Consider the following 50,762-nt stretch of genomic DNA (forward strand, 5'->3'; position numbering starts at 1 on the left):
CCGCTGGTCTGGGCCGGCGCGCGCGGCGGCCACGCCCATGAGCGCAACCCACTGCCCATATCAACCGGCGACGATACTTGTCCGCATCGGCCCGAAGCGTTGCGCGCGCTGGCGGCCGTGGGGCGCGATTGGCGATCCGTCTGCGAGGTCAGCAGTTTTGAGCCGATCTGCGCCACCGTGGAGGCTGACATCGCCGTCGCGCCGATGCTGGCCTCGACCGTGCCTTCCAACCTACAGATTCTGGGCGAACGCAGCGGTCTGCCCGACCTGCCTCCCTTCACGATCAACCTGTATCTGCCCCGCGCCGGAGCCGGCGACATCGCACTGGAACTGGCCAGCCATATCAGGGATCAACTCGGCAGCGGCATTCAGCGCGCGGCGTAGGCGAGCGCGTTGCGACGTGTGGGATTGACTGCAAGACAGTGAGATTGCACTTCAACGTCCTGTACAACACGATGTGACCAGCCTCGGCATGTATTGCGGCCGGCCGTCCTTGCGCGCCCGCTCCCGTCCTGACATTAGTCGCCGATGCGATCAGACGCCGCTACGACGACTGCCGGCCACGCAAAAGCGTGGCCGAAAATTCTTTCCGCCTATGCCAGGCCGCACCGGGGCCGCAGCGCCTTCGAACTGGCCGTCACTCTCCTCCCTTTCTGCGGCCTGTGGGCGCTCGCATGGGCTTGCGTTCATTACGGCTGGTGGATCGGCCTGGTTCTCACCGTACCTGCCGCAGGCTTCCTGCTAAGGCTGTTCATGATCCAGCATGATTGTGGTCACCGCTCCTTCTTCGCGCACCGCCATGGCGACGACTGGACCGGCCGGGCGATCGGCGTGCTGACGCTGACGCCCTACGACTACTGGCGCCGTGCCCATGCGGAGCATCATGCCTCCGCCGGCAACCTCGACCGCCGCGGCGTCGGCGACATAACCACGCTGACCATCGCTGAATATCGCGCGCTGTCGTGGTGGGGCAGGCTCGGATACCGGCTCTACCGCAATCCCCTCGTGATGTTCGGCATCGGCCCTATCTGGCTATTCCTGCTCAAGCAGCGGCTGCCCATCGGCATGATGCGCGGCAGTCTCGAGCCATGGGTATCCACGATGGCGACCAATGCCGCGATTGCCCTCATTGCCGGCGGGCTGATCTGGCTGGTCGGCCCGTGGCCGTTCCTCGCCGTGCATATGCCGATCGTCATCCTGGCGGGCGCGGCCGGAATCTGGCTGTTCTACGTTCAGCACCAGTTCGAGGACACCCGTTGGGACCATGATCCGGACTGGAAATTCCAGGATGCGGCCCTGCACGGCTCATCCTATTATCATTTGCCTGGCATGCTGCGCTGGCTCACCGGCAATATCGGCGTCCATCACGTCCATCATCTGTCGAGCCGCGTTCCGTGCTACCGGCTTCCGGAAGTGATGCGCGATCACCCGGAACTCAGCCAAATCGGCCGCATCACCCCGCTCGCCAGCCTGCAATGCGTGAAGCTGGTGTTGTGGTGCGAAACCCGGCGCAAACTGGTTTCCTTCCGCGAGGCGCAAGCCATCGCCTGACCTGCCACCTATGCTCGTGAGAGGTCATTCGTTACGACGAAAGTCGGCTCTCAGGCCCCGACAGCATCCAGGCCGGCGCTGACCAGATTGAGTGGCAACCGCCTGCCGTCGCGCCAAGTGGATTTGATCCCGAAAGCGATGCGCGTGCGGCGCTCGTCAACACTGGCGCCAAGGCCGAGTTCGGCGCAGACCGCCTCGATGGCACGCTCGATCTCGGCACGTTCCACTGGGTCGAGAACCATGTCGCGCTCGATCGAATCGGCGTCGAGGCTCTTGGGCACAGTCGGATAACGGATCATTGTCGAGCCTCCTTCCTGTTTCGGCGTTGCGTTTCCTCCCCAAGCTGCTCTCCGGCCGCCTTACCTATAGGGAACTCCGTGATTCGGGATTCAGGAAGACCTCGAAAATCACTTTTTATGAATTTCTGCATTTTTTCGTGATCGCAAGCTTCGTCAGTTCCGGCTGGCGGCGCCGAAATCGTTGCCAGGGCAGCCTTGCGGCGGCGCATCTGGCACTTCCGTCACCGTCTCGCGATCGAGGATCGGCAGCGGCTTGGACTAAAGAGCGAACACGCGCGGTCCAGGATCGGAGCGCGGGACCGCCGGTCAGCTCGGTCTGAGCGCCCCGTCGACTTCTGCGTGGAGCGGGATCGACGGCTGCGCGCCATGTTTTGTGCAGGCGAGCGAGCCTGCGGCCGCGGCGCGCGCAAGCGCCCGGTCGAGCGGCAAGCCGTCCGACAAGCTGGCGGCGAGATAGCCGCAGAACGTGTCCCCCGCGCCGACCGTATCGACCGGCGTAACCTTCAGAGCCGGGACGCGAAGTTCCCGGCCTGCCTCAACGGCGATGACGCCGTCGCCGCCCAATGTCACGACGATGGCGCGGCCGGTCTGTTTCGCAAAGGCGCGCATGCGTTCTTGCCGCGTGTCGCCTGCGAGCCCCAGCGCCTCCGCATAGAGGTCGAACTCCGTCTCGTTGGCGACTACGTGATCGGCCTTTGCCAGTAAATGCGCGGCTTCCGGGCGGAACGGCGCGGTGTTGAGGATAGACCGCGCGGCGGCTTTCCGCGCAGCGTCGAGCGCACCTTCGACCGTCTCCAGCGGCACCTCGTTCTGTAGCAGCACGACGTCGCCCTTGCGGAAATCGGCCTTGGCGAGATCGCCCGGCAGCAGCGTGCCGTTGGCGCCGGCCACGATGACGATGACGTTTTCGCCGTGGCGGTCGACGAAGATCAGCGCCACGCCGGTGGCGGCGGCGGCTTCGCGCACGCCGGCGAGGTCGACCTTGCCCTCTTTCAGCAGCGCCAGCGCCTCGCCGGCAAAGGCATCCTTGCCAACGGCGCCGACCATGCGAACCTTGCCGCCGGCCCGCGCCGCCGCCAGCGCCTGGTTGGCGCCCTTGCCGCCCGGCGCGGTGCGGAAGGTCGAGCCCGGCACGGTCTCGCCAGGCGCCGGCAGGCGCTCGACATTGGCGATGAGATCGAGGTTGATCGAACCGACGACGATGATCAAGGACACTGCTCCCGCTTTCTTTTCAGAGCTTTAGCGTGTCGGCGCGAGGTTGCAAACATGGCGTTGCGGAAGCGGTGATCGCCGGGCTTTGCCTCAACCTGTTCGGGCCGCGACTGCTCCGCTTTCGCAGCGCGTGAAGTCCGGAAGATCGCACGATTTCAATAGCTTGCTGCGATGGCATCGGCAAAAGACCGCGATGGACTTCATTCCGACCCCGGCTTTTGCGGCTTTGCACTGCCTTTTGACCGCTTCGGGCTTGCCGCGACACGCAAATCGCTTCGCGGCAAGAGGCCGAAAAATCAGGCTGCGGGTTTGCCGCCGAGCTGGCCGGCCTCCCAGCCAAGAATCGCCCGCTTGCGGGTCAGCCCCCAATGGTAGCCGGTAAGCGCGCCCGACTTTCCGAGCGCCCGGTGGCAAGGCACCACGAAGGACAGCGGGTTGGCGCCGATGGCAGCACCGACCGCCCGCGAGGCGCCCGGCCGGCCGATCTCCGAAGCGATGGAGGAATAGCTGCGCGCCTTGCCCATCGGGATCTTCAGCAATGCCTCCCAGACGCTGACCTGGAAGTCGGTGCCGATCATGACGACCCGCAGCGGCTGGTCGTTGCGCCAGCGGGCCGGATCGAAGATGCGCGCGGCATAGGGCGCGGTGGCCGACATGTCCTCGACATAGGTCGCGTTCGGCCAGCGGCCGCTCATGTCGGCGAAGGCCGCCCGCTCCTCGCCCGGATCGTTGAAGGAGAGCCCCGCCAGCCCCCGGTCGGTGACCATGATCAGCGCGATGCCGAAAGGCGAGATGTGATAGCCGTAGCGGATAGTGAGGCCTTCGCCGCGCGTCTTGTAATCGCCGGGCGACATCGCCTCATGGGTGACGAACAGATCGTGCAGCCGGCCGGGACCGGACATGCCGAGTTCGTAGGAGGTCTCCAAGAGCGGCATGCCGTCGTCCAGCAGTTTTCGCGCATGATCCAAGGTGACGGCCTGGAGAAAAGCCTTGGGCGACAGGCCGGCCCAGCGGGTGAACAGCTTTTGCAGGCCGGTCGGCGTCTCGCCCACATCGTCGGCCAGCGCCTCCAGCGACGGCTGGTCGCGATAGTCGAGGCTGATCTTTTCGATGACCCGGCAGACGGTCGAATAGTCGCCACCCTCGGGCGTGATCTCGCGTTGCAGGACGGGCGCAGGTTTGAGCGACATGGCGGTATTCATAGCGGGATGAGCGTTCATGGCAATCTTCTCCTTGGCCCCGAATATCGGGCCGAAAGAGGCGCCAAACCACCCGAAACCTGACTTTGTGGAAGGTTTTTGGAGGCGCCTGCGACGCGCCGCCGCTACGCCGCAAGCAGCCGGCGCATTTCCTCCTCGAAGTCGAAGCACAGTTGCCTTGCCTCGTCCTCGGGCAGCCAGAGCACCATTTGCGGCACGATCTTGCGGTACAGCCGCAGGCTGTCTTCGTCCCACGGCACGGTCTTGGCCGCCCGTGCCTCCGCGATCAGCCGGCCGACATGGGCGCGCACACGGTCGGGATCACCGTAATAGTAGACGGTCGGCGCGTCCTCGTCGAAGAGTTCGGGCTCGTCCGCGCCGAAAAGATCGAGCTGGTTCCTGCTGGCCATGGTTTTACCGGGTACGATTCGTACCCCACTATGGCCCAGCCAAATCGGCTACACGATGGCGCGTTGCCGGCTTATCCCCGCTTTCCCGACAGTTCCTGTCAGTTGCCCTTGCCGACCTCGCCAAGCGCCACCCTCAGGTGATCGGCCTTGATCAATTCCGCTTCGAGGATGCGTTCCAGCAGCGCGGCCTGGCGCGGCTCCAGCGCGACGACGCCCCCCAGCACGTTGAGCAGGTCGATCAGGTCGGTCGTGTATTCGTGCAGCCAGTGGTCGGGCTGGATCCTGTCGAGCGGCGAGGGCGGGCGCTTGTCGCCGATCTGCGGGCGGGTGCGGTCACGGCGGCGATAGCTGAACCAGTGCCACACCACCTGCTTGCCCGAGACCTCATAGGTCCACATTTCCGGCGACACATTGTCGACGAACCCCTTGCCGACGGAGAGCCGGCGCCTGGCCGCGTCATAGTCCATCGTATCGGGCAGCGGCTCCGGCGCGCCGGGAATGCCGCCGTCCTCGGGAATGAAAGGCCGCTGACCCTCCGGCATGCGCGGCGGCCCCTTGGGCCGTCCGGCCGCGGGATCGGCGAAACGCTCGCCATAGGTATGCAGCCAGATCACCTCGCGCCCGAGCCCGACGGCTTCATTGAACAGCGCCGGATCGGCCGTCAGCGGCACGCGCAGGCCGGGCTGCACCAGATCGGGCTGAAAACGCGCGGTAAAGGCCGGATGCGCCAAAACAGCGGCGAGATAGGCCATCACGTCCTCGGCGGAGACGGGCTGGCCGTAGGCCAAGGCCAGTTCGGCGAGAAGTTTTGGCGGGATGTTGGGGGTCTTGGCGGCGGCATCGCGCCAGAGGGGATACACGCGGCCGCCGAAGGAGCCTTTGTAGTGATGCTGGTCTGGGACTAGGCATGCAAATGTTGTCGCTGGGCCGGAAGTGGGAGAGTGTGCCTCTAGCGCAGTCAGGTAGATCTCGCGGCTTGAATAGCAGCTCCATAGTTCGGGTCGTGCCATGCTTAGAAGTCGGTGATCCGGCACGATCCACTGCCGATCGAAGGATCGAAAACCATATCTACAGGGTTCGACAACTGGTCCTTCATCCTTGGCAACGGTAATGCTTCTTACTCCATGAGTACCTAGTCCGACAGACACAACCTTTTCCAAATATCGATCCCGATCTGGATGAAATAGATTCTCTTTCTTCTCGATGATTGACTCGTGACGGAGAGCGTCCCACCGCTGTGGCAGCGATTCCGAATCCGGCGCGATAACCCAGGTACGATGCGTTTTTACACCAGGACTCGACCAGAGAAAGAACTCGGCAAGCAGGGGGAACGTCGCCCATTCCCCGCTCTTCTCAGGCAAGAAGGCGGAGCGCCATTCACTGGCCCCCCCTCTCCAGCCGCTGTATTCCAATGAAAGGTCACCCAAAGCCTTGAGTTTGACGTCTCGCCTTCCCCTGGGCAGCGTGAAGTAGCGGACGCGGGCCGGCTCTTTCCGTTCCTTGTCAGCCGGACGGACCGCGAGCACAATGCAAACCGGCTGTTGCACGCCCTGAAAGATACGCGTCGGCACGTCTGGTTGATGTCCTTCAGGCGAGCAATCGATCACCCATATGTCGCTGCAATCCCGCCGCAGTTCCTCGCGCATTTTCTGGAAGCCGGGACCGTTGAGAAATCCGGCCGCAGTAATGAAGCAGACGATGCCATACCGATCGTCGATCTGTTTGCCAGTGGCATCCTCCCATCCCGAGCCGAACACCTTCAGCGTCGCCCATCGCCAAAAGTAGACATAGAGGTTTTTCAGGTGGTGGGTGTGCGCGCCAATGCCCCAATCTCGCGGAGGCGACCACCATTCCATCGGAGCGGGTCGCCCGGAGCTGCCGCGTTCGATCCAGTCGCCCTTGTCGCGTGCCTGGTTCTTGTAGGGCGGATTGCCGAGGACCACGGTAATTCGTTCTTCGGCCTTGACCCGGTTGGCGGCGCGTTTGGACTGGGCGACAGACTCGTAGATTCGTCCCAGCGTCTCCTCCTCCACGAACGGATCGCCGAGCGTGTTGGTGATGAACAACCGCATCTCCGGCATCGCCGCGACCTCGCCCGATTTCGGCCGGGCGAGCGCCTGCATCTCCGCCACCAGCCGCAATTGCGCGACGGCGAAGGGGCCGAACTGCAGCTCGAAACCGACCAGCCGTTTCGCCGCCGCCTTGATCGCGCCGGGCACCGCGCCCGCGCCCTGGTCCTTCGCCACCGTATCGGCGATGCGGCGCAAGACGCCCAACAGGAAGGTGCCGGTGCCCATGGCCGGGTCGGCAAGCGTCACGTCCGCCGAGGCGAGGCCGGCCGGGCGTTCGAACAGCGGCCCGCGCAGCACCTCGTCCACCAGCCGCGCCATGGCGTCCACCACCTCCGGCGGCGTGTAATAGGAGCCGGTCTGACGGCGCAGCTTCTTGTCGTAGACGTCGAGGAAATCCTCGTAGAAATAGAGCCAGGCGTCGGGCCTGTCCTTGCTGATCGTGTGCCAGTTCACGGTGTCCAGAACGCGCGTCAGCGTCTTGAGCGAGGTTTCCAGCGCCTTCTGGTTGGCCTCGTCGTCGGTGAGCAGGCCGAGCGCCGTGCCGATCAGCGAGTTCGTCTTCCTGAGTTCATGGGCCGCCTGATGGATGCCGCCTGCAAGCGGAATGTCGAGCGCGCGGGCGATCAGCAGGCCGAAGGTGACGGCCTGGGCGTAGCCGTCGGCAAACTGTTCGTCATTGGCCTCCGGAAACAGCAGCTTGCGCCAGTCGTGTTTCAGCGCCGTCAGGCCTTCGCTGTTCCTGGCGAGCTGCTCGATCACCTCGTCGCGCAACAAACGGCAGAGCCGGGCGGTGATTTCGGCAAGGCGCTTCGCATTGCTCGGACGGATCGGCTCCCAGGTGAGGAAATCGAGGATCAGCGGTAGCAGTGCGTCCGGCGCGGCAAGTTTCGCGCCGGCGCTTTCGATGTCGCCGTCCAGCGCAACGACCTTGCCGACGATGGCGCCATCCCGCCACAGGCTGAACGACTGGCCGTCGGTGTAGAGCAGGTTCGGCAGCGATTTCAGCTTGTTCCACTGGTCCTTGTCGTGCTGGGACGTGAAATGGCGCGGGTCGGCGCCCTTGCCCGGCGCCTTGACCTCGATGAAGCCGACCAGCGCGCTGTCGACGGTGGCCGCGAAGTCCGGACGGGTCTTGATGTCCGCCAGGCTCGTTTCGCCAACCAGTTGCACGTCGCCCTGAAGGCTCCCGGCGCGGGCCAAATCCTTCACCAGAAGTTCGAGCGGGGCGCGAAGCTGGTCTTCCGGCTGGCCGCCAATGGCCGGGTTCGCCAGCTTGGGTCTTAGCGACACGCCGTAAGCCGACACCGCCTCGGCAAGAGTTATCGCAGCCAACAGCCACCCCCCGGCATCCGCATGGTCCCAAGCCCATGAATCGTTCCGGCGCGCAGCCTATGCGACAGTTTCAACCATTGCAGGTGTTTTTTTGAATGACTGGTCGCCGACTCAGCTCTTCGCCCGGGCCAGCGCTAACGAAAACGCCGCGGCGAAACTCTCGCGGTCGTCGGGGTTGAGGAAGGAGCCAAGCGACACCGCCTTCTCCCGCGATTCCACCATCATGCGGGTGATGCCGATCTCGTCGTGGCGCGAGACGGAAAAGCGCGTCCAGAACGGGTTGAAGCGATGCGCCTCGGAGCGGCCCGACGGCGCGGTCTTCTTGATGTCGAGCGCGGTGCGCGACACCGACACTTCCTCGCGGGCGCGGGCGGCGCGGTAATTCAGCCGGAACGCCCCATAGACCAGTAGCACGTCGAGGCCGAAGAAGCCGAAGACCGGCCATGCGCCATGCGACAGGAAGAAGGCGCCGGTGGCGAGCCAGCCGAACAGCAGCGCACCCATGAGGATAGCAAAACCCTTGCGGCCCAGCGACCGGTGCGGCGTAAGCAGCGCCCGGAAGAAGGGTTCGTCTGGCTCGCGCATGGCGTTTGTGTCGTCCATGGCGAATAATTATAGAGGGCCGATGAAAAACCCCAAGGCAAAAAGCGTCGCACCCGCAGCCACGCGGGACGGCTCGAACGTCAAGCCGCGGCCAAGGCCGGCAAGGCCCCGTTCGATCTATCGGCCCGACGAGGTGCGCGAGATTTTCCGGCGATTCTCGGTGCAGCGGCCGGAGCCGAAGGGCGAACTGGAGCACGTCAACGCATTCACCCTGCTGGTCGCGGTGGTGCTGTCGGCGCAGGCGACCGACGCCGGCGTCAACAAGGCGACGCGCGCGCTGTTCGCCGCGGCCGATACGCCGCAGAAGATGGCGGCGCTGGGCGAGGAGAAGGTCGGCCAATACATCCGCACCATCGGCCTGTGGCGCGGCAAGGCGAAGAACGTGATCGCGCTGTCACAGGCGTTGATCTCCGAGCATGGCGGCGCGGTGCCGGCGGAGCGCGAGGACCTGGTCAAGCTGCCCGGGGTCGGGCGCAAGACCGCCAATGTCGTGCTCAACATGGCGTTCTGCCAGCCGACCATGGCCGTTGACACCCATATTTTCCGGATCGGCAACCGGCTGCTGCTGGCGCCCGGAAAAACGCCGGAGCAGGTGGAGGCCGGGCTGATAAAGATCATCCCGCCGGAATACATGCGCCACGCGCATCACTGGCTGATCCTGCACGGCCGCTATGTCTGCAAGGCGCGCAAGCCGGACTGCCCGCGCTGCGTGATCGCCGATTTGTGCAAATCGCCCGAGAAGACCACATCGGTGCCGGCGCCGCTGGTGGAGATCGGGGTGAGCGACGGGCTGGAGGCAGCTCAGTAACCAAAACCGCGCGCCATGGCGGCGGCGAAGATCAGGATCAGCGCGAAGAAGCCGGCTTGGGCCTTCAGCCAGTTGCGCAGGGCGGCGATCTCGGCGTCCGGGACGATGCCGGGCGCGGCGAGGCGCCAGCGGATGATGCGCCTCGTCGGCGGGATGGAGAGCAGCCCGACCGCGGCCAAGGCCGCCATCTTCAGCCAGAAGACCGGATTTTGGACATAGAACTCCCAGCCCTTCAGGCCGAAGATCACGCGGCAGATGCCGACGAGGATCAGCAGGCCGGCCGTCATGCCGTAAACGCCGTCGATACGGCCGAGCAGCGGCAGGCCGCGCGCGTCGAGCCCGGTGCGAACCAGCACGAGTTCGGCGGCGAGCAACGCGGCAAGCAGGAAGGCCAGGCCATGGTGGGCGATGGCGAGCAGGAGATCGACAAGGGCGGCGTCCATCGGTCGGTCCCAAATGTTTACAGTGTCAAGATGACTAGGTCAGCAATTTCCCGATGTCAACGGAATAAGGTAGCGGCTCATGCCGACCGTCAGCGAGGGATGGGAGGCTACGCTCCATTCGCGATCGAAGCAGCCTGTTTTCTGGCCTGCAAGAGGATGGCGGCGTCCGGAGCGATCGCGAAGTTTTCACAGAATGCGGCAAGGCGTTGCTGACCCTGGTCATGCTTGCCCAGTGCAATGAGAACCAGGCCCCATGCCAGTTCGGTTTGCACATAGTTGTCCAGAGAGAAGCGTCGAAACGTCATCTTCGATCGCTCATTGAACCAATCGGCTACCTCTTTCAACGAGGTGATTTTCGACCAATCGGACTTGGCGGCATCAAGCGAAGCAAGGGCTACCTGTGCAATCCGGCGATCGCTATCGTTGTTGTGGAATGAGCACCAGCGCGGGATTTCCCCCCTGGAGATCGACAGGGTCTATGCAGAGGTCAAAATTCGCGGTCTTCTCGGTTCTTTTCCAACCAAGCTTTTCTGCCCGGAGAATAGGTACAAAATCGATACAGACACCCCAACGGGCGGAGAAGGTGCCCCCCTTCATTTCCTGAAACTGGAACCGATACCGAATTTGGTTTTCAGGGTGGCTGACCCAAACCAGATCGCCAACGCGCTCAAAACCCGCCGGCCATGTTCCTTCCAGAGCCTCGGCGATTGTATCGCCTATCAACTCGCCGCGCCGGGCCGGTTTGCCCATGTCGGCGGGACGCCTGAAAAGATCAATTATGCGGGAAAACATTCCGCCTCCTCAAACGGGGCCGCAAGCTACCACGCTGGCCGCGGCAGGCGCGAGCGGAAATCCGAAGCGTGACGCTACCCGACCTCGGGATGTGGAGCCATGTCGGCGAGCCGCCGTCTGGCCCGCGCCAGCGTCGATGCGTGGGCCGTTCCCAATGGCGCGGCGGTGGCTATGATCGGCGCATCGCCGCCGGAAGATTGGCATGCCCGCATCCACCATCATCGAAATCCCGTCGATCGAGACCGAACGCACGATCCTGCGGGCGCACCGGCCGGGCGATTTCGACGCCTATGCGGCAATGTGGGCAAGGCAGGAGGTGACGCGCTTCATCGGCGGTTTTGCGCGCAGCCGCGACGAAAGCTGGATCCGCTTCCTGCGGCATGCCGGCACCTGGGCGATGCTGGGCTACGGTTTCTGGGCGGTCGAGGACAAGCGAAGCGGGCGGTTCATCGGCGAGGCCGGTTATCATCAGATCTACCGCGACATGACGCCGTCGATCGACGGTTTTCCCGAGTGCGGCTGGGCGCTGATCCCGGAGATGCACGGCAAGGGCCTTGCGACCGAGATCGTCACCGCCGTGGTGGCATGGGGCGATCAAAAACTCGGCGGGCAGCGGCAGGTCTGCATCATCGACCGCGACAACCATGCCTCGATCTGCGTCGCCGGCAAATGCGGGTTCGGCAACCCGGTCGAGGCGCTGTTCGGCGAGGAGACGGTATTCCTGTTCGAGCGGCGGCCGGCGGCCGTGTGAGGCAACGGCCGACGGCAATCCCAAAAAGGGGATGGAAATCGGCCGATCCGGAAAAAATCTTTCGGTTCGGCGCCGCAAGGAAGCCGCCAACGGACCGACGTCGCTTTGAAATCAACGCGTTGGCCGAAATCGCCCGAGCGGCGGCAAGGAGCCGGCCACGCCACGGCCCGGAAAAGATGCAGCCTCCGTCCCCTCCCCTTCCGGCCGCCTTACCATGGTGCCATCGTTTCAACAGGGCACGGGCATGGACACTTCAGACAATCTCGACCTTCCCTACATCATGCCGTCGCAGGCGCAGAAGCATGTGACGCACAACGAGGCCATCGGCATGCTCGACGCGCTGGTGCAAACCGGCGTCGCCGACCGCGACCTCGCAGCGCCGCCCGGCGCGCCGGTCAACGGCGAGCGCTACATCGTGGCGGCCGGCGCCAGCGGCGACTGGAGCGGCCAGAGCGGGAAAATCGCGCACCGGCTGGACGGCGCCTGGTCGTTCTATGCGCCAAGACCCGGCTTCTTCTGCCACGTCGCCGACGAGGGCATCTTCGTCCACTGGACGGGATCGGCCTGGGCGCCGCTGACCACGACGCTGGGCACGCTGCAGAACCTCGTATTGCTGGGCATCGGCACCGCCGCCGACGGCAGCAATCCGTTCTCGGCGAAGCTCAACAAGGCGCTGTGGACGGCAAGGACGGCGGCGGACGGCGGCGACGGCGACCTGCGCTACACGCTGAACAAGGAGACGGCGACCGATGTGCTGTCACTGTTGTTGCAGAGCGGGTTTTCGGGGCGCGCCGAACTCGGCCTGATCGGCGACGACGATCTTGCTCTGAAAGTCTCGGCTGACGGATCGGTCTGGACAACGGCGCTGAAGGTCGACCGGACGACCGGCCAGTTCACCGTCAGCAATGTGTTCAACCTCAACGCCTCGCTGAACATGTCGGGCGGCGCGCTTGCCATCACCCGCGACGGGGCTGCGAGCCTGATGCGGCTCGTCAGCTATCGCGACACCAACGCCACTCACGCCACCTTCGCCGCCGACGTGGCGCGCGGCAGCCTGGCGGCCCCCACCTTCATGACCAATACCGGGCTGATGGCCGAGTTCATCGTGCGGCCCTGGGACGGCACGCAGATCGGCAGCGTGACGAGCGGGCGGCTGGCTTTCCGCGCCTGCGAAAACCACACCGCGTCCGCGCGCGGCACGCGCTGGACGATCGAACTGGCGCCGAACGGCGGCGCTGCGACGGTCGAGGCCGGCGCGCTCGACCATTCGAGCGGCCTGTCGCTGTTTTCGGCGACGGTGATCGACGCCAACCGGCATTTTAGGCTGCGCTCCTATACGGTTGGCACCCTGCCCTCGGCCTCGCCGGCCGGGCAGATGGTCCATTGCTCGGACCTGGGCGGCGGCGGCGGGCAGGTGAACTCCGACGGATCGGCGTGGCGGCGGGTGTCGCGCGGCGGCCAGCAGACGGTATCCAGCGACGCCGACATCACGCTGACGGTGCTGACGAGCGCCGAGGAACAGCGGCATACGGGAACGCTGACCGCCAACCGGACGGTGACACTGTCGGCGGCGAACGTCTATGCCGGCGCGCGATTCCGCCTGACGCGGACAGGCGGCGGGGCGTTCAACCTGTCGTTCGGCGCGCTCAAGAACCTGGCCACCAATAATTGGGCGGAGGCGGTGCATGACGGCTCCGCCTGGTATCTGGCGGCGTATGGGACGCTGTGAGGGCTTACCCTCCCCCTCGAGGGGAGGGTCGGCGAGCCAACGCAACGAAGTGGAGTTGAGCGAGCCGGGGTGGGGTCGCTTCAATATCTGGCGCAAAAAGGACGTCGGCACGCGGCCGCACGTACCCCACCCGGCCGCTTCGCGGCCACCCTCCCCTCAAGGGGGAGGGAAACGCCGGCGCTCGCTCAGCTATGCGCGAAAATATCCTCTTCGCCCCAGCCCATCAGGTCGAGCTTGGCGCGAGTGGGCAGGAAGCGAAAACAGGCGTCGGCGACCTTGGTGCGGTCCTCCCGCGCCAGCCGGCCGGCCAGCACGTCACGCAGGCGATGGAGATGAAGCACGTCGGAGGCGGCGTATTCGAGCTGTTCCTGGGACAGCGTCTCCGCCGCCCAGTCGGAGGACTGCTGCGCCTTGGACAGGTTGACGCCGAGCAGCTCGGAGCAGATGTCCTTCAGCCCGTGACGATCGGTGTAGGTGCGCGTCAGCCGCGAGGCGATCTTGGTGCAGAACACCGGCTCCGGCATCGCGCCGAAGGCGTTGTAGAGCACCGCAAGGTCGAAACGCGCATAGTGAAAAAGCTTCGTGATGTTGCGGTTGCGCAGGATGGCGACGAGGTTGGGCGCCTTCTTCTGGCCGAGCGCGATCTGGATGACGTCGGCGGTGCCGTCGCCGGGCGAGATCTGCACCACGCAGAGCCGGTCGCGATGCGGGTTCAGCCCCAGCGTCTCGGTGTCGATGGCGACGGCGCCGACATTGTAGCGGTCGAGATTGGGCAGATCGTTCTTGTGGAAGCGGATGGTCATGGCGGAACTTTTCGTCAGCGGGTCAGGGCGTCAAGGATGCGCGCCCACGAGCGCTGGCCCTTGTGGAAAGAGGCCAGCTCGTATTTCTCGTTGGGCGAATGGATGCGGTCGTCCGACAGGCCGAAGCCGACCAGCAACGAGCCCATGCCGAGATAGGTCTGGAAATCGCCGACCACGGGGATCGAGCCGCCGGCGGCGATCATCACCGCCGGCTTGTTCCATTCGTCGGTGAGCGCGGTCTGCGCCTTGATGAGGAACGGCGAGTCGTAGGAGAGCTGGATAGCCGGCGAGCCGCCATGCGGATGGAACTCGACCGAGCAGTCGCCCGGAATCCTCTCGTGCACGAAGGCACGGAAAGCCTCGCGGATCTTTGCCGGGTCCTGCTTGTGGACGAGGCGGAACGAGACCTTGGCGAAGGCTTCCGCCGCGATCACGGTCTTGAAACCCTTGCCGGTGTAGCCACCTGAGATGCCGTTAAACTCGGCGGTCGGGCGCGCCCACACCAGTTCCAGTACCGAACGGCCCTGTTCGCCCGCCGGGACCGACAGGCCGATCGGGCCGAGGAAGGTTTCGGCGGTCTCGCCAAGCCCTTGCCAGGCTTTCAGGATCTGGGTCGGGGTTTCCTCGACCCCGTCATAGAAGCCGGGGATGGTGATGCGGCCGGTGTCGTCATGGATGTCGGCCAGCACTTTCGCCAGGATGCGGACCGGATTTGCCGCCGCGCCGCCGAACTCGCCCGAATGCAGGTCGCGGTTGGCCGCCTTGACCACGACTTCCTCGCCGACCAGCCCACGCAAGCCGACGGTGATGGCCGGCGTTTCCTGGTCCCACATGCCGGTGTCGCAGACCAGCGCGAAGTCGGCCTTCAACTCCGCGGCATTGGCCTCGAGGAAGGGTTTCAGCGACGGCGAGCCGGACTCCTCCTCGCCCTCGAACAGGATGGTGATGCGGCAGGGCAGCGACCCATGCACCACCTTCCAGGCGCGGCAGGTCTCGACGAAGGTCATCAACTGGCCCTTGTCGTCGGCCGAGCCACGCCCGGTGATCACTTTTCGGCCGGGCTCCAGTTCCTTGACCTTCGGGTCGAAGGGATCGTCGTGCCACAGGTTCAGCGGATCGACCGGCTGCACGTCGTAATGGCCGTAAAACAGCAGATGCGGCGACCCGGTCGGGCCATCGTGATGGGCGACGACCATCGGATGGCCGGGCGTGTCGCGCACGCTGGCGTCGAAGCCGATGGTCTTCAGGTCTGCGACCAGCCATTCGGCGGCGCTGCGGCAGTCGGCCTTGAAGGCGGGGTCGGTGGAGATCGATTTCAGCCTGAGCAGCGAGAACAGCCGGTCGAGGCTGTTGTCGAAGTCGGCATCGAGGCGGGATAGCACGGGAGAAAGCGTGGACATGCGGCAAACCTTCTTGGATTTGCGCGCACCCTAGAGCGTTTCTTGCCTAGATTGAATCATTCTGTTTGCCGTTTGGCGAGGCGATCCACAAGGAAGGTTGCGTAGATCGGGCTGGTTGCCCGGGCAAGCGGCCTGACGAAGTGGGCGCCCGCCAAACGCAAACCCGAAGGGCCGGGCTGGTTTGGGACAAATCCATCGGGCTTCGTCTCGTCCGGGCCACCAGCCCGAACTTCGACGAAGCCCTCGACCTTGTCCCAAACCATCGCCGGCAGAATGGTTCAATCTAGGCAAGAAGCGCTCTGTTGGCCGGAGAGGAAACGGAAAGGGCGGCTGCGTGGGCCAGCCGGCAAAGAGCGCCTTGAACGCAAACTGTGGGCAAAAAAATGCCGCCGTGGTGGAGGGGGAACCACGGCGGCCTTTATGAAACATGCGGCGGCCCGGAGAGGGGGAGGGGTCGCCGCACTGTCCGGATTTAGGCGGGGGACGGGCCTTGGTCCGGACCCGGCAAAAAACTGCCGATGCCCTCTATTTGGAAAGGGCAAGTTGGCCTTTCAAGGGCACGAAGATTACAAGCGTGTAACAAAGGCGTGAGCGGGCTAGGCGGCCGCCTATGGCAGGGACCTGCTGCCTCGGGTTTTGGGCAGCAGCGCCTTTGCTATCCGGAATCGCAAAGACAACAGCCGAAAAGCGTCATCCAGCACGCGATCCGACCAGTCGCCTGCCGCGACGCGGCGCAGAGCCGAGAGGCCGCCGTGAGAACGCGCCGCCCATATCGTTCCCGACAGGAGATCCTCAACCTCGGAAACGCGCTCCAACAAAATCTCCGCTTTCACCAGCAGGCCTGCGGGAAGTTCGTGACAATAGTAGTCCACATCGGAAAGTAGGTCCTCGATCAATAAGGCGCGTGCCCTGATGTCTCCCGGATCGACTTGGAGCGCTTCCCTCAGCAAGGCTTTGGCCGATGGCTCATACGGTCGATAGGCGCCTTCCGGTCTTGAGAAGAGACCATGAAGCTGGGCCGACCACCGCGCATATCCGGCACGTCCTTCCAGCCGCCCTGATTCGAGGACCGGCCGGAAGACCGCGCGAAAGAGTGGAAGCCGCATCCACTGGCCGTTGCCCAGCGATAGCGGCGACACCGCATCCCCGTCGAGAAAAGCCAGGCACCAACTCTCTACGAACTGCCTCCTGCCCTCGGGCCGGGCCGCGATGAGTTCGACGCCGAGGGCATCGAGGGTAGACAGCTTTTCAGCCCTGCTGCCCGACTTTTCGGCTCCGACATAGACGGCCCATGCGCGTTCGCAACGGTCGTTCGGAAATTGCAGGTTAGCGGTCATAGGCAGAAATCGATGCCAAGGCTTTCACTCTTGGTGATCAAGCACACAAAATGCGGGTTCGGCTAGGTCGAGCATAGTCGTCGCTGTCAGGAGGCGGCGGCACGCTCGGCTTTGGCATGGACAGGAAACGGTGAGCGAGCTACCCCTATCGCCCATGAAAAAAGGCGATCACCTCTTTCTCGTCGACGGCTCCGGCTACATCTTCCGCGCCTATCACGCGCTGCCGCCGCTGACCCGCAAATCCGACGGATTGCCGGTGGGCGCCGTGTCGGGTTTCTGCAACATGCTGTGGAAGCTGCTGCGCGATGCCCGCAACACCGATGTCGGCGTGACGCCGACGCATTTCGCGGTGATCTTCGACTATTCGTCGAAAACCTTCCGCAACGAACTCTACGCCGAATACAAGGCCAACCGCTCGGCGCCGCCGGAAGATCTCGTGCCGCAGTTCGGCCTGATCCGCGAGGCGACACGCGCCTTCGACCTGCCCTGCATTGAGATGGAAGGTTTTGAAGCCGACGACCTTATCGCCACCTATGCACGGCTGGCCTGCGAGGCGGGCGCGGACACCACCATCGTATCCTCGGACAAGGACCTGATGCAGCTCGTCGGCGAAACGGTGTCGATGTACGACCCGATGAAGGACAAGGAGATAAAAATCCCCGAGGTCGTCGAGAAATGGGGCGTGCCGCCGGAAAAGATGATCGACCTGCAGGCGCTGACCGGCGATTCGATCGACAACGTCCCGGGCGTGCCGGGCATCGGCCCGAAGACGGCGGCGCAGCTTCTCGAGCAATTCGGCGACCTCGACACGCTTCTTGCCCGCGCGGGCGAGATCAAGCAGGACAAGCGGCGCCAGTCGATCATCGACAATGCCGACAAGGCACGCATTTCGCGCGACCTGGTGAGGCTGAAGAACGACGTGCCGGTGACGGAAGGCCTGGACGATCTCTCGCTGCAGCCGCCCAACGGCCCCAAGCTGATCTCGTTTCTCAAGGCGATGGAGTTTTCCTCGCTGACGCGGCGCGTCGCCGAGGCGACCGGGGCGGATGCCGGCGCCATCCAGTCTGCCTCGATCAGCGTCGAGGCGGGCGCAGGGGCGCACGGGCCGGATCTCGACCCGAGCATGTCCGCCGCGGCTCCGGCTCCCGTTCAAGGCGTCGCGGAGGATATGGCGATCTATGCCAAGCCGGGCGAGCAGGGTCCAAGTCCTGCCGCTCTCGCCAAGGCGCGCGCCGAAACCGCCGCAGCGGCTCCCATCGACCGCTCGAAATACGACTGCATCCGCGGCGTGGCCACGCTGCGGGCCTGGGTGGCCGAGGCGCTTGCCGAGGGCGTCGTCGCGTTCCGGGCCGAGACCACCTCGCTCGATCCGATGCGGGCCGAGCCGGCCGGTTTCGCGCTTGCTGTCCGGCCCGGCCGCGCAGCCTATCTGCCGGTGGCACACCGCACAAGCGCCGACGACCTGCTTGGCGGCGGGCGCGTCGAGCAGCAGCTTTCGCTCGACGAGGCGCTGGCGGAGCTGAAGCCGCTGCTGACCGACCCGTCGGTGCTCAAGGTCGGCCACAACATCAAATACGACTGGCTGTTCCTGCACCGGCTGGGCGTCGACGTGGCGCCGATCGACGACACCATGCTGATCTCCTACGTGCTCGGGGCCGGCACCGGCGCGCACACGATCGACGCGCTCGCCGAGCGCTGGCTCGGCCACACGGTCATCCCGTTCAAGGACATCGTCGGCTCGGGCAAGAGCCTCGTCAGTTTCGACCTGGTCGACATCGAGCGCGCCACCACCTACGCCACCGAGGGCGCCGACATCGCGATGCGGCTGTGGCAGGTGCTGAAGCCGCGCCTCGTCGCCAACGGCCTCGTCTCCGTCTACGAGCGGCTGGAGCGGCCCCTGGTGCCGGTGCTGGCGCGCATGGAGGAGCGCGGCATTTCGGTCGACCGGCAGATGCTTAGCCGGCTATCCGGCGAGTTCGCGCAGCGCGCCGGCGCGCTGGAGGAAGCCGTCTACCAGGCGGCGGGCGAGCGCTTCACCATCGGCTCGCCGAAGCAGCTCGGCGATATACTGTTCGGCCGCATGGGCCTGCCCGGCGGGTCGAAGACAAAGTCGGGCCAGTGGTCGACCACGGCTCAACTGCTGGAGGAACTGGCAGCGGAAGGCTACGAACTGCCGCGCCGCATCGTCGACTGGCGGCAGCTCACCAAGCTGAAATCGACCTATACCGACGCGCTGCCGGAATACATCCATCCCGAGACGCGGCGCCTTCACACGTCTTATGCACTAGCCTCGACGCCGACGGGGCGCATCTCGTCGTCGGAGCCGAACCTGCAGAACATACCGATCCGCACGGCGGAGGGACGGCGCATCCGCACCGCCTTCATCGCCGACAAGGGCAACAAGCTGGTCTCGGCCGACTATTCGCAGATCGAGCTGCGCGTACTGGCGCATATCGCCGACATCCCGCAGTTGCGCCAGGCCTTTGCCGACGGCGTCGACATCCATGCGATGACCGCCTCGGAAATGTTCGGCGTGCCGGTCCAGGGCATGCCATCGGACGTGCGGCGGCGCGCCAAGGCGATCAATTTCGGCATCATCTACGGCATTTCGGCGTTCGGTCTCGCCAACCAGCTCTCCATCGAGCGCTCGGAAGCCGGCGACTACATCAAGAAGTACTTCGAACGCTTCCCCGGCATCCGCGACTACATGGAGGCGAGCAAGCAGAAGGCGCGCGACAAGGGTTATGTCGAGACGATCTTCGGCCGGCGCATCCACTATCCCGAGATCCGCTCGTCCAACCCGTCGATCCGCGCCTTCAACGAGCGCGCCTCGATCAATGCGCCGATCCAGGGCTCCGCCGCCGACATCATCCGCCGCGCCATGATCCGCATGGACGGCGCGCTGGCGCGGGCCGGGCTTTCGGCGCGCATGCTTTTGCAGGTGCATGACGAACTGATCTTCGAGACCGCCGAAGAGGAGGTGCCCGCCACGCTGCCGGTGATCCAGCAGGTGATGGAGGAGGCGCCGATGCCCGCCGTCTCGCTCGCCGTGCCGCTTCAGGTGGAGGCGCGAGCCGCGGACAATTGGGACGAGGCGCATTGAGGTGCGTCCGCCTGCCGTGCCGACAAAGTTAAAAACCGGCGCCGGGAGCAACGATTTAAAGCATGTCGCGACTTATCTGCTCCATTCTGCCGGCGACGGTTTGGGCCAAGGTCGAGGGCTTCGTCGCAGGTCGGGCTGGTGGCCCGGACAAGACGAAGCCCGATGGATTTGGCCCAAACCGGCCCGGCCCTTCGGGTTTCCGTTTGGCGGGCGCCCACTTCGTCAGGTCGCTCGGCCGATGAACCACATCGACCTTCGCGACCTTCCTTGTGGATCGCCTCGCCAAACGAGAAACAGAATGAAGCAGATAAGGCGCGACATGCTTTAACTTGACGGCTCGTTGTTTTGGCGATCAAGTAAAAGCCCTTCTTCGAGGGGAGGGCTTTATGCGCGCCAAGATAAACGTTGTCGCAATTGCGCTTGCGTTGCTGGCAGCCGGCAACGCCTTCGCCCAGACCGCCGCCGAGCGGGAAGCTTGCGCGGCGGACTATCAGAAATTCTGCTCCGACGTTGCGCCGGGCGGCGGCAAGATTCTCGAATGCCTGGCCAAGCAGAAGGACCAGCTGTCGCCAGCCTGCCAGAAAGTCGTCGAGACCCACCAGAAATAGGCGCCTTGTTCCTGCCCGATCATGACGTCCGGCGGTTGCCGGCAAGGGGAATGACCATGAAACATCGTTCTTGTCGCTGGCTGGGCGGGGCGGGCCTCGGACTCGCCCTGCTCGCCGCGGACGCTGCCGGGCTTCCGTTCGCCGGCGACGCGCAGGCTATGGCCGACCGTCCGGCAGTGGCGCGCAGCGATGCCGCCGTCATTCCCGCCGTGGTGGTAAAGCGCACGACGACCTATGTGGTGAGCCTGCCGAAGAGCTGCGTGCGCACGAGGGTCGGCGGCGTCGTGCTGTGGCGCTGCGGCAAGACCTACTACCAGTACTACAACAATCGCTACGTACTGGTCGTCATCAACTGAGTTTTCCGGGCTGCGAAGGCGGAGTAAGGACCGGCTTGCGCAGCCGGCAACGCGTCGCGATTTCAGTAAAATTGTTTCGGCGGCCTTTGCGGGAAAGTGACGGACGCGGTGTATGGTGGCTTTGTTCCGGAGACTCGATCATGATCCGTGCCGCCCTGCTTTTCCCCATCCTGCTTGGCCTCGGTCATCCGGCCTTCGCCGAGGACGTTCAGCCGGAGTCCTGCACGGGGCAGAACTGCGCGCAGCAGGAAGGCCGGCAGGGAAATCTGTGCGAGGGCCAGGATTGCGCTCCTCCGGCTCCTGCCCAGGCAGAGGTTGAATGTATCGGACAGGACTGCGACGCGATCCAGAACCAGCCGGCGGACGGCAACGGCGGCTGAAGCGCAACGCCTCGGCCGACGGGTTTGATACGGTTCGAAGGCGGAACCTTCGTCAGAAAATCTCAGCCCGGCAGATATTCGAAATAGTCGAAATCGGCCGGCAGGCCGGAACCGCTGGTGTCGAAGGCCATCATGCCGACGAAGGCACCGGTGAAGGAGCCATGCTCGCCGCGCCCCGCCTCGTCGGAGACGATGCTGGCGTCGAGTTCGGGCGTCAGCGTTTTCCAGCCGTCGCCCACGTCGTAGGAAAACACCAGCCGCGCGTGGTCGACGTCAGCCGCAAGGCGCACCGGCGCCTCGCCCGGCAGCGGGACGGGCTCGGCGAGCGAAAAAGTCAGCCGCCCGTCCGGCCAGTCGCCAAGGCAACTCATCACCATCAGCACCCTGCCCCACTTCGGAATATGCGTGACGGCGAGGAAGTGGAATTTGTGGCGGTTGTAATACAGAACCAGCCCGGCCGCCTGCTGGAAGGTTGTCGGCTGGAACTCGACCGAGGTTTCGGCGCGGAACGAAAAATGCTCCTGGCGCCGCGCCACCAGCGCCTGCTCGAAAAAGCTGCCTATCGATTCGCGGCCGAACAGGCGCAGATGGCCGGGACGCTCGGTGAGCGAGAAGATGCGCTCCGGATAGGGCGTGCGCAGCCACTGGAACTCGATGGGGAGCGTTGCCTCGTCGAAGTTGCGACGAGGCGGCGATGGCTCGGGCGATGAGAGCGTGATGCCCGTCGGCGCCGGCACCTCGACTTCCGGCACCTGGCCGCCCTGCGCCAACCGAAGCCAGCCATCCTCGCCCCAGACGCATTTCTGGATCGCAGTCTCGCGGCCCAGCGGCGAGCGGCGCAGGCCGGCGAGCGGCCGCGAGGTGAGATGCGTGTGAAAGACCTCGCCGTCGGGCGTCTCGACGATCTGGCCGTGGCCGGCGCGCTGCAGCGCCGCCTGCGAGGCATCCTTCGAGGTGATCAGATGGATGTCGGGATGCAGTTCGTAGGGGCCATGCAGCGACCGCGAGCGCGCCATGGTGACGGCGTGGTCGTAGCCGGTGCCGCCCTCGGCGGTGGTGAGATAATACCAGCCGCCGCGCTTGAACAGATGCGGCGCCTCAACCAGTCCATGCGGGCTGCCGAGAAAGATGTTCTCGACCGGGCCGACAAGTTTTTGCGCCTTGGCGTCATATTCCTGGCAAAGGATGCCGGCGAAGGAGGGATGTCTCGGCTGCCCGCCGACGCCGTGCGAAATGTGGTTCCACACCATGTTGATGAACCACTTTCTGCCATCGTCGTCGTGGAACAATGACGGATCGAAGCCGCTCGAATTGACGTAGACCGGGTCGGACCACGGCCCTTCGATCGAAGACGCCGTGACGATGTAGTTGTGGGTGTCCTTGAAGTTGCCGTCGAGGCGCTTGACGTCGGTATAGACCAGCCAGAACAGCCCGTCGGCATGAGACAGGCACGGCGCCCAGATGCCGCCGGAATCCGGGTTGCCGCGCATGTCGAGTTGGCTGGCGCGCTCCAGCGGCCGCTTCACCAGCCGCCAGTTCTTGAGATCGGTCGAGTGGTGGATCTGGACGCCGGGATACCACTCGAAGGTCGAGGTGGCGATAAAATAGTCCGATCCGACCCGGCAGATCGACGGGTCGGGATTGAAGCCGGGCAGGATCGGATTTTTGATCATCTGGTCTACTTCCTCGCCGGTCCCTTGCGCTCCGCCGATGTGGCCCAGAGGTTGATGTCGGCGTCCTTGGCGTAGGAATCGATCTCGGCAAGCTCGGCGTCGCTGAAATCGAGGTTATTGATCGCGCCAACGCAATCCTCTACCTGCTCCGGCCGGCTGGCGCCGATCAGGGCCGTGGTCACGCGGCCGCCGCGCAGCACCCAGGCCAGCGCCATCTGCGCCAGCGTCTGGCCGCGCTTCTCGGCGATGCCGTTCAGCGCGCGGATGTTCTTCACCGTCTGCTCGTTGATGAAGGAGGTGCGCAGCGACTTGCCCTGGGATGCGCGGCTGCCTTCCGGGATGCCGTCGAGATATTTGGTGGTCAGCATGCCTTGCGCCAGCGGCGAGAAGACGATGGAGCCGACGCCCAGCCCGTCCAGCGTGTCGAGCAGGCCGTCTTCTTCGACCCAGCGGTTGATCATCGAATAGCTGGGCTGGTGGATGAGCAGCGGCGTGCCGAGTTCGCGCAGGATGGCTGCCGCCTCGCGCGTGCGCTGCGAATTGTAGGAGGAGATGCCGGCATAAAGCGCCTTGCCGGAGCGCACGGCATGGTCCAGCGCCATCATCGTCTCTTCCAGTGGCGTCTCCGGGTCGAAGCGGTGCGAATAGAAGATGTCGACATAGTCGAGGCCCATGCGCTTCAGGCTCTGGTCGAGGCTGGCCAGCACGTATTTGCGGCTGCCCCATTCGCCATACGGCCCCGGCCACATGTCGTAGCCGGCCTTGGTCGAGATGATCATCTGGTCGCGCAGGCCGGAAAAATCGCTGCGCAGGATCTCGCCGAAGGCGGTCTCGGCCGAGCCGGGAGGCGGGCCGTAATTGTTGGCGAGGTCGAAATGCGTGATGCCGAGGTCGAAGGCCTTGTGGCAGATGGCGCGCTTGGTCTTCATCGGCGTGTCGTCGCCGAAATTGTGCCAGAGCCCGAGCGAGATCGCCGGCAGCTTCAGGCCGGATTTTCCGCAGCGGTTGTAGCGCATGGATTTGTAGCGGTCGGCGGCGGGGGAGTAGGGCATGGGAAAGTGGCTCCGGTTTCCCTCCCCCTTGAGGGGAGGGTCGGCGCGCAGCGCCGGGGTGGGGTCCTGGCGGCCGAACTCGGCCTGCTTTTTGAGGATAGAGCCGGCGGAGATGACCCCACCCGGCCGCTGCGCGGCCACCCTCCCCTCAAGGGGGAGGGATAGCAGAGCTACTTCTTCTTCGCCAGCAACGCCCTCGCATCCTTGGGGCCGAGCGCGGCGGGCCGCTCGCAGGTCGTCGTCATCTCGACGAACTTTCCGGTCTCGCCGGCCTTCAATATGCCGGTCATGACCTCGACCGCATGCAGCGCCAATTCCATCGAGCAGCGGTGCGGGCGGCCCTCGCCGATCGCCACCGCCATGTCGGCCAGCCCGATGGTGCGGTAATTGGCCATCATGCCCATCGAGTGCTTCTGGTTGGGCACGCCGAGCGGATGCTCCCTTTTGGGCAGCTTCTTCACCGCAGACGACTGTTTTGTATAGGTGACGATCCCGCCGAAGAAGTTCGGGTCGGGCACATGGATGGTGCCTTCCTCGCCATAGAGTTCCATCGGCTGGTGGCCGTGGTTCCAGACGTCCCAACTGGCGTTGAGCGTGATCACCGCGCCATTGTGGAATTCCGCCAGCGCATGGATGGTGGTCGGCGTCTCGACCTTCACCTTCTCGCCATGGCGCGGCTTCGAGGTGATGGTGCGCTCCGGCGACGGCGTCGACGAGATGGCTGCGACGCGTTTCACCGGGCCGATCAACTGGATCAGGTTGGTGACGTAATACGGTCCGACGTCGAGCACCGGGCCTGCGCCCGGCTGGAAGAAGAAGTCCGGATTGGGGTGCCAGTGCTCCATACCGTGGCTCATCACATAGGCGGTGCCGCTGGTGATCTTTCCGACCTTGCCGCTGTCGATGATGTCGCGCGCCAACTGGTGCGCGCCGCCGAGGAAGGTGTCGGGCGCGGAGCCGATGCGCAGGTGCTTCTTTTCCGCCCGCGTCTTCAGGTCCTGGCCTTCCTTCAGCGTCAACACGAAGGGCTTTTCCGAATAGACATGCTTGCCGGCGTCGAGGATTTCCTTGGAGACCGCGTGATGCACCGCCGGGATCGTCAAATTGACGACGATGTCGATGTCGTCCGCCTTGAGCAGACCGTCCACCGTCTCGGCGCGAACGTCGAACTCCTTGGCGCGGGCGCGGGCCGCATCCATGTTGATGTCGGCGCAGGCCTTCATCTTGATGCCGCGAAACAGCGGCGCGAGCGTGAAATAGGCTGCGGAGATGTTGCCGCAGCCGATGACCCCTACTCCGAGTTTTTTTGCCATTTCGAAAGTTCCCTCAATATGTCTTCGCCGCAGCGATCGACCGGCTGGCGAAGCGCCGGAAATCGCTCGGATTGTCGTGTTCCATCACATAGAATTTTGCCTGCGTCTTCGCCTTCAGCGTCGAGACGAGATCCTTCCAGTCGACGCTGCCGTGGCCGACATCGGCCCAGCCGTCCTCATTGGCATTCTGCCCGGCCGGTGCGATGTCCTTGACGTGGACGGCGACGATCCGGTCGCCATGGTCGCCGATCCATTTCAGCGGGTCGGCGCCGCCGCGGATCACCCAGGCAACGTCGATCTCCCAGCCGATGGCGGGCGCGGCTTCCAGAATGTGGGTCATCGGCAGCGAGCCGTCTGCCAGCGGCTGGAACTCGAAGTCGTGATTGTGCCAGGCAAACGCGATGCCGCTGTCCTGGAACGGCTTGCCTGCTTTCGCCAGCCGCTCGCCAAAGGCCCGCCAACCGGCGGCATCGTTCGGGCGCCGGTCGGCGGCGATGTGCGGACAGGCGACGAGCTGCATGTCGAGATTGCGCGCGACCTGGGACGAGAAGCCGAAATCCTCGATCTGATCCAGGGAAAAATGCCCGCTCGGCATGGCGAGCCCGACCTTGTCCAGTTCGCCGCGCAGGCCGAGCGAATTCTCGTAGAGGCCGCCAAAACCCTCGACATTCTTGTAGCCGAGTTCGGAAAGCGTCTTCAGCACGTCCGGCCAGGGCTGGAAATTGCGGGCGCTGTAAAGTTGGAATGACCAGGTCATCGGTAGTTTCCTGTTTGCACGGGGAGGAGTGAGACTGCGATCAGAGCCGGACTCCGGTGGACAGATCGAACAGCGAGGCCCTGAGCGGATCGAAGCCGATCGTCACCCGGTCGCCGACGGACGGCGCGCGTTCGGAGGTGACACGCACGGTGAAGTTCTGGCCGCCGAGCCGGGTCCAGACCAGCGTATCGGACCCCATCGGCTCGACAACCTCGACCGTCGCCTCGCCGCTGAACGGCCAGTCGGCGCCGGTGTTCAAGCCGACATGTTCGGGGCGCATGCCGAACACCGCCGGCCCCGGCTGGAAACCGGCGGCGTCGAAGGAATAGGTCGACAGCGGAATGTCGACCCCGTCGGCGACGAAACGGGGCGACCCGTCGCGCGTTTCCAGCCGGCCCTCCAGGAAATTCATGCCCGGCGAGCCGATGAAGCCGGCGACGAAGCGGTTGACGGGCTTCGTGTAGATCGCCTGCGGCCGGTCGAGCTGCTGTATCAGGCCGTTCCGCATCACCGCGATGCGGTCGGCCAGCGTCATCGCCTCGATCTGGTCGTGGGTGACGTAGATCATGGTGTTGCCGAGCGTCTGGTGCAGGCGCTTGATCTCGACCCGCAGTTCGGAGCGCAGTTTTGCGTCGAGGTTCGACAGCGGCTCGTCGAACAGAAACACGTCGACGTCGCGCACCAGGGCGCGGCCGATGGCGACGCGTTGGCGCTGGCCACCGGAAAGCGCCGAGGGCTTGCGCTGCAAAAGCGGCTCGATCTGCAGGATGGCGGCGGCGCGCGCGATGCGTTTTGCAATCTCGTCCCTGGGCAGGCCGGCGTTCTTGAGGCCGAAGGACAGGTTCCCTTCCACCGACATCTGCGGATAGAGCGCGTAGGACTGGAACACCATGCCGATGCCGCGGTCCTTCGGCTCCTCCCAGGTGACGTTCTTGCCGTTGATGAAGATCTGCCCGGCCGAGACGTCGAGCAGGCCGGCGATGCAGTTGAGCAGCGTGGATTTTCCGCAGCCGGAGGGGCCGAGCAGCACGATGAACTCGCCCTCGGCCACGTCGAGGTTGAGCGCCTTCAGCACCTCGACCGCGCCGAAATTCAGCGATACGTCCTTGACCAGAACACTCGTCATCGCCTCAACCCTTCACCGCGCCGGCGGCGATGCCGCGCACGAACAGTTTTCCCGAGACGAAATAGACGACCAGCGGCACCAGGCCGGTGATGAGTGTCGCTGCCATGTTGACGTTGTACTCCTTCACGCCCTGGACCGAATTGACGATGTTGTTGAGCTGCACGGTCATCGGATAGGTGTCCGGCTTGGTGTAGACGACGCCGAACAGGAAATCGTTCCAGATGCCGGTGACCTGCAGGATCATGGCCACCACGAAGATCGGCAGGCTCATCGGCATCATGATGCGGAAATAGATGCCCCAGAAGCCGGCGCCGTCGACGCGGGCCGCCTTGAACAGTTCCTCCGGCAGCGATGCGAAATAATTGCGGAAGAGCAGCGTCAGGATCGGCATGCCGAAAATCGAGTGGACGATGACCAGGCCGCCAAGCGAGCCGTAGAGGCCGATCTCGCGCAGCACAATGACGATCGGATAGATCATCACCTGGTAGGGGATGAAGGCGCCGACGATCAGGATGGTGAAGAAGATGTCGGCGCCCTTGAAGCGCCAGTTGGCCAGCGCGTAGCCGTTCACCGAGGCGATGGCGATCGACAGGATCACCGACGGCACGGTGATGCGCACCGAATTCCAGAAGCCCCTGCTGAGGCCGTCGCAGTTGAGGCCGGTGCAAGCCGTCGCCCAGGCCTTGACCCAGGGCTCGAAGGTTATCTCCAGCGGTGGCGCAAAAACATTGCCGACGCGGATTTCCGGCATTCCCTTCAAGGATGTGACGACCATCACATAGAGCGGCAGCAGGTAGTAGAGCGCCACGACCGTCAGCGTGCCGTAGATGATGATGTTGCGGCGCGAAAAGGTGACGCGCGGCCGCGGTCCGTGCGGGCCGCTGAGGCTGCCTGCGACGGCATCCGCCCCGACGACGGTCGCGGCAAGCGTGGCGGGATTCGACATGCTACCGCCTCCGTCCGAATTCGAGATAGGCCCAGGGCACGATGATGATGCCGACCGTCACCAGCATCATGGTCGAGGCGGCAAAACCCTGGCCGAGATTCTGCGCGGCGAACATGTAGTCGTAGACGTATTTCGCCGGCACTTCGGAGGCGTGACCGGGACCGCCGCTGGTCTGCGCGACGACGAGGTCGTAGAGGCGCACGATACCCGACGCGATGATGACCAGCGTGGTGATGAAGACCGGGCGCATCATCGGGATGACGATGAAAAGGTAGGTCTTCCACATCGGTATGCCGTCGACGCGCGCGGCCTTCCAGATGTCCTCGTCGATGCCCCGCAGCCCAGCCAGCATCAGGCACATGACCAGGCCGGTGCCTTGCCACAGCCCCGCGATCAGGATGCCGTAGATGACGATGTCCTGGTCGTAGAGCGGATTGAACACGAAGCTTTCCCAGCCCAGGCTGCGCACGATGTGTTGCACGCCGAAATCCGGGTTGAGGATCCATTGCCAGACGAGGCCGGTGACGATGAAGGACAGCGCGAAGGGATAGAGGAAAATCGTGCGGAATGCGTTTTCGAATCGGATCTTCTGGTCGAGCAGCGCGGCGAGCAGGAAGCCGATCGTCAGCGAGAAGATCAGCGAGAGCACACCGTAGGTAATGAGGTTCTCGATCGAGGTCAGCCAGCGCGGCGCCGACCACAGCCGCTCGTACTGGTCGAGCCCGACAAAATTCAGTCGCGGCAGCAGCTTCGAATTGGTGAAGGAGTAGAGGACCGTCCAGAGCGTACCGCCGACAAAAATGACCAGCGCGGTCAGGATCATCGGTATCGACGCGATCTTGGCGTTGAGGTTCCGGAACAACTGGCCGGGACGGCGCGCGGCCGTGCTCTCGCTCATGCTCATCTCGGACTCCGGCTGCGCGAAGGCGGACCGGCCCGGGTTACGGGCCGGTCCGCCGGGGTTCGGGTTCGGCTAGTCGGCAGCCTCGATGATGGCGACGTAACGCTTCTGCGCTTCCTCGGGCGTCAGCGACGGCGTCTTGAAGAACTCGACGAACAGGTCGTTGAGCTGGTTGTTGGTGTCCTCGGTGTTAAGCTGGTTCACCGCGGGGATGACGTTGCCCTTGGCCAGTATGTCGAGGCCCTTCTTCATGCAGTCGTTGGCGGCGGCGAGATCGACGTCGCCGCGCACCGGCACGGAGCCCTTCTTCAGGTTGAAGGCGACCTGCACCTGCGGGTTGAGCATGGTCGAGGCAAGCACTTCCTGCGCCTTGCTCTTTTCCTCGTCCTCGAGCTTCGGGAAATAGAAGGCGTCGCCGTCCGTCGAGATGAGCTCGTTGACGCCGAGGCCGGGCAGGCAGGTGTAGTCCTTGCCGGCGACCTGGCCGGCAACCTGGAACTCGCCCTGCGCCCAGTCGCCCATGATCTGCCCGCCAGCCTGGCCGGTGATGACGAGGTTGGTCGCCTGGTTCCAGTCCTGGATGTTCGATTTCGCGGCCATCTTGCGGGCGTCGTCGGCGGCCTTGAACACCTTGGCCATCTCCGGCCCGGCCGCGACCGTCGCGTCCTTGTCCTGGTAGACCTTCAGGAAGACGTCCTTGCCGGCGATGGCCGGGATCAGCACATTGAATGCGCCGGAGTTCTGCCAGGGCTGGCCGCCGATGGCGAGCGGGATTTTTCCGGCCTTTTCGAGCGCGGGGGCAGCGGCAACGAACTCGTCCCAATTCTTCGGCACCGGAACGCCGGCGTCGGCGAAGGCCTTGTTGGACAGCCACAGCCACTGCCAGGAATGGATGTTGATCGGCGCGCAATAGATCTTGCCGTCGAGCGTGCAGCCGTCGAGCAGGCTCTTCGGGCGGACGATCTCGGCCCATTTCTCCTTGGTGGCGAGATCGGTGAGGTCGCGCATCAGGCCCGCCTCGACAAGCTCCTCCGCCTGGCGGCCGTGGTTGAACTGGGTAGCGGCCATCGGGTCGCCGCCGGTGATGCGGCTGATCATGACCGGACGCGCGGTGTTGCCGCCGCCGGCGATGGCGCCGTCGACCCACTTGTTGCCGGTGGCGTCGAACGCCTTGGCGAACTCGGCGACCGCGGCCGCCTCACCGCCGGAAGTCCACCAGTGGGTGACTTCGAGATCGGTGGCCGAGGCCGGGGCGATTGCGAAAAGTGCGGCGCTGGTCGCGAGCACGGCGCGATAAAGTCGATAACGCATCGGCATTCCTCCCTGAACTGAAACGTTACAGTTTTTCAATATGGGATTTAGCCGGACGGCGCAACCCGCGACGGCCGCGCCTGTGCATTTTTTTCGGCAGCCGAATTATATTGTGCCAGGCATCCACATGTTGCGTCGCAACAAGCCTGCTGCAATGCACCTTAATTGCAAGATTTTTGCGCTACCCGGCCGACAAGCCCGCCGATTGAAAAGCATTTTCCAAGGGAGGAACACCCGCGAGCGCGAGATCGTGCCAAAAATCAGACCGGATCGCGGCGGCAGATTGAAACCTGTAACGTTTCAGTTTATCCGGACACTTGGCGCGGATTAGGCTTTTGCGCGACGCGCCGGTTGCCGTTTGACGGGACGGCTGATAGGCGGGCGCGATGGATGGCGAGGGCGGACAGGAACGGGTGGATGAACGGACGGGCGGCACCTCGCGCCCGACGTTGAAGACCATCGCCTTCATGACCGGGTTGGGGGTCACCACCGTGTCGCGCGCGCTGAAAGATGCTCCGGACATCAGCGAGGAGACCAAGAAGCGCGTGCGCCTGGTGGCGCGCCAGGTCGGCTACCGGCCGAACCGCGCCGGCGTGCGCCTGCGCACCGGCAAGACCAACGTCATCAGCCTGGTGCTCGACACCGACCAGCAGATCATGAGTTTTGTGTCGGACATTATCTACGGCATCTCCGAGGTGATTGCCGAGACGCCCTACCACCTGATCGTCACGCCCTACTCGCGGTCCCGGGACGCACTCGAACCGGTGCGCTACGTGGTGGAAACCGGGTCGGCCGACGGCGTCATCATCTCGCGCACCGAGCCCAACGACGCGCGGGCCCGCTATCTGCTCGAACACGGCATGCCGTTCGCCACGCACGGCCGCACCGATATGGGGCTCCTGCACCCCTACCACGACTTCGACAACCACGCCTTCGCGGCGATTGCCGTGCGCAAGCTCGCGGAACTGGGCCGGCGCCGGCTGGCTCTGCTGGCGCCGCCGGTCAGCTTGACCTATCACGGACACACGGTGAACGGCTTCGTCGACACGGTGAACGAAGTCGGCGCGACGGAAGTGCCGTTCAACTCCGTGTCGATCGATCAGTCGATCGAGCGGATCAGGAGCCGGACGGCACAGATCATGCGCCGAGGCGATCGTCCCGACGGGTTCGTGAGCAGCGCCGCCGCCGCGACGCTCGCGGTGGTCGCCGGCATCGAGGATGCCGGCTTCAAGCTCGGCCGCGACGTCGACGTGGTATCGAAACAGTCGTCCGACCTGCTGAAGCTGTTCCGGCCCGAACTGATGGTGGTCAACGAGGATTTCCGCCTCGCCGGCGCCGAGCTTGCCCGCTCGGTTCTCGCCTGGATCGGTGGCGCCGCGCCGGGCTCGCTGCAGACGCTTGCGGTGCCGAGCGCGGTGGACACGTAATAGGTACCAGGCTCACATCGCCGCGATCAGGAGAAATCCGCGAGCCCGCTGCCCCACGGCCCATGATGCTTGTCGACGCCATCCACGCGGTCGAAGCCGTGCGCGCCGAAGAAGTCGCGTTGTGCCTGGATGAGGTTCGCCGTGCCGCGGCCGCGGCGATAGCTGTCGAAATAGCCGAGCGCCGAGGCAAGCGCCGACACCGCCAGGCCATTGAGAATGGCGACCGACACGGTGCGGCGAAGCGCTCCGTCGGTTTCCTTTAACCGCGCCGCGAAGGCCGGCGTGATCACCAGATTGTCGGCATCGGGTGCGGCGCGGAACGCCGAGGTGATGTCGTCGAGGAATTGCGAGCGGATGATGCAGCCGGCACGCCAGATCTTGGCGATGGTCGGCATCGGCAGGTCCCAGCCGAACTCCTTCGACGCCTCCGCCATCACGGCGAAACCCTGCGCATAGGCGCCGATCTTGCCGGCGAGCAGCGCCAGTTCGAGGTCAGCGATCAGCCGCTCGCGGTCCACCGACCTGATCTGGCCGGCGGCGGGGAGCCCAAGAATCTTTTCGGCGTTCTCGCGCTGCGCCTTGAAGGATGACAGGCTGCGCGCCGCCACCGCCGCCTCGATGCCGGTCGCCGGCACGCCCATGTTCTGCGCCTCGATCACCGACCATTTTCCGGTGCCTTTCTGCCCGGCCTTGTCGACGATCATGTCGACCATCGGCTTGCCGGTGATCGGATCGGTCGCGCCGAGCACGATGCCGGAAATCTCGATCAGATAGGATTCCAGCCTGCCCTTGTTCCAGGTCTTGAAGATTTCGCTGCACTCGCCGGCCGACAGGCCCAGCCCATCGCGCAGCACGCCGTAGATTTCCGCGATCATCTGCATGTCGGCATATTCGATGCCGTTGTGGATGGTCTTCACAAAATGCCCGGCGCCGTTCGGCCCGAGCCAGGCCGCGCAGGGCTCGCCCCGATATTTGGCGGAAACATCGAGCAGCACTTTTTCAATGCGCTTGTAGGAGTCTTTCGTGCCGCCCACCATGATCGACGGGCCGTGGCGCGCGCCCTCCTCGCCGCCGGACACACCCATGCCGATGAAGGTCAGGCCGGTGCCTTCCAACTCGTTGAAGCGGCGCATCGTGTCGCGGAAATTGGCATTGCCGGCGTCGATGATGATGTCGTCGGCGGAAAGCACGCCGCGCAGCAGCGCGATCTGCTCGTCCACCGGCTTGCCGGCCTGGGTCATGATGATCACCGGGCGGGGCGGCTCGATCGCCCCGGCAAGCGCCTCGATGGTGTCGCAGGGAACGACCATGTTCGCGAGCGGCCCCGCTTCGGCGGCGAATTCATGGGTACGCGAAGTGGTACGGTTGTAGACGGCGATGCGGTGGCCTTTTTCGGCGATGTTCAGCGCCAGGTTCGATCCCATCACGCCAAGGCCGATCAGGCCGATTTCGGCTTTCTGCATGTCGCGTTTCCGTCCCTGCTGTTTTTGTTCGGCCGGCCTTGATGCGGCGGCGCGCGATGTTTGCCGCCGGCCGGAGGCTTCGTCAACCTGCCGGTCAGCCTGGTCAGCCCTGGCTGCGCTTGCGGCCGTAGAGTTCCAGCCGGTGGTGAACGATATCGTAGCCGAGCCGCTTGGCGATCTCGTCTTGCAACTGTTCGATGCGGTCGGACTTGAACTCGATCACGTCGCCCGTCTCGATGTCGATGAGATGGTCGTGGTGGTCTCCGCCCGACGGCTCGAAGCGCGACGGCCCGCCCTCGAAGGCATGGCGCTGGATGGCGCCCATGCCCTCCAGCAGTTTCATGGTGCGGTAGACGGTGGACAGCGAGATGCTTGGCTCGATGGTCACGGCGCGGCGGAATATCTCCAGTGCGTCCGGATGGTCGTCCGCGCTCGACAGTATGCCGAGAATGATGCGGCGCGGCCGCGTGATCCGCACGCCGGCCTTGCGCAGCGCCTTCTCGTAGTCGGGCCGGCCCGGTGGAATCGCTCTTGTCGTCATCGGCGGATTATGCGCCAGATGACAACCAGTTGCAAAGAAGCGTTGGGCCTCCCAACCGCCGGCGCGTCCGGCAGCCGACGGGGCTTGCCACCTATCCGAAGGTCCTGCCGCTCCGCGGTTTCTCCTCCTCCTCGAACGCAACCGCGACGTTCGCGTTTGCCGACAGGCGCACCTTGTCGCCTTCGACCTCTGCGATCAGCGCGGCCGGGATGGTGAGGTGGTGTCCCCTGTGCAAGCCCTCCCCGCTGTCCTTGCGCGTGAGCCTTATGGCGTCTTCCTCGACCCTGTCGACAGTTCCGATGTGAACGCCGTCGGCCCCGATGACTTCCATTTTTTCCCTGACGTCTTTGAGTCCGGACATCTGGTCCTCCTGTGATGACGCCACTCAACGCGCGGCACGCCGATTGGCTCCCTTCACAGGGTCGTGCGGAAGCTCAAATCTTCACCAGCATTGCGGTGAGGTACATGACGGCCACGCCGGCGGCCAGCCCCGCGACGGTCCAGGGCGCGGCGAGCGCAGCGGCGCCCCGGCCGTCCGACCGCATCAGGAAGGCGGTGACCTCGACGATCACCTGCAGGATGGCGCCAGCCCCGACCGCCAGTGCCAGCGCCGACCATTGCGGCGCGTAGGCGAGGCTGCCGATCCACAGGCCGATCACGGCGGGACCGCCGGCGAGAAGTGTCAGTCCCACGAAATTCAGCAGCGTCGGTCTGGTCTTCAGCAAGGGCGCGGCGATGCCGATGCCTTCGGTGACGTTGTGCAGCATGAAACCCAGCACCAGGAACGTGCCCAGCCCGGCCGCGCCGGCGGCGAAGGCGGCGCCGATCGCCAGCCCCTCGCCGAGATTGTGCAGGCCGATGCCGAGCGCGATGAAGGTCGCCAGCGCCAGGCCGGTCGGCGCGCCGCTCCGGCGGCCGGCCGCCATCAGCAGCAGGAAACTCGCGGCGGCCGCGAGCACCACCATGACCGGTCCCTGGAACAGCGCGGCCGCCTCGCCGGCAAGCTCGAACGCCTCGAATGCGGCATCGACGAGCAGGAAGGCGAGCAGGCCGACGGTGAGCGCCAGCAGGAAATTCATGCCGTCGCGGCCGACGCCGCGCAGGGCTGGATAAAACAGCATGCCGACCGCGACCGGGACCAGCCCGACCAGCACGCCGAGCAGCCCCTGCGACACCAGATTGCCGGCGTTCGGCACCGGCGTCGGCACGGCGACGGCAATCTCGTGGGTGAAGGTCGCGCCGGTGCCGGTGACGACGGTGACGGCATGCGCCTCGCCCAGCACCCAGGGAAACGGCAAGCGGATCCAGGCAGTGTCGCCGCGGCCGACCGGGCCGGCCGGCGTCTGCGTGAACTGCCAGTAGGCGTCGTCGACCTGCACCTGGGCGATCGTCATCGGCTCGGAGCCGCCGGCGCGCACCAGCACCTCGATGCCGTCGGTAGATAATATCGTCCGCTCGAAGCTCAGCTCTTCGACCGGCGGCGCGCCATTGCCAAAACCGCGCAACGGGTCGGCGGCGACCAGCCAGACGGCAGCAACCATGAGCGCGGCGAGTGGTAACAGCAGCCACAACAAAGCCGCCCTCGGCGGTCGCACCGCGGCAGGAGCAGGCCGCGTGGCGGCGATCGGCGAGGCTTCGTTCATGCCACCGCCTCCACCACCTCGAACATGCCCGACCAGCCGAGCTCGGTGAATTCCGACTGGTGCGGATGGAACATGTAGAGCCCGGTCTCGTGATCGCGATAGGTGAATTCGAGGATGCCGCGCTGCGCCTGGCACTGCGTGATCAGGTCGACGGTCTTCAGCGTCGGGGTCAGCGTCGTCCCCTGGTCGAAATAGTCGAAGAAGTTGGCGTGCAGGTGGAAGGAGTTGATCGGGTCGAATTCCACGACATTGACCAGATAGAGCCGGATAGGCCGGTCGCGCACGACCCTGATCGGCCGCTTCATGTAGGCGTGGGCGACCGTGTTCACGGCATAGACTTCGTTCTCGTTGTCGAAGTTGGTGTCGAAGCCGTTCATCACCATGACGAATTCCTGCCATTCGGCGTTCTCGGGCGTACCGAGGAGACGGGAACGCGCGATGTCGGCATGCTCCGGATGCCGGGCCGGATCTGGATCGATGACGAACAGGCCGTACATGCCCTTGTGGATGTGCCGCTTCAGCGGCAGGGCATGGCAGTGGTAGAGATGGCAGCCGAACGGTTTTGCGTCGAACTCGTAGACGAATTCGTCGCCCGGATCGATCAGCCCTGCCCCGGGCACGCCGTCCATCCGCGCCGCGTGGATGCCGTGGAAATGCATCGAATGCGGATGCGAGCCGAAGTTGCGGAAGACGATCCGCAACCTCTCGCCTTCGGTCGCGCGCAGCGACGGGCCGGGCACCCGGCCGTTATAGGTCCATGCCGGGAATTTTATCCCCGGCGCGATCTCGATCTCCTTGTCGTTCGCCTCGACCTCGAAGGTGCGCAGCGTGCGGCCGTCCGGCAGGATCGATACCGTGCCGGTTTCCCAGTCGGTCAGGAGATCGGCGGGGTCAAAACCGTTGCCGGCGCTGTCGACGTCGCCGACGGTGATCATCGCGCCATGCGCGGCATGCGGCGACGCGGTGGCCGCAGCCATGTCCACGGTGGCAGGCGTCGTGCCGTGAGCGGAATGGCCCGACTGGCCGAGCGCCGCGCCGGCAGCGACAACGCTACCGCCGGCCGCCGTCAGGCCCGCGCGCAACAGGTGACGGCGGCTGAACCCACCGCGAAGCCAGGCCGAAATACCGTCCATGCGCGATTTCCTGCAAATGCGAATGATTTGCATTATGGGCGCGACGCGCCCCGACCACAAGCGGATTCTCGCAGCCGCGGCCAAGTCGCCGAAACCCCCGCGCACACGTGCGTCGGTCGCCCCGGCGAGACCGGCTTGGCTTCGACGATGTCAACCGCGGAGCCCCAGGTCGGGGTCTCGACTCGACCCTTATGGCGACGCCCGCCAGCCGGACTGTCAGTCATACCGCGCAGCCGGATCGCCGGCAGGAAAGCCTTGCTCGGCATTTTCCGACCATTTGGACGGCGGACTTGCATTTGCCCGGTTCATGACGACATTGGCGCGTATGAACATCCCGACGCAACCGGTACGCCTGCAACGTCCGCCTGAAAAACGGCGACGCATCCCAGTCTCCATCATCATGGCGCTCAGCTTCGGCACATTGGTCCTGCTGTCGGTCGGCGGCGTGCTAGCGCTGACCGTCAGCGCCAACTACCGCAACACCTTCGACCTGCTCGGCGCGCAATCGACGCTGCTCGTCGACGCGATGGAAGATTCGCTGCGCACGGAGATGGCGCGCCCCGAAAGCGCGGTGGACGGCATCGCCCAGCTCTACACGCAGGGCGAGTTCCAGATCGACGACGAGGATGCGACGGCGGCGGCGCTTTCCGGCGCGCTTTCGGCCACGACGCAAGCCACCGCCATGCTGATCTGCACGCCGGACATGGTCTGCCGGGGTGTCTCGCGCAGGAGGGACAGCGACCCGCCAGGGGAGATCCAGCGGTTCGCGCCAGAAGCCGAGACCTCGCCGCAGACGCTCGCCGCGCTGGAACAGCGCCGCCGGGTCGACGGCCGCCGCTGGGGGGCGTTCGTGAGCAACCAGTACGGCCTGTTCGCCCAGGTGTCGGTTCCCCTGTCCCGGAATGGCGCGACGCATGGGTGGGTGATCGCGGCGGTGGAACTGCACAAGCTTTCCGACATCACGCAGCAGCTCTCCACCCGTTTCGGCACGCATGCCTTCATTCTCGACGGGGACGACCGCGTCCTCGCCGACCCGCGGCTGGCCGATCCCGCCGGGCCGAAGGGCGCCATCACGCCGCTGATGCCGCTTGCCGCCTTCGGCGATCCGGTGCTGGCCGCCTACCCCGAGCGCAAGGCTGAGGAGCAATTCGACGCACGACGCACCCGCGACGTGGAACTGGCCGAGATCGACCTGGACGGCGACAAGGATACGTCCAATTGGTGGAACGACGAAGCCAGCTATTTCGCCATGACCCGCAAGATTGCCGGCTATGGCGAGCGGCCGTGGACCATCGGCGCCTACTTCAAGTCCAGCCAGATCGCCGGCGAGATCGAGCGTGTCGTCGCATCGGCGCTGGTCGGGCTAGGCGCGATGGCGGCCGCGGTAATCATCGCCATCCTGCTCGGCAGGCGGCTGTCCCGACCGATCCAGGCGATCGCCGGCCAGGCCACCCGCGTCGCCGATTTCGAACTCGACGGGCTTGCGCCGCTGCCGCGCAGCCGGGTGCTGGAGATCGACGATCAGGCCTCCGCCTTCAACGCCATGCTGATCGGCCTGCGCGCCTTCTCCACCTACATCCCGCGCTCGCTGGTGGCCAAACTCGTTCGCAGCGGCGAGATCGGCATCGTCGAATCGCGCGAGGCCATGGTCACCGTCATGTTCACCGACATCGCCGATTTCACCGCGCTGTCGGAACGCATGGGCGCGGCCGAGGCGGCAAAACTGCTCAACCGGCATTTCGCCATCCTGTGCCGCGCCGTCGACGCCGAGGGCGGCACCGTCGACAAATTCCTCGGAGACGGCATGATGGCCTTCTTCGGCGCACCGGATCACCTCAAGGGCCATGCCGCGGCCGCCGTCCGCGCCGCGGCAGTGATCCGCGACGAACTGGAAGCCGACAACCGGTCGGCCGCGACAGAAGGCAGGCCGGCATTGCGCGTGCGCATCGGCATCCACACCGGGCCGGTCATCGTCGGCAACATCGGCGCGTCCGACCGCGTCAACTACACGATCATCGGCGACACGGTGAATGTCAGCCAGAGATTGCAGGAACTGGGCAAGGTGCTGGCGCCCGAGGCCCGCACCACGATAGCCATATCCGCCGAGACCGCCTCGCGCCTCGACGAACGTTTCGAGACGATCCCCGCCGGCACTCACAGGCTGCGCGGGCGCGGCGAGGCGATGGCGGTTTTCGTGGTCGGCGAGGTTCATGCCGGAGCCCCCTCATCCGAGACGCATGAGGCGAGCGCGGCATAGCGCCACCGACGAACACCACTACGCAACAGATGCCGCGAAAGCAGGCGGGCTCCCTTTCGGGAGCCCGCCGCACAAAGGCGCCGGATGGGAGGAGGGATCAGGCGGCCTTCGCCTCCTCGCGCGGTCGCGCGAACGAAAGGCCATTGTCGTCGAAGATATGCAGATCGCCGGCATCCGCCGAAAGCCGGATCGTCGAGCCGCGCTGCACGCTGGCGTTGCCCGGCAGCTTGGCGACGATCGGCTCGTTCGGCCGGCCGATGTCGACATAGACCAGTTGCACCTCGCCGAGCTGCTCGATGTAGTCGATCGCTCCCTCGAACAGCACGTTGTCGCCGCCGGCCAGCGACAGGTCCTCCGGCCGCACGCCGAAACTGATCGTGCTGCCGGCGGAAGCGCCGGACGTGGAGACCGGCACCGCGATCTTGCGGCCGAACACATCGACCTCGGTCGGCATGCCGGGCTTGCTCAGCGTGGCCGGCAGGATGTTCATGGCCGGCGAGCCGATGAATTGGGCGACGAACAGGTTGCCGGGATGCTTGTAGAGTTCCATCGGAGAGCCGACCTGTTCGATGCGGCCTTCCTTCAGCACCACGATGCGGTCGGCCAGCGTCATCGCCTCGACCTGGTCGTGGGTGACATAGATCATGGTGGTGTTGGGCATCGATTCCTTGAGTTTTGCGATCTCGATGCGGGTGGCGACGCGCAGCGCAGCGTCGAGGTTCGACAGCGGCTCGTCGAACAGAAAGACCTTGGGGTTGCGCACGATGGCGCGGCCGATGGCGACACGCTGCCGCTGGCCGCCCGACATCGCCTTGGGCAGCCGGTCGAGCATCTTCGTCAACTGGAGGATCTCGGCGGCGTTGCGCACGCGCTTGTCGATCTCCGCCTTGCTTTCCCGCGCGATGCGCATGGAGAAGGCCATATTGTCATAGACCGTCATGTGCGGATAGAGCGCGTAGGACTGGAACACCATGGCGATGCCGCGTTTCGACGGCGGCACATCGTTGACGACTTCGCCTGCGATCTTCAGCTCTCCCGACGTGATCTCCTCCAGGCCTGCGATGGTCCGCAGCAGAGTCGACTTGCCGCAGCCGGACGGACCGACGAAGACGATGAACTCGCCGGACTGGATGTCGAGGTCGATGCCATGAAGCGTGTAGAGGTTGCCATACGCCTTCTTGACGTTCCTGAGGGTGAGATCGGCCATGCTGTCCTCCCTTTTTGCCGCGCCACGTCAGACCATGCGCCCGAACCACGCACCGTAACCGTCGAGGCGGACGGTGCCGCCGTCGAGAACACCTGAAAAGCCGTGGCCTACGAGCGGCTGCACGCTCCGGGCGCCGCCGAGGTCCACCGCCACCGGCGCGGCCCCGAGATTGAACGCGCAGACGATCTGCTCGTTGCCGTAGCGCCTGACGAAAGCGACGGCGTCGTCTTGCGCCGCCAGGAATTCGATCTCGCCCTTGGCGAAAGCCGGATAGGCCCTGCGGAAGGCGAGGAAGCGGCGATAGTGCTCCAGCAGCGACGCAGCATTGCCCTTCTGGGTGTCGACGGCGGCGCGCAGATGGTCGGCCGGCACCGGTAGCCACGGTTTCGCGGTCGAGAAGCCGCCATTCGGCGCCTTGGAATCCCACACCATCGGCGTGCGGCAGCCGTCGCGGCCCTTGAATTCCGGCCAGAAGCGGATGCCGTAGGGATCCTGCAGATCCTCGAAGGCGAGATCGGCTTCGGTCAGGCCCAGTTCCTCGCCCTGATAGATGCAGACCGAGCCGCGCAGCGACATCAACAGTGCCGAAATCACTTTCAGATAGGCGGCGCGGTCGGCCTCGCCCTCGCCCCAGCGCGAGGCGTGGCGTTTCACGTCGTGATTGGAGAAGGCCCAGCAGGCCCAGCCGTCGCTGGCGACCTGTCCGAAATCCTCAAGAACGGTGCGCACCTTCGTCGCGCTGATCTTTTCCGGCGCGAGGAAGTCGAAGGCATAGCACATCTGCACACGGTCGCCGCCGCCCGTGTATTCGGCGACCACCTGCAGGCCGCGCTGCGAATCGCCGACCTCGCCGACCGCCGCGGCGGCCGGGTACTCGTCGAGCAGGGCGCGGAAGCGGCGCAGGAAATCGACATTCTCCGGCCGGCTCTTGTCGTAGATGTGGTCCTGATAGTTATAGGGGTTGACCGCCGGCGCCGTCTGGTCGTTGCGCTCGGCCGGCGGCAGCGCCGGATTGTCCTCCAGCCCCTGGCTGTGGAAGTAGAAGTTGATGGTGTCGAGGCGGAAACCGTCGACGCCGCGTTCCAGCCAGAACCGGGTGATGTCGAGCAGTTCGCCCTGCACCTCGCGGTTATGGAAGTTGAGGTCCGGCTGCTCCGACAGGAAGTTGTGCAGAAAATATTGCTGGCGGCGGGTGTCCCACTGCCAGGCCGAGCCGCCGAAGATCGACAGCCAGTTGTTGGGCGGCGTGCCGTCCGGCTTGGCGTCCGCCCACACATACCAGTCGGCCTTGGGATTGGCGCGGCTCGACCGGCTCTCTTTGAACCAGGGATGCTGGTCGGAGGTGTGCGAGATCACCTCGTCGATCATCACCTTGAGGCCGAGGCGATGCGCCTCGGCGATCAGCGTGTCGAAGTCCGATAGCCGGCCAAACATCGGATCGACGTCGCGATAGTCCGAGACGTCGTAGCCGAAATCCTTCATCGGCGACTTGCAGAACGGTGAGATCCAGATGGCATCGGCGCCGAGATCGGCGATGTAGGGCAGCCGGCGGATGATGCCCTTCAGGTCGCCGATGCCGTCGCCGTCGGAGTCCTGGTAGCTGCGCGGATAGATCTGGTAGATCACCGCGCCGCGCCACCAGTCGCGATCCGGGGCCGTTTCGGGCCGCTCGACCCTGCGTGCCGCTGATTGCATGAGATCAACCTCCCTTGACGGAGCCCGCGAGCAGGCCGCGGACGAAGTAGCGCTGGAGCGAGAAGAACACAATCAGCGGCACGATGATGGTGACGAAGGCCGAGGTCGTGAGAATCTCCCAGTCGCCGCCGCGCGAACCGAGCAGCGCGTTGAGCCGGCCGGTCAGCACCAGTTGGTCGGCGCTCGATCCGAGGAAAACCATCGCCACCAGCAGATCGTTCCATACCCACAGGAACTGGAAGATGGCGAAGGAGGCGAGCACCGGGAAGGACAGCGGCAGCACGATCTTGATGAAGATCTCGAAATCGCTGGCGCCGTCGATGCGTGCCGACTCCATCAGTTCGCGCGGCAGGCCGGCCATGTAACTCCGGAGCAGATAGATGGCGAAGGGCAGGCCGAAACCGGTATGCGCCAGCCATATGCCGAGATAGGTCTTCGACGGGACGCCGAAGAAGGCGCCGACGCCGTTGTAAAGCTGCAGCAGCGGGATCAGCGCCATCTGCAGCGGCACGACCAGCAGGCCGATGATGACGGCGATGATCAGCGCCCGGCCGGGAAAACGCATCCAGGCCAGCGCATAGGCGGCGAAGGCCGCGATCATGATCGGGATCACCGTGGCCGGTATGGTCACGGTCAGCGAGTTGATGAAGGAACGACCGATGCCTTCGGAAAACAGCACCGACTGGTAGTTCTCGGTGGTGAAGCGCGGCGGCGTGGTCGCCGCGTAATAGACGCGCTGCCCGCGGTCACCCTCGAACGCGACTGGCGAGGCGAGCACGAAGCCGCCGTCGGCGTTGACCCGCAGGGTGACGCCGTCCTTCAGCTCGGCGACCGCGCCGGCGGGAAACTCGGTTGGCGCCACGGCGCGCGTGCCGAAGGCGCTGATCTCGCGGCCGCCGGGCTGTTCGAACAGATTGCCTTCGATGACGAATTTTCCGTCCTTCTCCTGCTGGGCGGAAGCCGGCGGCAGGCGGCCGTTTTCGGTCTGCACCGAACCGGCGAAGGAGTTCCACCAGCCCGACGCGATGATCTGGTCCTTGTCGCGGAGCGACGAGACGAGGATGCCGAGCGTCGGGATGGTCCAGACCGCGACGAAGAAGAACACGGCGATGTGGATGCCGAAGCGGCCGAGAAAGGACTTTCCGGCGGACTTGCCGCTTGCCTGAGACATCTCAGTGCCCTCCGGTTTCCTTGTTGGCCTGGCGGATGTTCCAGACCATGATCGGCAGAACGGCGATCATGATCACGATCGCGATGGTCGCGCCGCGACCGAAATCGCCGCCGCCGCGGAACATCCAGTCGAACATGAGGTTGGCGAGCACCTGGCTGTTCCACTGGCCGTTGGTCATGGTCAGCACGATGTCGAACACTTTCAGCACCAGGATGGTGATGGTGGTCCACACCACGGCGATGGTGCCCCAGATCTGCGGGATCATGATCTTCCAGAAGATCTGGAAGCCCGAGGCGCCGTCGATTACCGCCGCCTCGATGGTCTCGTCGGGAATGCCGCGAAGCGCCGCCGACAGGATGACCATGGCGAAGCCGGTCTGGATCCAGATCAGGATCACCATCAGGAAGAAGTTGTTCCAGAACGGCAGCGATATCCACACCTGCGGATCGCCGCCCAACCCCTGGACGATGGCGTTGAGCAGGCCGATCTGGGTCTGGCCCTCGCCGCGATACTCGTAGATGAACTTCCAGATGACGCTGGCGCCGACGAATGAGATGGCAAGCGGCAGGAAGATCAGGCTTTTGGCGATCGTGCCCCACCAGATGCGGTCGGTCAGCACCGCGATCACCAGGCCGAGGAAGGTGCAGGCGGCCGGCACCACCAGCAGCCACAGGAAATTGTTGAGGATCGAGTTGCGGAACTCGCGGTCGCCGAAGGCCCAGGCATAGTTGTCGACGCCGACGAAATTCTGTCCCGCCCGGTCGTGGAAGGAGAGATAGAGCGTCTGCACCACGGGGTAGAGCAGATAGACGACCAGGATGATCATCGCCGGGCCGATGAACAGCCACGGCCGGATCATGCCCTGCCGGCGAAGGTTGTTGATGGCCGTGCCGCCGCTGACCCCGCGCGCCGGGAAGATCAGGTCGAGCGCCTTGTTGGCCCCCCAGAAATAGGCGACGCAGCCGCCGACGCCGACGACGATGGCAATGATGGCCGAGAAAATCTGACCAGCCATGGGTACCTCCCCTCTATGAGGACCTGCTCAACAAATCAGATGCTTGCAGTTTGCGCTTGCCGGGCGGCGGCCAGCCTCTTCCGGCCGCCGGACCGCTCCCGCGGCCCGGACGAAGCCCGGCCCGCGGGCGAAGACGGGACGTCCTACTTGATCGCGTCCCAGCTCTTCTGGATATCGGTCGTCACATCCTGGGCGGACTTGCCGCCGACCAGGTCGATCATGCCGGTCCAGAAGGCGCCGGCGCCGATCTTACCGGGCATCAGGTCCGAGCCGTCGAAGCGGAAGGTCGAGGCGTTCACCAGGATTTCGCCCTGCTTCTTCAACTGGTCGTTGGCGTAGGCTTCGGTGTTGGCGGTCTTCAACGCCGTAAGCAGGCCGGACTGCGCCATCCAGATCTCGTGGGCGAGCGGCATTTCGAGGAATTTTATGAACTCCCGCGCCGCCTTGGAATCCTTGGTGATGGCGACCAGCGTGCCAGCGCCCAGCACCGGATTGCCAAGGTCCGGCTTGGCGGCCATCGGCGGCAGGTAGAAGAAGTCGGCGTCCTCGCCGAGCTTGGTGCCTTCGGGGAAGAAGGACGAGATGAACGAGGCCTGGCGGTGCATGTAGCATTTGGGCGGGATGCCGAAGAGACCCTTCGGGCTGTCGCGGAAGTCGGTCGCTGCCACCGCCGCCTTGCCGCCGTCGACATATTTGTCGTTGGTGGCGATGTCGGCAAAGACCTGCAGCGCGTTGACCACCGCCGGATCGTTGAACGGAATCTCGTTCTTGGTCCACTTGTCATAGACATCCGGCGAGGCCGTGCGCAGCATGATGTCCTCGACCCAGTCGGTCGCCGGCCAGCCGGTGGCGCCGCCCGATCCCAGGCCGATGCACCACGGCACGCCACCGTCGGCGACGATCTGGTCGGAAAGCTTCATCATGTCTTCCCAGGTCTTGGGAACCTCGTAGCCGGCTTCCTCGAAATTCTCCGGCACGTACCAGACCAGCGACTTCAGGTCGGCCTTGTAGGGGAAGGCGAAGAACTTCGCGGTGCCGTCCTTGTCCTTGTAGGTGCCGAGATCGACCCAGGACTGGCCGGCGCCGTAATTGTCCTTGACGAAGGTGGCGACGTCGTCGCCGAGCGGGACGAGCAGGCCCTTCGAGGCCAGATCCTGCAACAGGCCCGGCTGGGGCAGGATGGCGATGTTCGGCGGGCTGCCGGCCTGCGTGTCGATGACGATTTGCTGTTCGTAGTTTTCCGAAGACGAATAGTTGATGGTGGCTCCGGTGGCTTCGGAGAAGTAGTCGAGCACGCTGCGCACCAGCGCCTCGTCCTCGCCGCGCCACGGCCCGAAGATCGACAGCGTCTCGCCCTTAAGGTCGACCTTCTTCAAATCGTCAAAGTTGGACCAGGTGAAGCGGGCGTCCTCGCCGGGCGCGAACTTCAGTTCCGCGGCCGCCGGCCAGCTCAACGCCAGCGACGCCAGAGCGACGCCAAGAAACAGGCTTTTCCTCATCGGATTTCCTCCCTTTGAAACCGCTGATGGATGGAACCTCCATTCCATCCCGCCGACACCACCCTGAACCCGTCGGGCAACCGAGTCCACACGCTTATGGCGAAGGGTCGATCGCGATGGCATTTTCAAAGCGCTTTGGCTTGGTTTCGATTTACACGTCAAATCCGTCTGAAAGTCAAGCAGGCTACTTAACTAATCGATTTAGGTTCGAAACTTCTGCATCGCAACGACCATTTGATGCGGTGCAATGGAAAATTTCCTTCAAAAACCAATGCAAACCACCTAGTTTGGCAAGACTGTCCCCTTTATGGACGCGAGGCCGATAGGATGCCATTTTTGAAAGCGCTTTGAAGAAAACGCGGCGATGAACCTGAAGCAGCTTGCCCTCATGCTGGATCTCTCGCAGACGACAGTCAGCCGGGCCCTCAACGGCTATCCGGAGGTCAACGAGGAAACCCGGCGGCGCGTCGTGGACGCCGCCAAGCGCCACGGTTACCGTCCGAACCCCAGCGCGCGCAGGCTTGCCACCGGCAAGGCCGGCATGATCGGCTATGTGCTGCCCACCGGAGCCAGCGTCGACATCGATCCGCATTTCGTCGAGTTCCTGTCCGGCCTGGGCGACTATGCCCGCTCGCACGAACTGGATCTGGTGCTGAGTCCCGCCGAGGCCGACGACGAGGAGACCACCTATCGCCGGGTCGCGGCCAACAAGCAGGTAGACGCCGTCTACGTCTCGGCGCCGCGGCCGAAGGACAGGCGTATCGCCCTGCTCCACCAGCTCGGCCTGCCGTTCCTTGTGCACGGTCGCTCCGAAGGATTGGATTTTCCCTACCCGCATCTCGACATCGACAACGAGGGCGCCTTCCACGAGGCCGGTCGGCTGCTGGTCCAGCTCGGTCACCGCCGCATCGCGCTGATCAACGGCGACGACACGCAGACTTTCGCCATTTTTCGCGAGCGCGGCCTGCGGCGCGCGCTGGCGGTTTCCGGCGTTGAACTCATGCCGCCGATGATCCGGTCGGCGGGCATGACGGAAGAAAACGGCTATCGGGCCACGAGAAGCCTGCTCGAACTGGACGTGGCGCCGACCGCCATACTGTGCTCCAGCCTGATCATGGGACTGGGCGTGGTGCGGGCGTTGTGCGATCTCGGCCTGTCCGTGCCGAAGGACATTTCGCTGGTAGCGCATGACGACGTGTTTCCATGGCTCAGGCCGGAAAACTTTCCGGTGCCGCTGTCGACGACGCGCTCCTCCATCCGCGCCGCCGGCGCGCGTATCGCCGAGCGGCTGGCGGCACGCATTTCCGGGCTGGAAGACGATCCGCGCGGCGAGGTATGGCCTGTCGACCTTGTTGTAAGGGGATCTGTCGCGGGAGCGCCGCTCTGAGCGTCAGCGATGCATTGTCGCCGCCGACGGCGTCGTGCGCAACGTCACGACCGGATCGGGCGCGTAGGAGCGGTTCTCCAAGATTCCGGTGATCCGTGCAAAACTCTCGAACGCCTTGCGCGCGTGCTCGACTTTCATCGAGCCGACCAGCGCGGCATCGCATCCCTTCATTGCGCAAGTATAGACCGGGCCGCGTCTGGCGCCCGGCCACTCGCGAAGGAAGTCGACCGCGCCTTGCAGCGTATCGATCTCGATCGGCTTGCCGCCGACATGCAACCTTATGGGCACACGAAACCGGATCGCGTCCATGCCGTCCTCCACGGATTGCTGGGTAGTACCCCGCTCAATGCGCGGAGCGCCGAAAGGTTCCCGAAAAATCGGCAAAAACTTGTTCAGACAACGGTGCGCGGCAGCGACCGCAGCAGCGTGGCGCGGGCAGATTTCAGATGCGCCTGGCAGGCCGTCGTCACGCGGGCCCTGTCGCGCGATTTGAGGGCGTCGATATAGGCGAGATGCTCGTTCACCGCGACGGCGTTGCGTTCGCGCCCGTCTGCCTTGTTCCACTGGTAGTGATAGTGGAAAATCATGGCGATGACGTCGTAGAAATCGACGATGAAGCGGTTGCGCGAGGCATTGTGGATGAGCCGGTGGAAGCGCTCGTCGAGCTCCGAAAAATCCACATAGCGTAGTGCTATGGCGTCGGCGAAACCTACATGCTCCGTCTCCATCGCATCGAGCGCCACCCATGCCGGGCTCGCTTCGCCGAGTTCGACGAAGGCCAGCGCCGAGCGCAACTCGAACATCTCGCGGATCTCAGTCAGCTCCAGCGCGAAGTCACGCGTGAATCCCTTGAACATCCAGCGGCCGTTGGGGCGCTTCTCGATCAGGCCGAAGCGACTGAAGCGGATGAGGAATTCGCGAAGGCTGCCGGTGCCGACGCCAATCTCGCGCGCCAGTTCCACCTCGGTGATATGCGTGCCGGGCTCGACACCCTGCGCCAGCAATAGCCGCATGAAGCTGCGCTCGATGATTTCGGCCGGTGAATCGGTCTCCCCGGCCGGAAAAAAGTCTCCTGCTCCGGGTTCCCGCAGCCGGACCTTGCTGCGCTTGTCCCAGCGGATGATGCCGCTTTCGGCCATGTGGGCCAGGATGGTGCGAACCGTTGTGCGGCTGACGCCGAGCGCCAGGCAAAGCTCGGGTTCGGAGGGCAGGCAGTCGCGCGCCGCGAGCAAAGCCAGGCAGCGATTGTAGGCTTGCTTGAAAACCGTGCTGGTCTTCGACATCGGGGAGTCCCATCTCTCCTCGGCGGCAACATATAGGGCGCAAAAACCGATTGCGCTAAAATGTTTTTTTAGGATAAAAGACAATACGGTCCCTTTGGGGGGAGTCAACCTTATTCAGCGCGTCGCGCTCCGGATCGTTTCAAGCCGGGCTGCCTGATGGGCCACGAACTCCATGCGGAACCTCCTAGCCATTGTCCCGACCAGCCAGGGAAACGACCCGTGACCGCCGCCCAATCCATCGTGCTTTCGCCCTCCGACAATGTAGCCGTCGCCAATGGGCGCATTGAAGCCGGTGACGTTCTTCCGGGCGGCGCGGCGGCGCTTTCCGCCATCGATCCGGGCCACAAGGTGGCGATCAAGCCGATCGCCAAGGGTGACGCGGTGGTGAAGTATGCCCAGGCGATCGGAAAGGCGACGGCCGACATTCCGGCCGGCGCGCATGTCCATTCGCACAATCTCGTCTTCGAATCCGGCCGCATGCCGGTTGTGCCGCCGAGCCCGCCGGTGGAGGCGACCGAGGAAGAACGCGCCCGCACCTTCATGGGCTATCGCCGCGCCGACGGGCGCGCCGGCACGCGAAATTTCGTCGGCATCATCGCCAGCGTGAACTGCTCGGCGACCGTCTGCCACGCCATCGCCGACCAGGCCAACAAGCGGCTGCTGCCGAAGTACCCGGGCATCGACGGCTTCGTGCCGATCGTGCACGGCCAGGGCTGCGGCATGAGCGCCACCGGCGACGGCATGATGGTGCTGCACCGTACGCTGGCGGGTTACGCCCGGCATCCGAACTTCGGCGGAGCGCTGATGGTCGGCCTCGGCTGCGAGGTCAACCAGTTGACGCTCTACGGCCAGAAGGGCGTCGCCGCGGGAAAACGCCACTTCAACATCCAGGACTCGGGCGGGTCGCGCAAATCGGTAGAGAAGGCGATGGGCGTACTGGAGGAAATCTGCCAGGAGGTCGGCCACCTCGAGCGAGAGCCGATCCCGGTTTCGGAAATCGTCGTCGGCCTGCAGTGCGGCGGCTCCGACGGCATGTCCGGCATCACCGCCAATCCGGCGCTGGGTGCTGCGGTCGACATCCTCGCCGCCGGCGGTGGCATCGGTATCCTTTCGGAAACTACCGAGATCTATGGCGCCGAGCACCTGCTCGCCTACCGGGCCGCGTCGCCGGAGATCGCCAAGAAACTCGATGGCTACATCAAATGGTGGGAGGACCATACCGCCAAGCATGGCGCCTCGATCGACAACAATCCCTCGCCCGGCAACAAGCGCGGCGGCCTGACGACGATCCTGGAAAAGTCGCTCGGCGCGGTGGCCAAGGGCGGCCAGACCCCGCTCAACGGCGTCTTCGCCTATGCCGAGAAGGTTTCCGGCCACGGCCTCGTCTTCATGGACACGCCCGGCTACGACCCCGTCTCGGCGACCGGCCAGGTGGCGGGCGGCGCCAACGTCATCGTCTTCACCACCGGGCGCGGTTCCTGCTTCGGCAGCCATCCGACGCCGTCGATCAAGGTGGCGACCAACACCGCGCTCTACAATTCGATGGAAGAGGACATGGACGTCAATTGCGGCGTCATCGCTTCGGGCGACAAGACCATCCCGCAGATGGGCCGCGAGATCTTCGAGCTGATCGTCGAGACGGCGTCGGGCAAGAAGACCAAGAGCGAGTTGTTCGGCTACGGCGACAACGAATTCGTGCCGTGGCACCTCGGCGCGACGCTGTAGCGCCTGCCCCTGCCATACCTTGCTGGGGAATCCGACGCGCCGGTTTCCCCGTTTGCCTGCCTCCCGGCGCCGTGGACGCCCGCCATCCATTCGGTGGCTCGGCCATCTTGCGAAGCAGGCCGTCACGGATACGGCGGCTTGGCGTAGCGGAATATGCAACGAGACCGCACTCCTTCCTCGCCACGCTGCGGAAATCCGCCCTGGCCATTGAGTGGAAATCTCCCTTCCGGGAGGTGGGAAGCGGGGCGCAGGGCCGAGCCTCTCAAAGTTATAAAACGTGGCGCGAACCTTGCGCCCCGCCGGCGTTCTTGCCCGACCGCTGATACCGCTCACTCGTTCCGGAGCGTGTCGTCGCGGTCTGGGGCCCGGGTCTTTAGGCTCTTGCCAAGCCGCGCACCGTTACGCGGCCACCCCGGCGCCGTCGCTCTCCCCTGATACCCGGTGCGCACCAGGTTTCCCGCGAGAGCGATTGCGAGCATTATGCGGGAGCCCGAAGCAGGAGGGATAAGTCTGCCGAAAAAAATCTAGCCGGAACACTTTTCCCGGATAACGGAATGAAGGATTTCAATAGCTTATGACAGAAATCCGAATCGGAATGTTAAAAGGCTGTGGACGTTCTGTCCCCTTTTCTGGACATCCAGCGCCGAGGGTCATTTTCCTTGGCCGTCCGCGCTGCCCCTCACTGTCCTGCCCGTGATCCTTCGACAAGCTCAGGACGAGAAGAGAGCCGCTGACCGCAACGATTTCGCCAATCGCCAACTTGGATGGGCGAAACCGGCAATGCGTGGGTCTCTCCCCATCCGCGGCAGGGCAATCGCGTATGGCCAGATGATCCTCCCCTCCTCGCCTGTGGCGAGACGCTGAGGCATCACCCCCTCCACCGCCTCCGGCGGTCCCCCTCCCCCGCTCCGCAGGGGAGGAACCAGCGGCTGTCCGACCCGGATAGATAGGTAACGGAATGGACCGGATAGATGGGTGACAGTTTTCTTGTCCGCCGGGAGGACCGGCGATGGGATGGCGAGAGACTGGCATCATGGACGAGCGGCTTT

The 50,762-nt window shown here is 64.7% G+C and carries 45 protein-coding genes (1 of these 45 cut by a window edge); 13 read left to right on the forward strand and 32 right to left on the reverse strand.

The features are described 5' to 3' along the window. Together RB623_RS20920 and RB623_RS20925 are read left to right on the forward strand one after the other, a co-directional pair. Positions 1-384, forward strand: the end of a protein-coding gene (locus RB623_RS20920; protein ID WP_308058902.1) for a LysR family transcriptional regulator. Its footprint begins 489 nt before the window's first position; the window shows 384 of its 873 coding nt (coding positions 490-873); its start codon lies beyond the left edge, outside the window; the stop codon is at positions 382-384. A gap of 144 nt (positions 385-528) precedes the next feature. Beyond that, a complete protein-coding gene (locus RB623_RS20925) occupies positions 529-1,551 on the forward strand; it encodes a fatty acid desaturase (RefSeq protein ID WP_308058903.1) in 1,023 nt (340 codons plus the stop codon). A gap of 50 nt (positions 1,552-1,601) precedes the next feature. Here the strand turns inward: RB623_RS20925 and RB623_RS20930 are convergent, their stop codons facing one another. From RB623_RS20930 to RB623_RS20955, 6 genes are all read right to left on the reverse strand, one after another. Beyond that, on the reverse strand, positions 1,602-1,850 hold the full coding sequence (locus tag RB623_RS20930; protein WP_308058904.1) for a hypothetical protein: 249 nt from the start codon (positions 1,848-1,850) through the stop codon (positions 1,602-1,604). Positions 1,851-2,156: 306 nt separating this feature from the next. Continuing rightward, on the reverse strand, positions 2,157-3,059 hold the full coding sequence (locus tag RB623_RS20935; RefSeq protein ID WP_308058905.1) for a ribokinase: 903 nt from the start codon (positions 3,057-3,059) through the stop codon (positions 2,157-2,159). Between the two features lie 299 nt (positions 3,060-3,358). Next, positions 3,359-4,264 (reverse strand): methylated-DNA--[protein]-cysteine S-methyltransferase, encoded by a 906-nt coding sequence (locus RB623_RS20940; protein ID WP_374121723.1) that lies wholly within the window; start codon positions 4,262-4,264, stop codon positions 3,359-3,361. A 122-nt stretch (positions 4,265-4,386) separates the two neighbouring features. Then, positions 4,387-4,671: a hypothetical protein gene (locus tag RB623_RS20945; RefSeq protein WP_308058906.1), complete on the reverse strand. Its 285-nt coding sequence runs from the start codon at positions 4,669-4,671 to the stop codon at positions 4,387-4,389. A gap of 98 nt (positions 4,672-4,769) precedes the next feature. After that, on the reverse strand, positions 4,770-8,075 hold the full coding sequence (locus tag RB623_RS20950) for a type ISP restriction/modification enzyme (RefSeq protein ID WP_308058907.1): 3,306 nt from the start codon (positions 8,073-8,075) through the stop codon (positions 4,770-4,772). 111 nt (positions 8,076-8,186) lie between these two features. Continuing rightward, entirely contained in the window at positions 8,187-8,678 is a 492-nt protein-coding gene (locus tag RB623_RS20955; protein ID WP_308058908.1) for a DUF2244 domain-containing protein, read from the reverse strand. A gap of 22 nt (positions 8,679-8,700) precedes the next feature. Here RB623_RS20955 and nth point away from each other — a divergent pair, with 22 nt between their 5' ends. Next, positions 8,701-9,486: an endonuclease III gene (nth, locus tag RB623_RS20960; protein ID WP_308058909.1), complete on the forward strand. Its 786-nt coding sequence runs from the start codon at positions 8,701-8,703 to the stop codon at positions 9,484-9,486. Here the strand turns inward: nth and RB623_RS20965 are convergent. The 3 genes from RB623_RS20965 to RB623_RS20975 form a co-directional block, all read right to left on the reverse strand. Continuing rightward, complete coding sequence (locus RB623_RS20965; RefSeq protein ID WP_308058910.1) at positions 9,480-9,929, reverse strand: DUF2214 family protein; 450 nt, start codon at positions 9,927-9,929, stop codon at positions 9,480-9,482. The two genes, nth and RB623_RS20965, sit on opposite strands and share 7 nt — an antisense overlap. A 107-nt stretch (positions 9,930-10,036) precedes the next feature. Then, entirely contained in the window at positions 10,037-10,273 is a 237-nt protein-coding gene (locus RB623_RS20970) for a hypothetical protein (protein WP_308058911.1), read from the reverse strand. A gap of 73 nt (positions 10,274-10,346) precedes the next feature. Then, positions 10,347-10,721 carry a hypothetical protein gene (locus tag RB623_RS20975; protein WP_308058912.1) on the reverse strand — a complete coding sequence of 125 codons (375 nt, stop codon included), beginning with the start codon at positions 10,719-10,721 and terminating at the stop codon, positions 10,347-10,349. A 202-nt stretch (positions 10,722-10,923) separates the two neighbouring features. On the opposite strand from RB623_RS20975, the gene RB623_RS20980 reads away from it, so the two are divergent. Then, complete coding sequence (locus tag RB623_RS20980) at positions 10,924-11,472, forward strand: GNAT family N-acetyltransferase (protein WP_308058913.1); 549 nt, start codon at positions 10,924-10,926, stop codon at positions 11,470-11,472. Between the two features lie 244 nt (positions 11,473-11,716). Next, positions 11,717-13,201 carry a DUF2793 domain-containing protein gene (locus tag RB623_RS20985; protein WP_308058915.1) on the forward strand — a complete coding sequence of 495 codons (1,485 nt, stop codon included), beginning with the start codon at positions 11,717-11,719 and terminating at the stop codon, positions 13,199-13,201. Positions 13,202-13,386: 185 nt separating this feature from the next. Here RB623_RS20985 and RB623_RS20990 read toward each other — a convergent pair whose 3' ends face one another. The 3 genes from RB623_RS20990 to RB623_RS21000 all read right to left on the reverse strand — a co-directional run bounded on the left by RB623_RS20990 (position 13,387) and on the right by RB623_RS21000 (position 16,741). Next, positions 13,387-14,004 (reverse strand): ribonuclease D, encoded by a 618-nt coding sequence (locus tag RB623_RS20990; protein ID WP_308058916.1) that lies wholly within the window; start codon positions 14,002-14,004, stop codon positions 13,387-13,389. Between the two features lie 14 nt (positions 14,005-14,018). Then, entirely contained in the window at positions 14,019-15,404 is a 1,386-nt protein-coding gene (locus RB623_RS20995) for a M20/M25/M40 family metallo-hydrolase (protein WP_308058917.1), read from the reverse strand. 608 nt (positions 15,405-16,012) lie between these two features. After that, complete coding sequence (locus RB623_RS21000) at positions 16,013-16,741, reverse strand: hypothetical protein (RefSeq protein WP_308058918.1); 729 nt, start codon at positions 16,739-16,741, stop codon at positions 16,013-16,015. A gap of 154 nt (positions 16,742-16,895) precedes the next feature. Here RB623_RS21000 and polA point away from each other — a divergent pair, with 154 nt between their 5' ends. The 4 genes from polA to RB623_RS21020 all read left to right on the forward strand — a co-directional run bounded on the left by polA (position 16,896) and on the right by RB623_RS21020 (position 21,188). Then, a complete protein-coding gene (polA, locus tag RB623_RS21005) occupies positions 16,896-19,844 on the forward strand; it encodes a DNA polymerase I (RefSeq protein ID WP_308058950.1) in 2,949 nt (982 codons plus the stop codon). 386 nt (positions 19,845-20,230) lie between these two features. Then, positions 20,231-20,452 carry a cysteine rich repeat-containing protein gene (locus RB623_RS21010; protein ID WP_308058919.1) on the forward strand — a complete coding sequence of 74 codons (222 nt, stop codon included), beginning with the start codon at positions 20,231-20,233 and terminating at the stop codon, positions 20,450-20,452. Positions 20,453-20,508: 56 nt separating this feature from the next. Then, positions 20,509-20,808 (forward strand): hypothetical protein, encoded by a 300-nt coding sequence (locus RB623_RS21015; RefSeq protein WP_308058920.1) that lies wholly within the window; start codon positions 20,509-20,511, stop codon positions 20,806-20,808. Between the two features lie 140 nt (positions 20,809-20,948). After that, complete coding sequence (locus RB623_RS21020) at positions 20,949-21,188, forward strand: hypothetical protein (RefSeq protein WP_308058921.1); 240 nt, start codon at positions 20,949-20,951, stop codon at positions 21,186-21,188. 62 nt (positions 21,189-21,250) lie between these two features. On the opposite strand, the gene RB623_RS21025 is transcribed toward RB623_RS21020, so the two are convergent. The 8 genes from RB623_RS21025 to RB623_RS21060 all read right to left on the reverse strand — a co-directional run bounded on the left by RB623_RS21025 (position 21,251) and on the right by RB623_RS21060 (position 30,267). Next, positions 21,251-22,861, reverse strand: a complete 1,611-nt coding sequence (locus tag RB623_RS21025) for a glycoside hydrolase family 43 protein (protein WP_308058922.1) — start codon at positions 22,859-22,861, stop codon at positions 21,251-21,253. Between the two features lie 5 nt (positions 22,862-22,866). After that, entirely contained in the window at positions 22,867-23,913 is a 1,047-nt protein-coding gene (mgrA, locus tag RB623_RS21030; protein ID WP_308058951.1) for an L-glyceraldehyde 3-phosphate reductase, read from the reverse strand. Positions 23,914-24,083: 170 nt separating this feature from the next. Beyond that, positions 24,084-25,226, reverse strand: a complete 1,143-nt coding sequence (locus tag RB623_RS21035) for a Gfo/Idh/MocA family oxidoreductase (protein WP_308058923.1) — start codon at positions 25,224-25,226, stop codon at positions 24,084-24,086. Positions 25,227-25,239: 13 nt separating this feature from the next. After that, positions 25,240-25,983, reverse strand: a complete 744-nt coding sequence (locus RB623_RS21040; protein ID WP_308058925.1) for a sugar phosphate isomerase/epimerase — start codon at positions 25,981-25,983, stop codon at positions 25,240-25,242. Positions 25,984-26,023: 40 nt separating this feature from the next. Next, positions 26,024-27,109 carry an ABC transporter ATP-binding protein gene (locus RB623_RS21045; protein WP_308058926.1) on the reverse strand — a complete coding sequence of 362 codons (1,086 nt, stop codon included), beginning with the start codon at positions 27,107-27,109 and terminating at the stop codon, positions 26,024-26,026. Between the two features lie 4 nt (positions 27,110-27,113). Next, positions 27,114-28,055, reverse strand: coding sequence for a carbohydrate ABC transporter permease (locus tag RB623_RS21050; RefSeq protein WP_308058927.1), 942 nt, complete (start codon positions 28,053-28,055; stop codon positions 27,114-27,116). Between the two features lies 1 nt (position 28,056). Further along, a complete protein-coding gene (locus tag RB623_RS21055) occupies positions 28,057-28,953 on the reverse strand; it encodes a carbohydrate ABC transporter permease (protein ID WP_374121719.1) in 897 nt (298 codons plus the stop codon). Positions 28,954-29,028: 75 nt separating this feature from the next. After that, a complete protein-coding gene (locus tag RB623_RS21060; protein ID WP_308058929.1) occupies positions 29,029-30,267 on the reverse strand; it encodes an ABC transporter substrate-binding protein in 1,239 nt (412 codons plus the stop codon). Between the two features lie 413 nt (positions 30,268-30,680). On the opposite strand from RB623_RS21060, the gene RB623_RS21065 reads away from it, so the two are divergent. Then, entirely contained in the window at positions 30,681-31,694 is a 1,014-nt protein-coding gene (locus RB623_RS21065; RefSeq protein ID WP_374121720.1) for a LacI family transcriptional regulator, read from the forward strand. Positions 31,695-31,720: 26 nt separating this feature from the next. Here the strand turns inward: RB623_RS21065 and gndA are convergent, their stop codons facing one another. The 5 genes from gndA to RB623_RS21090 all read right to left on the reverse strand — a co-directional run bounded on the left by gndA (position 31,721) and on the right by RB623_RS21090 (position 36,474). Beyond that, positions 31,721-33,157, reverse strand: a complete 1,437-nt coding sequence (gene gndA, locus RB623_RS21070; protein WP_308058932.1) for an NADP-dependent phosphogluconate dehydrogenase — start codon at positions 33,155-33,157, stop codon at positions 31,721-31,723. Positions 33,158-33,260: 103 nt separating this feature from the next. Beyond that, positions 33,261-33,698, reverse strand: a complete 438-nt coding sequence (locus tag RB623_RS21075; protein WP_308058933.1) for a Fur family transcriptional regulator — start codon at positions 33,696-33,698, stop codon at positions 33,261-33,263. A gap of 91 nt (positions 33,699-33,789) precedes the next feature. Then, positions 33,790-34,059 carry a DUF2171 domain-containing protein gene (locus tag RB623_RS21080; RefSeq protein WP_308058935.1) on the reverse strand — a complete coding sequence of 90 codons (270 nt, stop codon included), beginning with the start codon at positions 34,057-34,059 and terminating at the stop codon, positions 33,790-33,792. A gap of 73 nt (positions 34,060-34,132) precedes the next feature. Further along, positions 34,133-35,341, reverse strand: coding sequence for a metal transporter (locus RB623_RS21085; protein ID WP_308058936.1), 1,209 nt, complete (start codon positions 35,339-35,341; stop codon positions 34,133-34,135). Continuing rightward, entirely contained in the window at positions 35,338-36,474 is a 1,137-nt protein-coding gene (locus RB623_RS21090; RefSeq protein WP_308058937.1) for a multicopper oxidase domain-containing protein, read from the reverse strand. Before RB623_RS21090 ends, RB623_RS21085 begins: the two co-directional genes overlap by 4 nt. A gap of 325 nt (positions 36,475-36,799) precedes the next feature. On the opposite strand from RB623_RS21090, the gene RB623_RS21095 reads away from it, so the two are divergent. Next, positions 36,800-38,731, forward strand: coding sequence for an adenylate/guanylate cyclase domain-containing protein (locus RB623_RS21095; protein WP_308058938.1), 1,932 nt, complete (start codon positions 36,800-36,802; stop codon positions 38,729-38,731). Between the two features lie 97 nt (positions 38,732-38,828). On the opposite strand, the gene RB623_RS21100 is transcribed toward RB623_RS21095, so the two are convergent. The 5 genes from RB623_RS21100 to RB623_RS21120 form a co-directional block, all read right to left on the reverse strand. Further along, complete coding sequence (locus RB623_RS21100; RefSeq protein WP_308058939.1) at positions 38,829-39,938, reverse strand: sn-glycerol-3-phosphate ABC transporter ATP-binding protein UgpC; 1,110 nt, start codon at positions 39,936-39,938, stop codon at positions 38,829-38,831. 27 nt (positions 39,939-39,965) lie between these two features. Continuing rightward, the gene (locus RB623_RS21105) at positions 39,966-41,633 is read right to left on the reverse strand and encodes an alpha-glucosidase family protein (RefSeq protein ID WP_308058940.1); all 1,668 of its coding nucleotides are present in this window, start codon (positions 41,631-41,633) and stop codon (positions 39,966-39,968) included. A gap of 4 nt (positions 41,634-41,637) precedes the next feature. Further along, positions 41,638-42,804 carry a carbohydrate ABC transporter permease gene (locus RB623_RS21110; protein WP_308058941.1) on the reverse strand — a complete coding sequence of 389 codons (1,167 nt, stop codon included), beginning with the start codon at positions 42,802-42,804 and terminating at the stop codon, positions 41,638-41,640. 1 nt (position 42,805) lies between these two features. Next, a complete protein-coding gene (locus RB623_RS21115; RefSeq protein WP_308058942.1) occupies positions 42,806-43,819 on the reverse strand; it encodes a sugar ABC transporter permease in 1,014 nt (337 codons plus the stop codon). 143 nt (positions 43,820-43,962) lie between these two features. Continuing rightward, positions 43,963-45,318, reverse strand: coding sequence for an ABC transporter substrate-binding protein (locus RB623_RS21120; RefSeq protein WP_308058943.1), 1,356 nt, complete (start codon positions 45,316-45,318; stop codon positions 43,963-43,965). A gap of 364 nt (positions 45,319-45,682) precedes the next feature. On the opposite strand from RB623_RS21120, the gene RB623_RS21125 reads away from it, so the two are divergent. Further along, on the forward strand, positions 45,683-46,705 hold the full coding sequence (locus RB623_RS21125; protein WP_308058944.1) for a substrate-binding domain-containing protein: 1,023 nt from the start codon (positions 45,683-45,685) through the stop codon (positions 46,703-46,705). A gap of 3 nt (positions 46,706-46,708) precedes the next feature. Here the strand turns inward: RB623_RS21125 and RB623_RS21130 are convergent, their stop codons facing one another. Further along, on the reverse strand, positions 46,709-47,014 hold the full coding sequence (locus tag RB623_RS21130) for a DUF982 domain-containing protein (RefSeq protein WP_308058945.1): 306 nt from the start codon (positions 47,012-47,014) through the stop codon (positions 46,709-46,711). Between the two features lie 83 nt (positions 47,015-47,097). Continuing rightward, entirely contained in the window at positions 47,098-47,988 is an 891-nt protein-coding gene (locus RB623_RS21135) for an FCD domain-containing protein (protein ID WP_308058946.1), read from the reverse strand. 219 nt (positions 47,989-48,207) lie between these two features. Here RB623_RS21135 and RB623_RS21140 point away from each other — a divergent pair, with 219 nt between their 5' ends. Then, complete coding sequence (locus RB623_RS21140; RefSeq protein ID WP_308058947.1) at positions 48,208-49,713, forward strand: altronate dehydratase family protein; 1,506 nt, start codon at positions 48,208-48,210, stop codon at positions 49,711-49,713. Positions 49,714-50,762 lie beyond the last annotated feature (1,049 nt).

It is taken from the genome of Mesorhizobium sp. LHD-90 (assembly GCF_030929505.1).
In the GTDB taxonomy this organism is placed as follows: Bacteria; Pseudomonadota; Alphaproteobacteria; order Rhizobiales; family Rhizobiaceae; genus Kumtagia.

Excerpts from the sequence above, each read along its gene's own strand:
- RB623_RS20955 (WP_308058908.1), bottom strand. The coding sequence starts at position 8,678 with ATGGACGACACAAACGCCATGCGCGAGCCAGACGAACCCTTCTTCCGG.
- RB623_RS21050 (WP_308058927.1), bottom strand. The coding sequence starts at position 28,055 with ATGTCGAATCCCGCCACGCTTGCCGCGACCGTCGTCGGGGCGGATGCC.
- RB623_RS20925 (WP_308058903.1), top strand. The coding sequence starts at position 529 with ATGCGATCAGACGCCGCTACGACGACTGCCGGCCACGCAAAAGCGTGG.
- RB623_RS21115 (WP_308058942.1), bottom strand. The coding sequence starts at position 43,819 with ATGGCTGGTCAGATTTTCTCGGCCATCATTGCCATCGTCGTCGGCGTC.
- RB623_RS21130 (WP_308058945.1), bottom strand. The coding sequence starts at position 47,014 with ATGGACGCGATCCGGTTTCGTGTGCCCATAAGGTTGCATGTCGGCGGC.
- RB623_RS20945 (WP_308058906.1), bottom strand. The coding sequence starts at position 4,671 with ATGGCCAGCAGGAACCAGCTCGATCTTTTCGGCGCGGACGAGCCCGAA.
- RB623_RS20980 (WP_308058913.1), top strand. The coding sequence starts at position 10,924 with ATGCCCGCATCCACCATCATCGAAATCCCGTCGATCGAGACCGAACGC.
- RB623_RS21100 (WP_308058939.1), bottom strand. The coding sequence starts at position 39,938 with ATGGCCGATCTCACCCTCAGGAACGTCAAGAAGGCGTATGGCAACCTC.
- RB623_RS21090 (WP_308058937.1), bottom strand. The coding sequence starts at position 36,474 with ATGGACGGTATTTCGGCCTGGCTTCGCGGTGGGTTCAGCCGCCGTCAC.
- RB623_RS20965 (WP_308058910.1), bottom strand. The coding sequence starts at position 9,929 with ATGGACGCCGCCCTTGTCGATCTCCTGCTCGCCATCGCCCACCATGGC.
- gndA (WP_308058932.1), bottom strand. The coding sequence starts at position 33,157 with ATGCAGAAAGCCGAAATCGGCCTGATCGGCCTTGGCGTGATGGGATCG.
- RB623_RS20985 (WP_308058915.1), top strand. The coding sequence starts at position 11,717 with ATGGACACTTCAGACAATCTCGACCTTCCCTACATCATGCCGTCGCAG.
- RB623_RS21000 (WP_308058918.1), bottom strand. The coding sequence starts at position 16,741 with ATGACCGCTAACCTGCAATTTCCGAACGACCGTTGCGAACGCGCATGG.
- RB623_RS21080 (WP_308058935.1), bottom strand. The coding sequence starts at position 34,059 with ATGTCCGGACTCAAAGACGTCAGGGAAAAAATGGAAGTCATCGGGGCC.
- nth (WP_308058909.1), top strand. The coding sequence starts at position 8,701 with ATGAAAAACCCCAAGGCAAAAAGCGTCGCACCCGCAGCCACGCGGGAC.
- RB623_RS21060 (WP_308058929.1), bottom strand. The coding sequence starts at position 30,267 with ATGCGTTATCGACTTTATCGCGCCGTGCTCGCGACCAGCGCCGCACTT.
- RB623_RS21105 (WP_308058940.1), bottom strand. The coding sequence starts at position 41,633 with ATGCAATCAGCGGCACGCAGGGTCGAGCGGCCCGAAACGGCCCCGGAT.
- RB623_RS21025 (WP_308058922.1), bottom strand. The coding sequence starts at position 22,861 with ATGATCAAAAATCCGATCCTGCCCGGCTTCAATCCCGACCCGTCGATC.
- RB623_RS21095 (WP_308058938.1), top strand. The coding sequence starts at position 36,800 with ATGAACATCCCGACGCAACCGGTACGCCTGCAACGTCCGCCTGAAAAA.
- RB623_RS21125 (WP_308058944.1), top strand. The coding sequence starts at position 45,683 with ATGAACCTGAAGCAGCTTGCCCTCATGCTGGATCTCTCGCAGACGACA.
- RB623_RS21035 (WP_308058923.1), bottom strand. The coding sequence starts at position 25,226 with ATGGCAAAAAAACTCGGAGTAGGGGTCATCGGCTGCGGCAACATCTCC.
- RB623_RS21055 (WP_374121719.1), bottom strand. The coding sequence starts at position 28,953 with ATGAGCGAGAGCACGGCCGCGCGCCGTCCCGGCCAGTTGTTCCGGAAC.
- RB623_RS20975 (WP_308058912.1), bottom strand. The coding sequence starts at position 10,721 with ATGTTTTCCCGCATAATTGATCTTTTCAGGCGTCCCGCCGACATGGGC.
- RB623_RS21020 (WP_308058921.1), top strand. The coding sequence starts at position 20,949 with ATGATCCGTGCCGCCCTGCTTTTCCCCATCCTGCTTGGCCTCGGTCAT.
- polA (WP_308058950.1), top strand. The coding sequence starts at position 16,896 with ATGAAAAAAGGCGATCACCTCTTTCTCGTCGACGGCTCCGGCTACATC.
- RB623_RS20990 (WP_308058916.1), bottom strand. The coding sequence starts at position 14,004 with ATGACCATCCGCTTCCACAAGAACGATCTGCCCAATCTCGACCGCTAC.
- RB623_RS21120 (WP_308058943.1), bottom strand. The coding sequence starts at position 45,318 with ATGAGGAAAAGCCTGTTTCTTGGCGTCGCTCTGGCGTCGCTGGCGTTG.
- RB623_RS21110 (WP_308058941.1), bottom strand. The coding sequence starts at position 42,804 with ATGTCTCAGGCAAGCGGCAAGTCCGCCGGAAAGTCCTTTCTCGGCCGC.
- RB623_RS21040 (WP_308058925.1), bottom strand. The coding sequence starts at position 25,983 with ATGACCTGGTCATTCCAACTTTACAGCGCCCGCAATTTCCAGCCCTGG.
- RB623_RS21010 (WP_308058919.1), top strand. The coding sequence starts at position 20,231 with ATGCGCGCCAAGATAAACGTTGTCGCAATTGCGCTTGCGTTGCTGGCA.
- RB623_RS21045 (WP_308058926.1), bottom strand. The coding sequence starts at position 27,109 with ATGACGAGTGTTCTGGTCAAGGACGTATCGCTGAATTTCGGCGCGGTC.
- RB623_RS21015 (WP_308058920.1), top strand. The coding sequence starts at position 20,509 with ATGAAACATCGTTCTTGTCGCTGGCTGGGCGGGGCGGGCCTCGGACTC.
- mgrA (WP_308058951.1), bottom strand. The coding sequence starts at position 23,913 with ATGCCCTACTCCCCCGCCGCCGACCGCTACAAATCCATGCGCTACAAC.
- RB623_RS21085 (WP_308058936.1), bottom strand. The coding sequence starts at position 35,341 with ATGAACGAAGCCTCGCCGATCGCCGCCACGCGGCCTGCTCCTGCCGCG.
- RB623_RS21075 (WP_308058933.1), bottom strand. The coding sequence starts at position 33,698 with ATGACGACAAGAGCGATTCCACCGGGCCGGCCCGACTACGAGAAGGCG.
- RB623_RS20995 (WP_308058917.1), bottom strand. The coding sequence starts at position 15,404 with ATGTCCACGCTTTCTCCCGTGCTATCCCGCCTCGATGCCGACTTCGAC.
- RB623_RS20940 (WP_374121723.1), bottom strand. The coding sequence starts at position 4,264 with ATGAATACCGCCATGTCGCTCAAACCTGCGCCCGTCCTGCAACGCGAG.
- RB623_RS21135 (WP_308058946.1), bottom strand. The coding sequence starts at position 47,988 with ATGTCGAAGACCAGCACGGTTTTCAAGCAAGCCTACAATCGCTGCCTG.
- RB623_RS20930 (WP_308058904.1), bottom strand. The coding sequence starts at position 1,850 with ATGATCCGTTATCCGACTGTGCCCAAGAGCCTCGACGCCGATTCGATC.